The following is a 40535-nucleotide window of genomic DNA, read 5'->3' on the forward strand; positions in this document are numbered from 1 at the left end:
GATCAGCCCCCATTTCCTGTTCAATACGCTCAACTCGATCGCCTCACTCACCCGGTCGCAGCCCGAAACGGCACGCATCCTCATCGGGAAGCTGGCGAACCTGCTGAGACAGCGCCTGAAGAGCCGCGACCACTTCCTGACACTGCGCGAGGAACTCGAGGCCATCGACCAGTACCTGGACATCGAGGTGGTCCGCTTCGGCCCGCAGCTCCACGTCGTGAAGCAGATCGCCCCCGAGACACTCGATGCGACGGTGCCGGCGATGATTATCCAGCCGCTCATCGAGAACTCGATCAAACACGGGCTGTCACTCAAGATCGGTGGCGGCACCGTCACGATCCGCAGCTTCCGCGGCTCCGACCTCACGGTCATCGAGGTCGAAGACGACGGGCTGGGCATGACCGACGAGCAACTGCGGAATGCGTTCACCGCCGGCATCGGCCTCAGCAATGTGAACGAGCGGTTGAGCGTGACCTACGGCGCGAACTACGGCCTGAAGCTCACGAGCGTCCGGGGCCAAGGCACGTGCGCGCGGATCGAGATTCCCGAGATGACCGCCGCCGAGCGGTTGACGGCATGAGCCGATGATGGATCTTCGTGCACTCATCGTGGACGACGAACAGTTGGCGAGGGAGGAACTGAGTTTCCAGCTCGACCGGGTCCCGGGCGTCGAGGTCGTGGGCCAGGCCAGCAACGGCCTCGAGGCCATCGACGCGCTGGAACGGCTGCGGCCGGAAGTGGTTTTCCTCGACATCCAGATGCCGGGCCTCGGAGGATTCGAGGTCGCTCGACGTGTGGTGAGCCTCGGCCTGCCGACACACGTCGTCTTCGTGACGGCGTTCGACCAGTACGCGCTCGAGGCGTTCGAGGTCAATGCCATCGATTACCTCCTCAAACCGATCGACCCGGCTCGCCTGGATCAGGCCATCCAGCGGGTCCGCCGGCGCCTCGACACGGACGGCCCGCTGAACGAGCACCTCGAGAAGATCGTCAAACTGGTTGGTGACCGGCAGCAGCGACGGGGCCAGATTGCGGTTAAGATTGGGGAACGGTTTTTGCTGGTTCAGGCCGACGACGTGATCTATGCGTCTCTAAATGGAGATACCATATCCATAGTGACGGGGCAGGTCGTCGGAACGTCGAATTATCGGACACTCGACGAACTGCAGGCGCGCCTGGACCCGGACGTGTTCTGGAGAGTCCACCGGTCGCACCTGGTCAACATCAACAAGATCAAGGAGATAGTCCCCTGGTTCAGCAGGAATTACATCCTCAGGATGAAGGACGGGAAAGGGACGGAGATCCCGGTCAGCCGGTCGCAGACCAAGCGACTCCGGGAGTACCTGAAGCTGTAGCGGCGGCGGAGACGACGCCAGCCCAGGCCGCCCCGATCGTGCCCGAGCCCTGGTTGCCCTGGTCGGCCGCCACGTCGAGCGACCATCAGCACCCCAGCTTCGCGCCCACGCAGCCCGCCGCTCGCCCGGCCACCGTGGGCGCCGAGGAGAGGCGGCATCGGCGCGCGGCCACGATGGCCCACGTGCGCGACGAAATCGCCGCCTGGGTGAAGACCGTGGCGTCGGCCGCCGTGTACGCCACGCTCATCGTCACCTTCGGTTTCCAGGTTGCCCGCGTCGAGGGCATGAGCATGGCGCCGACCCTGGAGGACCAGGATCGCCTCATCGTCAACAAGCTGATCTACCGCCTCAGCTCCCCGCGGCGTGGCGATATCGTGATGTTGTACTACCCGGTGAACCCCGACAAGTCGTTCGTCAAGCGGGTCATTGCGGAGGAAGGCGACCTGGTTCGGATCGTGGACGGGCGGGTGTATGTCAACGACGTGCCGATCCAGGACGACTACGTGCCAAGCGAGTTCCGGAGCCACGACGACTGGGGCCCGCAGGTGATCCAGGACGGCTACTACTTCGTGATGGGCGACCACCGGAACAACAGCTCCGACAGCCGACACTGGGGACTGGTCCCGAAGAAATACATCATCGGCAGGGTCCAGGTCAGGTGGTGGCCGCTGCCGGAAGCCAAGGTGTTCTAGCCCGCGTAGATCCCGTCGATGAGCAGCCGCCACCGCTGTTCGACCACTTGGCGTCTGACCTTCATCGTCGGCGTCAGTTCGCCGCGCTCCATGGTGAACTCGGTCGGCAGCAGCGCAAACCGCTTCACGCGCTCGAACTGTGCGAGGCTGCCGTTCAGCCGGTCCAGCACGTCCTGGTAGAGCCGCAGCACTTCCGGATGGCGCACGAGTTCCTCGCGGGATGCCACCCGCAGCTTCAGCGCCTCGATTCGCGCCTCCAGCTTCACGAAGTCCGGCACCAGCAGCGCCGCCGGGAACTTCCGCTGCTCGCCGATCAGGACCGCCTCCGAGATGAGAGGGTCGGCCTTCAGCAGGTTCTCCAGCGGCTGCGGCGCGATCTTCTTGCCGCCCGATGTGACGATCAGATCCTTCTTCCGGTCGGTGATCGTCAGGTAGCCGTCGGTGCTCAACTCGCCGATGTCACCGGTGTGCAGCCAGCCCCCGGCGAGCGTTTCGGCCGTCGCCTCGGGGCGCTTGTAGTAACCCCGCATGATGTTCGGGCCGCGCACGAGGATCTCGCCGTCGGATCCAATCTTCACCTCGACACCCGGGAACGGTTTCCCGACCGTGCCCAGACGCGGGGCATCCGGCGGATTCGCCGTAATCCCCGGCGAACTCTCGGTCAGGCCGTAGGCTTCGAGGATCGGCAGGTTGATCGCGAAGAAGAACTCCGCGATCTTCGGCATGAGCGGAGCGCTACCCGAGATGAGGAAGCGCAGCCGCCCACCCGTGCGCTCGCGGACCTTCGCGAACACCAGGCGGTCGGCGAGTCGGTGCTTGAAGGCCAGCAGGCCCGGCGGTGGCGCGCCGCCCATCCACGTGCGGGCGTACTCGTACCCGACGCCAATCGCCCAGGCGGACAACGCCTTCTTCGCGCCGGTCAGTTTTCCCAGGCCGTCATGGATGGCGCTGTGAAACTTCTCCCATGCGCGCGGGACGCCGGTCATCACGGTTGGTTTGGTTCGCACGAGGTCGCGGGCGACCGACGTCATTGTCTCGGCAAAGTAGACGCTGACGCCGTCGTACAGGCACCGGAACAACACCACCCGTTCGAACACGTGGCTGAGCGGCAGGAACGAGAGCAGCCGATCGGCCGATGACAGGCTGATCCACGATCTGGTGGCCACCACATTCGACACGATGTTCCGGTGGGTCAGCATGACCCCCTTCGGATCGCCGGTCGTGCCCGAGGTGTAGACGATCGTGGCCAGGGACTCGGGATCGATCGCCTGCGCCGTCTCCCGGTACCGGTCAGCCGCGCCGGCGTCGGCATCGAGCGCGGCCTGGCCGCGCTTGGACACGTCCGCCATCGACAGCACGCGGAACCGTTCGCCGTCGCCATCGCCGTCCATGACGATGACGGCTTCGAGCGCGCCGGCTCCGGTCGATCCTTCCATGATCTTCGCCACCTGCGTCGCGTTCGACACGATGGCAAAGCGGGCGCTGCTCTCGGCCAGGATGAACCAGATCTGCGGCGCGGACAGCGTCGGATAGATCGGCACCGTGACGGCACCGGCCGTCAGGACGGCAAGATCCGAGATCACCCACTCGGGACAGCTGTCACTGATCAGGGCGACGCGGTCGCCCTGTTGGAGGCCGAGCGACGACAGGCCGAGGCTGAGCGTCCGAATGGAATCGAAGAACTGCTGGCTGGACAACCGGCGGTCGTTCGGCTCCTCGCACCGGCAGACGAGATCCGGTTTCTGGAAGAGCTCGAGACTGCGAAACGGTAGGTCAGCCAGGGTGAGCTGGTCCGTGGTTTTCACAGGAAGCGAATTCTACCGAAAAGCCCGCCCATTCCAAAGCACAACCTAGTACCCGCTCTCCTTGTCCACGACGTTCACCAGCGCCTCACCGCGCTCGAACCGGCGCAGGTTCTCCGCGAACAGGTCGACAGCGAGCGTCCAGTAGTCGGAGCGGAACGCCGACGTGTGGGGCGTGATGACGACGTTCGGCAGGTCCCAGAGCGGGCTGGCCTGGTCGAGCGGCTCGTGCTCGAACACGTCGAGCGCCGCCCCTCCTATCGTCCCGGACGACAGCGCGTTCACCAGGCCCGCCTCGCAGACGAGTTTGCCGCGCGCCACGTTCACGAGGATCGCGTCGGACTTCATCCGCGCCAGTTGCGCGGTGCCGATCAACCCTCGCGTATCGCCGGTCAGCGGGGCCGCCAGGACCACGACGTCCGACATCGCCAGGACCTCGTCGAGACCTGATGGCGGATACACGGCGGAGACCGACGATGGCCGCGGCGCGTCGGGGTGCCGGCGTACGGCCACGACTTCCATCCCCATGGCCGCCGCCTTGTCCGCAATGGCGCTGCCGATCGCACCGAGGCCGACGACGCCCATGCGCCGCCCCCGGAGCGTTCGGAACGTACCGATGCTGTCCTTGACCCACGTGCGAGCGAGTTGCCGACCAATCGCGTGGTGGATCCGCCGGAACAGCACGATGACGAGGCCGATTACGTGCTCGGCCATCGCCTCACCGTGAATGCCCCGCGCGTTGGTCAGGACCACCGGGCTCGCCCGCAACTCGGGAAACATCAGGCTGGCCACGCCCGCGGCGGGACTCTGGATCCACTTCACACGTGACGCGAGCAGGAACTCGTCCGGCTTCAGCTGCGACAGGAACAGGACGTCCGCGTCCGGCAGCTCACGCAGGCGCGCCTCGCGACTCGATGCGGTCACGACATCGTGGTGCGGGAACAAGAGCCGGAGCCGCTCGCCCTGCGACACCGGCAGCGACCAGGCGGGATCCGAGAAGATCGAGACCACGATCTTCATCCGCGCGTCCACTCTCCGGACCGGCCGCCGCGCTTCTCCATTAGCCGAATCTCGCCGATGACCATTGTCTTGTCGACCGCCTTGACCATGTCGTAGATGGTCAGCGCCGCCACCGACACGGCCGTGAGCGCCTCCATCTCGACGCCGGTCCGAGCAGTGGTCTTCGCGGTGGCCTCGATCTCGTACCCGGTCGTCGTCGCGGTCAGCGTGATGTCGACGTGGGAGAGGGGCAACGGATGACAGAGCGGAATCAGGTCGGCGGTGCGCTTGGCCGCCATGATGCCGGCGACCCGCGCGGTCTGCAGCGGATCACCCTTCGCGATGGCGCCGCGACGGATGAGCCGCAAGGCCGCCGGCGCGATTCGGATGTGGCCCCGAGCGACGGCGACACGAACCGTCGTCGCTTTGTCGGAGACATCCACCATGCGCACGCGTCCACCGGCGTCCACGTGCGAGAGGCGCCGAGGCTTCGGCTTACCTCGATTTGGCATCGGCGGTGTTGGCGAGATGGAACGCCAGCCCCTCGAGAGACACGGTGAGATCCACGTTCTTCACCTTGACACCATCGGGCGCGGCCACGGTGGCCGGCGCGAAGTTCAGAATGGCGCGCAACCCGGCCGCCACCACGAGGTTGACGACCTGCTGCGCGGCGCTGGCCGGCACCGCAATCATCGCAATCCTGATACCGTCGCGGCGCACGATGGCCGGCAGACGCCGGACATGATAGATCGGAACGCCGCCGCGCGACTGCTCGCCAACCTTGGACGAGGCCCGATCGAACAGCGCGACCGGCTCGAAGCCATCACGGGGAAAGCCGGGATAGTCGGCCAGCGCCTGCCCGAGGTTGCCGGCACCGATCACCGCGGCGCGAATCGGCTCGCCGAGGCCGAGGATCTGCCGGAGGTGGGCCGCGAGGCCGTCAACCGAGTAACCGACGCCGCGGACGCCAAATTCGCCAAACCACGCGAGATCCTTCCGGATCTGGGCGGCATTGAGGTGAAATTGGTCGGCCAGCGACTGGGAGGACACCGTCGTCACGCCATGGGCGCGCAGATGGTCCAGACAGCGCAGATAGATCGAGAGGCGGTTGGTCGTCAGTTCGGAGACCTGGTCGGCTCCCTGACGATACTTGATCTGGGATGTCACAAGGTTAATGGGATTGTACGGAACCACTTCTGCCGAGGTCAAGTAGGGAAGATGGGGGAAAGTGCCAGGTGCGGGGTATACGAAGCACCCGGCGCTTGGCACCTCACACCCAGCACTTGCCAAGGGCTCAGAACACCATCCCCGTGCTAAGATTCGGCCTCATGAACCAGCCTTCCTCCAACCAGCAAGGTCCGCCCCGTTTTCAGCCGCTCGTGCCCGATGACTCGACGATGAGCGAGTTCACGTTCCGGGCGCTGGTCCTTGGCCTCGTGATGTGCGTCGTGCTGGGCGCCGCCAACGCCTATCTGGGCCTTCGGGCAGGCATGACCATCGCGGCCACGTATCCGGCCGCCGTCATCGGGATGGCCGTGCTGCGCCTGTTCAAGGGCAGCGTCCTCGAGGAGAACTTCGCCCGGACCGTCGGCTCGATTGGCGAGTCGGTGGCGGCCGGTGCCATCTTCACGGTGCCGGCGTTCGTCATCCTGAAGCTGTGGAAGTTCGATTCGGCGCACATGATGCAGGAGTACCTCCTGGCATCGTGCCTGATGATCCTCGGCGGCATCCTCGGGATCATGTTCGTGACGATCCTGCGGCGCGTCATGGTCGAGGATCCCGGCCTGCCGTTCCCCGAGTCGGTGGCGGCCGGCGAAATCCACAAGGCCGGCCAGAAGGGCGCCGAAGCCGCCCTGCAACTGTTCCGCGCGATGGGCGTCGGCGCGGTCGTGCGCTTCCTCGACGGATTCGGCATCTTCCGCTCGTCGAACGACTTCGCGGTGGGCATCGGCACGCTCAAGCAGAGTTTCGTCAAGCTGGGCCTGACCGACACCGCGGTCAAGGTGCCGACCGGCGGCATCACGAGTTTCTCTGCGCCCGCCGTCACCCCCGCGTACCTGGGCGTCGGCTACATCATCGGGCCGGAACTGGGCGCACTGAACTTCGCGGGCGGCCTCCTCGCGTGGGGCCTCTTCGTCCCGCTGCTCGTCTACTTCGTCGGACCGACGCTGATCGATCAGTACCTCACGTTGAACAACGGGAACGAGGCCGCCGCCTGGGCCGGCATCGTCGCGCACCTCTATCGCTTCATCGTCCGCCCGATTGCGGTTGGCGGGATGCTGGTGGGTGCCGGCTACACGCTGTTCAAAATGCGCAAGAACCTGATCCTCGGGATCAAGCGCGGCATCGCCGACGTCAAGAAGACGGCCTCCGCCAAGGCAACCACGCAGCGCACGCAGCAGGACCTGTCGCTGCGGATCGTCGGCCTTGGCATCGCGATCATCCTCGCGTTGATGGTGACGCTGTACTTCTACTTCACCCAGTCGCTCCTGGCCGCGGTCGTCGCCGCCCTGGTGATGTTCATCACCGGCTTCTTCTTCGCCGCCGTGTCGGGCAACCTGGTCGGGATGATCGGCTCGTCGAACAACCCGCTGTCCGGCCTGACGCTGGCCACGGTGGTGATTGCCGCACTCACGATGGTGATCGTCGGCGCCAAGGGGACCGAGGGCGTGCTGGCGGTGCTGGCCGTCGCCGCAATCGGCTGCGTCTCGTCCGCCGTCGCCGGCGAGATGCTCCAGGACCTGAAGGTGGGACACATCCTGGGCGGCACGCCCTGGAAGATGCAGGTGGGCGATGTCATCGGCGTCATCTTCGCCGGCGCGGTGATGTTCTTCCCGCTCTACCTGATGCACACGTCCGACATCGCCCAGTTCGGCGAGACGATCGGCGGCTTCGGCGGCAAGACCTACGCGGCGCCGCAGGCCGGGCTCATGGCCGCGCTGTCGCAGGGCATCGTGGGCGGCGAGATGGCGTGGCCGCTGGTGCTCGTCGGCATCGCGATGGGGTTCTCGGTCATCCTCATCAAGGTCCGGAGCCCCATGCTGTTCTCGGTCGGGATGTACCTCCCGCTCGAGACCACGGCGGCCATCTTCGTGGGCGGCCTCGTTCGCGGGATGGTGGACAAGCTCCGCGACAAGCGCGGCTACAACGCCGCACAGAAGGCGCGGGTCGAAAACGCGGGCGTGCTGGCCGCCTCGGGGCTGATCGCCGGCGAGGCCCTCGTCGGCCTGTTCATCGCGGCCGTCGTCGGGTTCCGGACCAATCACGCGTTCTGGCAGGTGTCCGGCTTCGAATCGCTGGCACCGTGGATGGCGCTCCCGGTGCTCGCGTTCCTGGTGTGGTACCTGATCGCCGTCCCGCTGCGGAAGGCCGGCGCGGCCGACGAGCCCGCACCACCGACCGCGGTGATGTAGACAGAAGTCGAGGTCAGGGGTCAGTAGTGAGAATGCTGGGGCGGCGCAGGGGCGCCGCCCTTTTCTTTCCCGGCCCCCGCCGCGTGCGAACTCCGACGGCGTTCACCGACTGATTTGGCGCAGCCTCCGGCTGACACTCCGGCCCTTACGGCACGATCCGGAACGCGACGAGGAGACGCCGGGCGTCGGCACCCTTGCCGACGGTCGTCTCGAGCAGGTAGTCGCCGAAGCCGAGGGGCGCCAGCACGAGTTCGCCAGCGATCGTCGTCGACCCCTTCTCGTCCCGAAGCGTGGTAACCACTGGGAGCGGCAGCGGCTTGCCGACGCGGTCGAGCAGCCGCACGACGCCTCCGCTGAAGGCTCCGGCGACCGCCACTTCCACCTTGACCCGCTCCTGGCGATGGAACCGAAGGTCGCCCGCAGGCTGCCACTCACGTCCCGTGAACGGACCGCGACGAAAGAGGAGCGGCCGGCCGGGATTCGGGGACTTCTCGTCGAAGGGTGGAACGACCACCCGCACCGTCTCCGACGTGCCGACGAGGCCGCCGACCGGCTGCGCCGATGCGTGGATGGCGTAGCCGCCAGGGGGCAGGGGATCCTGGGGCTCCAGACAGAGCAGCGCACTGCGAGCCTCCTGGGTGAGCAGGCGCCGCGGGCCCTCGAACGAGACGCCGTCCTCGCCGCTCATTGTCAGGCTCACCTCTGCTCCGCTCTCCCACCTCTCCTCATGGCCGCTGACCGCCGGGTCGAGTTCCGCCGCCACCCAGAGCGACGGCCGCCATGTACCGTCGATCCCCTTCTGCCACTGGAATCCCGCCCGCACCCGCACAACGGCGCTCGACCGAATGCCCGCGAGCGCAGCCAGCGCCGAATCGACGGAATCGCAGGCTGCCTCGGTGCGGAAGGTCAAAGGCTGCGTTGGCGCCTGCGCCATCATCGCCACCGCCATCGCGGCTCCCAGAATCGCGGCAGCGGCCGCAACGAGAAGGCGTTGGGACATCGGGCGACTCGGCCTCAGGGCACGATCCGGAACGCGGCGAGCACCTTCTGCGTATTCGGACCCTGCGTGATGGTCGTCTCGAGGACGTAGTCGCCGGAACTGAGCGGCGCGAGCGTCACCTCGCCTCCGACCACGGTCACTCCCTCCTCCTCGCGGCGCGACAAGGTCACCGGGAGGTTGAGCGGGTTCCCGGCACGGTCGAGCAGCCGGACTTCGGCCGCGCCGAACGCTCCGATCAGCGGCACCTCGACCTTCACCCGCTCCTGACGCCTGAACCTCAGGTCCCCCGCCGCGACCCACCCCGCGCCGGAGAACGGTCCACGGCGGAACAGCAGCGGCTGGCCGGCCACCGGAGCATCGCTGGTGACCGGCGGCTTCGGGACGACCACGCGAATGGTCTCGGTGCTGCCGAGTGTCGTGCCGGCCGGCTTCGAGCTGATGCGCAGGGTGTAGTCGCCAGGCGTCACGCCGCCGGTCGGCGGCAGTTGGACGAGGAAGCTGCGGGCATCGCGCGTCAGCAGCTTCTGCAGGCCGTCCAGCGCCGCCTTGTCGGGCCCGGTGATCGTCACCGCCACATCCGCACCGGGCTTCCACTGCTCGTCCCGCGCCGCCGCTCCGGCGTCGAGTTCTCCCACCACCCACAACACGGGCACCGGCGGGCCCCCGGCGGGATTCGCACGCCACGAGTACCCGGCCCGCGCCTGGACGAAGGCCTCGGTGCGAATGCGCGCGAGCGACGCGACGGAGGCCGTTAGTGGTGATGCAGGCCGTGTGACCGACGCGGCCGTGCGCGCCTTCACCTCGGCTTCGGTGGCCGCCTTGTAGCCGCGCCTCGCCCGCACGTCCACACCCGGCCGCTTCACCCGCACTTTGATGGAACGGAACTTCCCATCGAGCTTCGAGTTCGTCGAGTAGTACCCGATCAGGTAGTAGGAACTCAGATCGTCCACGACGCGGCGCAGACCGCCATCGATGTCGTTGCTGTTGAGGATGGCCGTGCCGTCGGTGGCGCCGGCCAGCGTGCGCAGGGAATTGAGCCGCGTCCCAAGTACCAGGCTGTCAGCCGCCGGCGACAACGGCGTGTCGGGACCGATGCTGGTGTCGAACACGGGAAGGCCCCGAGGGTCGATGGGATAGAAGCTGACGTTCGCGCGGTTGGCCTCGTCCAGCAGGTCCCGGAACTGGCGCTCGTGATCCTCGAACGACAGGCGCCGCGCATCCTGCTCGCACCGGCCCATCGCGACGCCCGAGGCGCCCAGATCACCCACCCTCAGCGTGCCGTCCGGGCCCGTCCCCACGGCAGGAATCCTCGGGTTTCCTGCCAGCGTGTTGTTCTGCCGGTAGAGAACCCACCCTTCGGTGACGGCGAACACCGCCTTCCGTTCCTCACGCAAGCCGCCGAGGTGGACGATGAGATCCTCCATGGAATCGAGCGAGAGCTTCTCGCGGCGCCGGGCGATCATCTCCCGCGCCTTGGCCGACGTGGCGCCTTCACCAGCCGCTGGCGGATAGCAGGCGTCATAATCCTGCTCGATCGGATCGCGACCCGCGATTCGGTCGCGTCGCCCCCACGTCCAGAACTTCTCCAGCAGGGCATCAATCGTCGTCGTTCGTCGAGCGAACGTGACCGCCGCGGCGGACATCTCGGGCGTCATGATTGCCACGAGGTCGTCGGAACTCATCGTGCGATCGAGCAGGCGCACGAGCGCCCTGCGGACGTTGGCGGCGCCGTCGAGCGAGATGTGATACGTGTCGATGAACAGGACGAACAGACGCGCCCGCGGGTCGGCCGCCATCTGGCGCGATTCCCGCACGGTGTTTGGTTCGGCGCGCAGTTCCTGCGGCGTATTGCCGCGAATAACGATGTGCTCGAAGGTCCGGACCTGCTGAGGAACGCCGTCCTCCGTCAGCTCGAACTCCTCCTGGCGCAGGTCCTCGACAGGCTTCCCGTCCGCCGTCGGATACACGTCCACGCGGACGAAGTTCGCCTCGGTCCGGAACGTCGGGCGTTGCACCTGAGGGTCGGGAGCCGGCTTGTCCTGGCCGGCGGGCTGCTGAGGCACCGGCGCGCCAGTGGTCGCCTGCTGCCCCTCCGCAAGGACCAGCGAGCCAAGCGAAGCCAGGAGCACGGCCGTGAGCAGACGGCGTGCAAAGGTGAAGGGAGACGGACGCAGGAAGCGTGAGCGCATAGTGTCCTCAGAGAGCGACGGATCGCCTCGATCTTAGCAAGGCATGCACATACGGGACCATTAGCGGGGTTTCGACGGCCGGGTAACGGAATACGCCTTATCGGACACCAGCCGGTTCGCCGCCACAGCATGTACGAGTTCAGCTACCCGGAGGTGCTGCAGGCCTTCATGCGACTGGCGACTCATGCACACCCCACGCTGGCTCGAGGACCGACGACGTGATTCACGCCACACTAATGTCGCGGCCGTCGAGTGTCAAAGAGATTCGCGGCGAGCAGGCCGACGGTCGCTCGGATCCCCGGCGGCATCGGGCCGGTGGACGCGCGCCGGCAAATTGCGAGATAAGTACTGTCGATGAGGAGGACCTGCCGTGACACGAACGCGTTCGTTCCGACCGCTCCGCGCGGGAATCCTGGCCGCCGCATCCACGATGGTGCTGGCGCCCGGCAGTCTGTGGACACAGAACCTCGATGATGCGGCCGTGAAGCTGGCCGTGTCGTCGCGGGTGGCGGCACTCGGTGCCACGGGAGAGTTCTCGGGGATCGTGATTGCCGCCCGCGGCACCGCGCATCTCGCCGTCGTTACGGCCGGCTACGCCGATCGCGCCCGGAAGGTCCCCTTCACTCCCGCGACGCGGTTTACCGTCGGCTCGCTCGGAAAGATGTTCACGGCCGCCGCCATCGGCCAATTGGTCGATCGTGGAACGGTCTCCTTCGAAGACGTCGTCGGCAGGTTCTTCCCCGACTATCCCAATGCGACGGTCCGCAGCAGGGTCACCGTCGGCATGCTGCTGTCGCACACCGGCGGGCTGGGCGACTTCCTGGCCAGGCGGACGCCGGCGATGATGACAGCGGGCGTGCAGCGGGCTGCCGAGTTCATGCCGCTCTACGCCGGCGACGAACCCGCGTTCGCGCCGGGCACGAAGTGGGCCTACAGCAACGCCGGGCTCGCGCTGGCGGGCGCCATCGTCGAGAAGGCCTCGGGCGAGTCGTACCCAGAGTACCTGCGCGCCCACGTCTTCCGGCTGGCCGGCATGACGGACAGCGATCCGAACAACATCCCCCGTGCGGATCCGCGGGTGGTCGTGCCGTATACGAAAGAGGCGGACCGTGGCCAGATCGCCTCCTGGCCGGAGGCGCCGCGCGACATCGGCAGCCCCGCGGGAGGAGCGATTTCGACAGCGGACGATCTCGTCCGTTTCGCCGACGCGCTGCGCGGCGGACGCCTGGTGAGCCGCGACACGTTCCAGAAGATGGTCGCCCCGCACGGGACGACGCCGCGCGGATCACGCTACGGCTACGCGATGGAAATCGCGACCGAGTCGGGACGCACCATCGTCGGGCACGGCGGCGGGTTTCCGGGCGTGAGCACCCATCTCTACATCGTGCTCGATTCGCCGTACACGGTGGTGGCGCTGGCCAACCAGGATCCGCCGGCGGCCGAATCCGGAGCGGCGCTTGCGCGCACGCTCCTCATCCAGTTGGCCGTCCAGGCGAAGTGAGCGCAATCGTCACCGGCGCTCGGCGACGACGCGAAACCCGAGCCGGTGGACCGGAGCCCAGGTGTCACGAAGCGCGGCGTGAAGGAAGAATGCCGGGAGGTCCCATCCGCCTCCACGGAGCGTGTGGAATCGAGAGGTGGTGTCCTCCCACGCGCTGCCGTCCGATGGCGCGCCCTTGTAGTCGGGATGCCAGGTGTCCTGTGTCCATTCAGGCACGTTCCCCAGCATGTCGTAGAGACCGAACGCATTCGGGCGCTTCTGGCCGACTGGGTGCGTGGTGCCGCCGGAATTTTCCATGACCCACGCGATGTCATCCGCTGGGCCGTAGGAGTCTGCCGCGCCGCCTGCGCGGCACGCGTACTCCCACTCGGCCTCGCTGGGCAGGCGGTGGCGCCACGTCCGATCACGACCGTTCAGCTTCTCGATGAAGCCTCGCGCGGCTTCCCAGGTGACCATCTCCACGGGCGCATCGAGTCCCGCGTTCTTGAAATGGGAGGGGTTGCTGCCCACCACGGCCAGCCATTGGGCCTGGGTCACCTCCGTCACCCCCAGCCAGAAGGCGCGTACCGAGACCCGGCGAACGGGCTGCTCGGGTGCCCGGATGTTGGAGCCCATGTCGAAGGATCCGGCCGGGATCTGGGCCAATCGCATTCCAATGCTGTTGCTCGCGATGGCGGGTTCCGTTCGCCCAGCCACCGGCGGGCGTGCCCCGACCCCGGCAAGGGCCGCCAGGGCAATCGGGACGATCCAGCAGGCACGACGCGTCATCGCAGATTCCCCTCGGATGGATTGGACACCGCCATGGCCCGAACGGTCGCCGCGCGTCACCGGGAGAGGCGCCGCGCATCACCGTGTTCGGCGACGGGGAGCGCCTTACTTACGTACGGGTTCGACCGATGTGCACCGATCCGACGGCCCGGACACGATGAACAGGACGAACAGACGCGCCCGCGGGTCGGCCGCCATCTGGCGCGATTCCCGCATGGTGTTCGGTTCGGCGCGCAGTCCCTGCGGCGTATTGCCGCGGATGACGATGTGCTCGAAGGTCCGGACCTGCTGAGGAACGCCGTCCTCCGTCGGATACACGTCCACGCGGACGAAGTTCGCCTCGGTCCGGAACGTCGGGCGTTGCACCTGGGGGGCGGGAGCCGGCTTGTCCTGGCCGGCGGCCTGCTGAGGCACCGGCGCGCCAGTGGTCGCCTGCCGCCCCTCCGCAAGGACCAGCGAGCCAAGCGAAGCCAGGAGCACGGCCGTGAGCAGACGGCGTGCAAAGGTGAAGGGAGACGGATCGCCTCGATCTCAGCAAGTCATGCACATACGGGACCACCGTCCCGGACGACCTGTTCCTACCGCCAGAGCCAAGAGCCTATCTGAGCATCCCCTCGATCTGCGTGCGCGCCATGGCGATCAGGCGGTCGCGATCGTCAATCGTCATGCCGGTCGTGTCGATCGGTTCGCCAATCCATACGTCAATGGTCGCCGGGCGGATGATGCGGCTTCCCTTGGTCATGGCCGCGGTCCCGCCGAGGATGGCCACTGGCACCATCGGCACCTGGGCCCTGATTGCCATGATGAAGCCGCCCTTCTTGAAGGGTAGCAGCTCGCCGGTCCGGCTGCGCGTCCCTTCAGGGAAGACGAGGAAGGAGTGGCCGTTGGCGATCGACTGCACGGCCTGATCCACCGCCTGCTGAGATTGCTCCGGGTTGTTTCGCTCGACCGGGATGAATCCTGCAACCGGTGCGGCACGCCCGAGGATGGGCATCTTCTCGAACTCGATCTTGTAGAGCAGGTGCAGGCGCGGATGGAGCAGGTGGAAGAGCAAGGGCGCGTCCACGTTGCTCGTGTGGTTGGCACAGTAGACGGCCGTGCGGTCCTGCGGGAGGCGATCCCGCCCGCGCACGCGATACCTGATCCCGGCTATCGCCATTCCCATCGCGATGCCCCCATGAGAGAGCACGAAGAGGATGCCGGGGAGCCTGAAGAGCCGGGCGATGAGGAGGCCGGGGGGGCCACAGAGGACGACGTAGACGGAGATGGCGAGGTAGGTCGCCAGGGAACGGATCGCCGCGATGACGAGCGAACGGCCGCGGAGGTGCGCGGCCGCAGGAACCACGTGGGCGGTGCCGGGGGATGCTTGGGTGTGGGGCTGAACGCTCACGAAGCCGCATCATACACGAAAGGCCTGGACCGGTCGGCGATCCAGGCCTTCGGATGATGACGTCCGGCTCGCGCTAGGACGCGCGGACCGCTCGCCGCACGACGGGCGGAGGCACCGGAACCATCGGAGGCTTGACGGTCTTCGCGCGCGCCGCCGCTGCCACGCGAGTGCGCGTGCTCAGCGACCGGTCGAGGGCTCGGTCCACGCGCGCTTCGACGATCGGCTGGTTCTCGTGCAGCACCTCGGTGATCTCGGAGACGACCAGGAACCGCGCGCGGTCGAGCATCCGCTTCTCGCGGAACGACAGGTTCTTCGACTTGCTCAACAGCGTCAGGCTCTTGAGCACATCGGCCACGTCATAGATGGACCCGCTGCGCATCTTCTCGGAGTTGTCCTTGAAGCGGCCTTTCCAGTTCTGCTGACTGTCGATCTTTCCGTCGGCGAGAATTCGGAAGAGGCGATCGACCTCGGTGCCGACAATGGCGCGACGCAAGCCCACGCTATCGGCGTTGCCGACCGGCACGAGTACCGTCGTTTCGTTGGCGGCGATCCGGAGGGAGTAGAAGCCGCAAGTGGTGCCGAGGATGGTCTTCTCTTCGATACGTTCGATGACGCCGAGACCGTGATTCGGGTAAATGACCTTGTCACCGATCTGGAATGTCACGTGTCCCCCGTTCTAGGAAGGGTTTCGCATGGAGGCTGAGAGATCTCGACTGGCAACCAGTATACACGAATTCAGGAAAAAACCTCAAGATAAATGGCCACAAATTGCAGATATTCGCCCTTTCTTCTCTTGTCCGAAAACGCACAGTGACCGCAACTCGCCTACCCGTCACGGTTGCTTCTTGTTCTGGGATCTCGACTTATGGGCCGCCGGCGGCGCCTGCCAGGAGGCTGGCCGCACTTGTGGGCGTGTCCGGAAACGCCACAGCATCTTGCGATCCTCGCCCTTCCTCGGCTGGTGATGCCCGGCGAGTGCTCGGCGGTGGTATCGATGGATCGACCGATCAATCGGCGGCAGCGATCGCGTCCATCTCTACACGGAAGCCGTAGTGGAGCGGAGAGACGGGGACGACGGTTCGCGCCGGTGCATGATCACCAAAGGCCTCGGCGTACAGCCGGTTGAACTCGGTCCAGTCGCCGACATTCGAGATGTAGACGGTGCACTTGAGCACGCGGGACAGATCGCTCCCCACACCCTCGAGCGCCGCGGCCACATTCCGGAGAACCTGCCGCGCCTGCTCTTCGAAGCTTGCCGTGCCCGGCAGCGGTCCGTTCTCCCCGATGGGCAACTGCCCGGATACGTAGGCCACGCCGTTGTGCACGACGACGTGCGTGTAGTGGCCGCCTGGCTTCGACAGCGCGGGCGGATTTGTCCTGTCGATCCCCATCACCATCCTCCAAACCGCTCCCACGTCTCGCTCACTTCGGGGGAGCCATCGATCACGTGGTATGCCGCATGTTGCGCGGCCGTCGCACACGCGTGATTCGGCAGCACGCGCAGCAACGCGCCGATGGGGAACCGGGGCCAGTCAATCGGGCCGCCGTCCCGACGCGAGATGATTCCGTGCTCCTGGTTGGCGTCGTTCATCACCAGCCCGTCGCAGCGTCGGCCATCCAGGTCGAGCACCAGGCCATAGCCCTGGTCCACCGGCTGACTGGCCGTGCCGCGATCGCGTGACACCGCCAACCAGCCGCCATCGGTGATGATCCAGCCTTTCTCGCGTTGGTGGCCGATGACGCTCACCAGCACCGACAGCGCGATGTCGTCCACGGCGCAGACGCCGAGCCCCGCCATGACGAGGTCCTGGAACACGAAGACCCCCGCTCGGACCTCGGTGACGCCTGAGAGGTCCTCCGCAAAAGTCGCGGTGGGCGTCGATCCGACGCTGACGATCGGGGCCGGGAACCCGGCGGCCCGCAAACGCTCCGCCGCCCGGACCACCGCTGCCCGTTCTTGTTCCGCCATGGCCGCGAGGGCCGCGACCGATCGGCACGCGTACGACGCGCCGGCGTGCGTCATCACGCCGCGGACCGATGCTCCGCCGGTCAACGAGCCCGCCACGTCGAGCAGCGCAGGCTCGTCCGGCTTGACCCCGCCCCGGTGGTCGTCGGCGTCGATCTCGATGAGAGCGGGGATCTCGCAGCCGGATTCCGCACAGAAGGCCGACACGGCCCGGGCCGCGTCCCGACTGTCGAGAATCACCGCCAGGTCGCAGCCCCGTGCCCGCAGATCGGCAACGTGCGCGAGCTTGCCCGGAGCGATCCCGACCGCGTAGAGGATGTCGGTCACGCCGTGCGAGAAGAACTGCTCCGCTTCCTTGAGCGTCGAGACGGTGATCGGCCCATGGGCGAACGGCATGAGGAGCCGTGACACCTCGATGCACTTGTTCGTCTTCACGTGCGGACGGAACCCGACGCCCAGCCGGCCGAGGCGCGACCGCATCCGCTCGATATTGCGAAGCATCCTCGGTCGATCGAGCACCAGCAAGGGTGTGGAAAGCTGGTCGAGTCGCATGGAGATCACCTGTTCGGTTCGTCTGGGGGCCGGCCCGTGGTCGCGTGCCTATCGTCTGGCCTTCACCATGCTCCAGTTCAGATAGGGTGAGAACGTGCCCGGCTGTCCGGGCGGTGCGAGAGCGAAGCTCCCCTTCACCACGCCGTCAGGCGCAGCCTGATACGTGAGGCGATACTGCGGCGCGCCGGGGACCGGCTCGCTGGTGAACGTCACCTGGCCGACACCGCTCGTCGTGACCAGGTACCGGATGACGTGGCCCTCGTTGTCGAAGTAGTCCGCGGCGACCGCGCTTCGATCGTTCACGTAGATGACCATCAGGTCGTCGTGACGCGATGCGGGTGCGGTGGCCGTCGCCGCGACGTTGGCGAAGTTGGTCCGGATGATCACGCGATCCTGAAGACCGGCGGCAAACGAGGTCCCGCCGCTGCCTTGGCCGGGTGTGCCGGCGCCGCCTCCTTCCCAGTCGCCGAGCAGGAACGTCAGTGGTGCCAGTTCCTTGGGCAGAGTGCCCGCGCCGACCGGCGCGGGCCGGCCGACGCCGTACAGCAACGTGACGGCCGTGAGTGCCAGCGCCGTGATCTGTCTTCGCATCAGCGTGCTCTCTCTCTCTGATCCCTGATCCCTGATCCCCGATCCGTGACGCCCGATCTCCGGCCCTTACTTCCAGTGCGACAAGATGAACTCTTCGATCTCCGGCCCTTCGACTCGCCCGGCTCGCTCAGGACCAGAGATCATTTCCAGTGCGACAAGATGAACTCTTCGATCTCCGGCAGGCCGCCCTGCATGATCAGATAGCCGTTGTGCGGCTCGCGGTCGGTAATCTCGTGGGAGACCACGGTCCGCATCATGCGCAGCACCTCGTCGTGATCGTCGGTGTGTGCCAGCACCCATGAGAGCTTCATCAGCGCCGTCTCGGGAAGCATGTTGTCGAGCGGCACGATGCCGATCTCGAGCAGGTCGCGGCCCGTGTCGTAGACGTACATCTGCGCGTAGCCCCAGAGCGTCTGCACGGTCATCACGACATGCACGCCCTTCTGGATGGCCTTTTTGAGGGCCGGGTACAGCGGCTTGTTGACGTGGCCGAGGCCCGTGCCCGCGATGACGATGCCCCGATAGCCCTTCTCGACGAGCGCGTCCACCAGATCCGGCGACATCCCCGGGTAGTAGTAGAGGATCGTCGTCCGATCGTCGTACACCGCATCGATCTCGATCTGCCGCGTCATGTCGCGCTTCCGGTAGTCCTTGTTCAGGTACGTGAAGCTGTCGCGGCTGACCGTCGCGAGCGGGATGTCGCCCACGGTGCGGAACGTGCTGCGATACGAGCTGTGCATCTTCCGGCAGCGTGTGCCGCGGTGCAGGAGGCCGTAGCGATCCGAGGTCGGCCCGAACATGCAGATCTGCACTTCCGCGATATCGGAATAGGCCGCCGACCGCACGGAGTGGATCAGGTTGAGCGCGGCGTCGCTCGACGGTCGGTCCGACGACCGCTGCGATCCCACCAGCACGATGGGCACTGGCGTGTTCTGCACCATGAACGACAGGATGGCCGCGGTATGCCCCATCGTGTCGGTCCCGTGCCCGATGACGATGCCGTTGGCGCCGCCCTCGATCTCCTCGCCAATTGCCTTCGCCAGCGTGATGTACTGCTCCTTCGCCATGTTCTCCGAGAACACGCCGAAGAGCTTCTTCGTCGTCAGGTTGCAGATATCGGCCAGCTCTGGAACCGCGCCGTAGAGTTCGCCGGGCGTGAACGCGGGGATGACGGCGCCGGTCCGGTAGTCGAGCCGGGAGGCAATCGTGCCGCCCGTGCCGAGCAGCGTCACGGCGGGCAGGTTGGGCCGCCGCGGGAACTCCTTCTCGGGAATCTTGTACACGGCCTCCTTGTAGCCGACCTCTTTCACCGACCGGACCCGGTCCACGTGCAGGCCGACGTTGTAGCCGTTCTTCAACTTGATGACGACGTGGAGGTCGTCGAGGGTCTCGCTGCGCGGGAGAATGACGCCCTCGAAGCGGCTGCCCGCGTCGTTGTCGACCTCGACGTCGCTCCAGACGCGCACGCCCCACCGCTCGAGCGCGGCGCGCGCCTGGCCCTTGTATCCCTTGAACGCATCTGCTGGCGTGCTCATTTCGATCCGATCTCCGTGCGAACGGCGTCTGCAACCTCGAGCGCCGGAACCCTGCCGCGAAGCTCGCGCATCGCAAGCCCCATCGCGAAGCGGAACAGCCGGTCGGCGCCGGGCGCGTAGAGCTTCCCGGACGCCTCCTGCACGGCCGCCGTCGCGCGATGTTGCCACCCCTCGGGCGCGGTGCCCAGCCGAAGCCCGGCCACGAGGGCAGCCACCGTCCTCTCGGGCTCCGCGGCCATCGCACGCACGACGCGTTCCCGGGCCTCCCACAGGATCGGGCGTGCCTCGCCGAGCGTGAACAGCTCGCACCACCGTTCGTCGGTGATGCCATCGACTGCCACGCCGTCGCGGCGAAGCCCTTTCAGTTGCTCGCCGAAGAGGTGGCAGGCCTGCTTGACCGAGGCGCGACAGGCGTCGGTCACCAGGTCAACCAGGCGGGCGGCACCGCGACGAATGAGGAAGTGCGTCGTGGAAGCCTGCACGCCGGCCGCCGAGTAGCGCGCCTCGCGCTCCCACGGACGGGGCGAGAGCGCCGCCTGCAGCCGCTCGACACGTTCGCGAGTCACCCGTGTGGGCGGACTGTCGGTGTCGGGGTACATGCGGTCCGGCCCCGGGAGGATCCGCTCGAAGTCCGTCATGCCGTCTTCGAAGGGCTGGCGCGTCTCGTTCGGGATGCCGTTGATGGCGTCGATGTAGCGCAGACGCACCTCGTTGGCCGCGGTCAGCGTGTCCTCATCCGGCCCCCACACCAGCACGATGCCGTCCTCGGGGTTGCACCGCAGGTGCGTGCGAACCTTGCGCAATTCCTGGAGCGAACGGTGGTAGTCCGGCCACTTCTCACTGTGAAGGAGGATCGGCCGCTGATCGAGACCCGCGATCACGCGGATGCGCCCGGCCAGTTCGTGCGCGAAGATGCAGTCGGGCTGCGTCGGCCAGCCAAGCGTGCCGCCCAGCCCCTTCACGCGGATGCCGCGCACGGTGAACTTGCCGCTTCCGAGCTCGAAGCCGGGACGCCGCTGTTCGTCGCGCGTGTATTGCTCCCAACCGGCCACGGTCAGGAAGGCCGCCTCGGACGACGCAAACAGCGCCGTCACGTCCGCGCTCTCCACCGCGATGCGGTCGGGCGTCGAGAAGCCACGGTGGATCAACTCGTCGCGCAGCTTCAGCAGGTTGACCTGTCGAATCGCTTCGCCGTGCACCAGTCCCGGCGCCCAGCCCGCCTTCGGCACACCCTTGATCTCGACGCGTCGTCCGCCGCGGACCGAGACGTTCACATCCTGTCGGCTCGCTCCGATGCCGACCCGCACGTGGCCTGTGCTGCGACAGACGCGGCCGACGAGCAGGATCGCGTCGGCCACTTCATCCGGCGTGCGCAGATCGGGTCCCGTCACGGTCTCGATGAGCGGCATGCCCAGCCGATCCGTCCGCCAGACGATCAGGTGCCCCCGATCCGACACCTCGCGACACGAATCCTCCTCGACGCTCACCTGGAGGATCGTCAACTCGCGACCCCGGAACGGCAGGCGCCCGTTCACGCCGACGATCGCGGTTCGCTGAAAGCCGGTCGGGATGGACCCGTCGAGGTATTGCTTCCGGGCGATATGGACCTCGTCCACGATGTCGCAGCCGAGCATCAGGCACTGCTCGACGGCCACGTCCACCGCGTCCTGGTTCACGAGGAACGGCGGCGTGTCGTCCATCTCGTAGGTGCAGACGTTCTCCTTGTGCAGGAGGTAGATGATGTTCTTCCGGGTCTTGAACTCCATCAGCGCCGTGCCGTCGTATTCGCCAAGCTCCGACAGCGTCGGGCGCATGTGCCGCAGCACTTCCCCATCGTGCGTGTCGGTGTACCGGCGCGCCGGGCAGTGGCAGAACATCTTGCGCTCGGTGAAGAGTTGCTGGTGAACTTCGAGGCCGGATATGAGACCGATCTCCGCGTAGAAGTCTGGCGACTTGATGTCCAACGCGCGATCCTCCGTCGTGGTGGCAGGGCGGGTGCCCTGACGAACACACAAGTCTACACAATACGCGCCAAGAAGTGCGATGTGCTGCGTGCTCCGTGCTGAGTGCGCTACAGCCAACCTTTGGATCGCGCAAGCCGGGCGGCTTCGACCCGGTTCTTCGCGCCGAGCTTGCTGATGGTTTCCGACAGGTAGTTGCGAACCGTGCCTTCCGACAGCTTCAGCGCCTCGGCGATCTCCTGACCGGACTGTCCGTCCGCCGCCAGCCGCAGGACCTGCCTCTCGCGGTCGCTCAGCGGGTCATCGTCGGTCCAGGCTTCGACGGCGAGATCCGGATCGATCGCGCGCCCGCCCGCATGCACCCGGCGAATCGCATCCGCCAGTTGGTCGGACGGCGAGTCCTTCAGCAGATAGCCCGACGCTCCGGCATCGAGCGCCCGGCGCAGGTAGCCTGGCCTCGCGAAGGTCGTCAGGATGATGACGCGGGCAGGGTGCGCCACGTGCTTGAGTTCGGCCGCGAGTTCGAGGCCGCCCAGGACCGGCATCTCGATGTCGGTCAGGACGACATCCGGACGATGCTCGTGGGCGAGGGCGAGTGCGCTCCTGCCGTCACGCGCCTGGGCCACGACGGTGATGTCCCGCTCGATCTCGAGCAGCGCGGCCAGCGCACCGAGCACCATGGCCTGATCTTCGGCGATGAGGACGCGGATCATAAATGGAACTCGGGATTCAGGAATCAGAATTCGGAATTCGGGAATCAGGGGTCGGAGGTCAGGGCCGACCGCTCACGACCGACAAGGGCAGGTCCACGCGCACGGTTGTGCCCGCGCCCCCGTCGTGTTCGAAGTGTCCGCCGACTTCCTCCACGCGCGACCGCATGCTGGTCAGGCCGGTTCCCGCGCGCGCCGCGCCACCCACCCCGTCGTCACACACCACGAGAGACAGGCGGCCCCGTTCCTCGCGCATCTGGACCCGGCAGGTTGTGGCGTTCGCGTGGCGGATCACGTTGGTGATCGCCTCGCGCAGCACGAGCGAGGCGACACCCTCGACCTTGGGATCCAGCCGGACCGCCGTCACGTCCGATTCCAGCGCAACCCCGCCGGCGGTCAGCGCCTGGCGGATGCCAACCAGCGATTCCTCCAGAGTGAGCTGACGGTAGCCTTCGACCGCGCGACGCACCTCGGTGAGCGCCAGTCGGGAAATCCGTTCGACGTCGCGGATCTCCGCGGCCGCCCGCGCCGGGTCGCGATCGGACAATTTCGCGGCCAGTTCGGACTTCAGAACGATGACCGACAAGGTGTGGCCCAGCAGGTCGTGCAGGTCGCGCGCGATCCGCTCGCGCTCGGCCACCTTCGCCAGATGGGCCACCTCATCGCGCGCCAGGCGCAGCCGCGCGTCGGCGCGTCGCTTCTCCGCAAACGCGATGTTTCCGCCCCCGATGATCAACGGCAGCACGACTGCCGGGATCCACGCATCCGGCGAGAGCCGGCACACGAGGGCTTCGATGCCGGCGACCAGAACCACCGCGACGAGCCACCGGACCGCGACGCGTGGCGGTCCCGTGTCCCCTGCGTAGCCGCTCGCGTAGACGAAGAAGACGCTCGCGCCAGGGTTCCAGGGAATATAGACCGTACCGAGGGCGGTAATCGCGGCCATGATGGGCAACAGGCGCCGGCCCTCCAGCCAGAACCCGCGAAAATACAGCGGCAGGAAGACGGCAACCGCGAGCGCGTGCAACGTCCACCACAAGAGTGTCCGGCCGCCGAAGACGGCGTACAGGATGAAGAAGCTCAGGTAGACGAGCCACGAGTACGGCAGCCACCACGCGATCTCGAAGTCGGCCGGCAGGAGGCGTCGTGGGCGCATGGGTGCCTGCGATTCTACCGGAAACGCACGTCGTCGATCTGGAAACGGAAGCTCGTCTGCCCCTGGCCGCCGCTGAAGAGAAACGCCTGGAGGTCACTCCCGTTGACCTGCGGTCCGAATCCCGCGATCGGCATCACGACCTCGCGCCACTGGGGACCGGCGGTGAACGTCTGTTCGGCTGGAATCCGGCCGAGGCTCGTCGCGAACATCAGCACACGATACGTGCCGCCGTCGCCCTTCGTCCAGAACGTCAGCGACTTGAACCTGGAGAGATCGACGGGAGCCATCGGTGTCGGCCCAGCAAAGAACATCGGGCCGGCCCACGCATACATCGAACCCGGCTTGATGCCGCCGGTGACTTCGAGCGAGCCTCGCGACCCGCTCGCGCCGCCTGGCACGATGCGCATCGATGCCTCGGACGTTCCCCCCATGATCTTGTCGGTCGAGATCTGCCAGCCCGCCCCGAACGCGGCCGTCGTGTCGGCCTCGAACTCGCTGACGAGCCCGTGTGTCTGCACCGGAGCCGCTGCCGTGGCCTTCGGCACGGGCCGCTCGACGACCACGCCGCCCTTCCACACCGTCGCAATCCGCCGCGTGTCGGTGATCGTCCGCGTCGGATCGCCATCGACCAGCACCAGGTCGGCGCGCAGCCCGACGTTGATGCGGCCGCGGTCGGACAGCTTGAAGATCCCCGCGGGCACCGAAGTGGCCGCGGCGAGCGCCTCGACCGGGGACAGGCCGGCGTTCACCAACAGCTGGAGTTCCTGGTGGATGCTCAGCCCATGGGCGGTGCCCGGGTTCGGCGCGTCGGTTCCGGCGAGGATCGGCACACCGGCTCGGCGCAGGTCGCCGACGAGCGCGGACGCGTTCTGCAACCCGTGACTCGCGCGAAGCCTGGATGGGAACGCGGCGTTCAGTGTCCGCCTCTCGGTCGCCGAGACATAGGTCGACAGGACGGGTTCCGCCGCGAGGACGCGCGCCGCCGCCGTGTCACCCGCCGAACTCGCAATCACCGTCAGCGTCGGCACCACGAACGAATGGTGCAGCTGCATCAGCGCCATCAGGGCCTTGTCGCTGGCCACGTCCGCCACGATGTGGGCGAGGCCATCGGCTCCAGCGTCGATCGCCTCGCGCGCGGCCTGGCTCGTGCTCACGTGCACCATCACCAGCTTGCCGCGGCGATGCGCCGCCGCCACCACGGCGTTCATCGTTTCACGGCTGAGAGCCGGCAGCTTCAGTCCGTAGCTTGCCGCATCGTCGTAGATGATCTTGATGAAGTCCGACCCCTCCGCCACCCGGGCGTCCACGAACGCCTGTGCCTCGTCGGGTCGGGTGAGCGTGGGAATGGCAATGCCGTACTCGGTCCCGTGTCCTCCGGGCGCGGTCGCGAGCGTTCCGGCCGAGACGAGGTCGGCCCGCGTGGTCACGACGCCGCGAGCCTGCTCGCTGCGCTGCGTGGCCGCGAAGCGAGCGTCGGTGAACATGTCGATCTCGGTCGTCACTCCGAACACGATCGCGCGTTGGAGGGCGTCTTCATAGGCGTGGGTGTGCGCGTCGATCAGGCCCGGCAACAGTGTCTTGCCGTAGGCGTTGACGACGGCGAACCCTTCCGGGACCTCGACCTGCGGGCCGATCGCCTTGATCTTCCCGGACTCGACGAGCACCGTCGCCCGGTCGATCACCGACGTGCCGTCGAACACGCGAGCATCGACGATCGCAAATGCACGCGGGGGTGCGGCGGGGACGACCTGCCGCGCCGACGCCTGCCGACCGGGCGGGGCCGTCAGCGCGCGCTGGTGCGCGACGATGCCGGCAATCATCAATACAATGCCAACCGCGCCGAGCGCGCCTTCCAACATGCGCTGTCTCATATGTCCATCCCCCGACGCCTGACCCCTGGCTTTCCGTTCTCACTTCTCGATTCCCACTTCTCGATTCTGACTTCCGATTTCTGGCTCCTGCTCCCTACCCGAACGTCACCCCCTCGTCTCTTCGATAGGCGAACAGTGCCAGCGCCACGGAGAAGAGTGTGAAACCAACCAGGAACAGGACATGGCTCCATGCGGGGCCGCCGCGTCCCGCCCCGACGATCGCGAGCGCGAGTTGCGCGAAGTGATACGCCGGCAGGCACAGGGCCACCTGCTTCATGACGTTCGGCAGCATTTCGATGGGCACCCACATCCCGGAGAAGAACGCCATCGGCAGATAGATCAGGTTCACGACGGCGGGCGCCGAATTCGGCCCCAACAGGTAGCCGAGCGCGAGGCCGAACGCACTGAACGGCAGCGCTCCCGCCACGAGCACGGCCACGAGCGGAACCCATGTGCCGAGCGGCATCCGGACGTGGCCGAACAGTACGCCAAGCGTGCTGAGCACGACGACCACAGCGAGGCTGAACGCGAGGCTCACGGCCAGCTTGCCGACAATCCAGGCGCCGGGCGGCGCCGGCATCGAGCGTTTCAACAGCAACCAGCCCTGCGCCCGCTCGATCGCGAGGCTCACGCCGAAACCGAAGAGCGAGGCCCCCATCACGCCGAACGCGCCGTAGGTGGCCAGCATGTAGGTGCCGACCGACGTGCCGCTGGCCTGCCGTCCGCCGAGCGCCAGCGCGAACAGCACGTAGAAGATCGCCGGAAAGCCGATCGTGGGGAGCGCGTACGCCGGCAGCCGCAGGACCTTCAGCAACTCGGTCCACGCCTCGAGTCCGTATATGCGAAGGTCACTCACCGCGGTCCTCATGATTCGCTCCTTCCAGTCAACGCCACGAACGCCTCCTCGAGGCCGATACCGGTGATTTGGAGGTCGGTCAGCCCGGCGTCCCGTGCGAGCAGGTGCCGCGCGAGGCCCTCGGCGTCCGACGTCAGGATGACGAGTGCGCTGCCGTCCGCCCGCACCGAGTGAACCGATGGCCATTGACGGATCTCGGCCTCACCGACGTTCGTGATGCAGCGCACCAGGCGGCCCGCCACCTGCTGCTTGATATCCGAGGGCGACCCGTCGGCCACGATCCGCCCGCGTTGAAGGACGACGACACGGTCGGCGAGCGCGTCGGCCTCCTCGAGGTAGTGCGTCGTGAGCAGGATGGAGCGGCCGGCGGCGATGATCTGCCTGATCGCGTCCCAGAACAGGTGCCTCGCTTCGACATCGAGGCCGACGGTGGGTTCGTCGAGGAAGAGCAGTTGCGGATCGCCGCACAACGACGCCGCGAACAGCACCCGCTGCTTCTGACCGCCGGACAAATCGCCGAAGCGACGATCGGCGACGTCCGCGATGCCGGCCACGGCGAGGAGGTCGGCCATCGGTCGCGGGTCCCCGTAGTAGCTGCTGAACAGCCGCAGGTGCTCACGGGGTGTCAGCGTTTCGGGAACCCGCCCGATCTGCAGCATGGCGCCGACGCGGCTGCGGGCGGCGCGGTCGGATGGATCGAGGCCGAAGAGCCGGACGGCCCCGGCCGTTGGCCGACTCGTGCCGAGCATCAGTCGGACCGCCGTGGTCTTGCCCGCGCCGTTCGGGCCGAGCAGGGCGGTGAGTTGTCCCGGCGCGAGCGCCAGGTCAACCCCGTCGAGGGCCGTAACGGCCGCGAACTTCTTGGAGACTTGGAGGAGTTCTGCCACCGGCGCACGTTCGCTTCTCATGAAACGATCGTGCGCCGGCGCAGCACGCTGGACCAGTGGAGGGTGTCAGGACGGCGACCTGACAAACGTCACTTCTTGGGATCCTTCTTCCCGTCCTTCGCCACGGGTGGCTCCTTCTTTGCCGCGGGCATCTGCGTCCCGAAAGCGCCCTGCTTCTGCAGCCAGTCGGCCGGAACCGTCCGTTTCTCCGGCGCGACGCGCGAGCCGCCGTCCTGGTAGTCGGTCACCAACTGGTCGGCCAGCGCCCACCACTTCATGTAGTTCTCCTGGGCGACGCGGTTCGAGTAGTCGCTGATGAACGCCCGCGCGCGGTCGGGATCGTTCTTGTACATCTCGAGGGCGGCCTTCTCGATGACGGGCTGCTCGGCGAACAGCTTGTCCTCGACCTCCGTCTGTTTCGCGCGGATGTCCTGGATCATCGCGCGGTAGTTGAGATTGGACCAGTTGCCGATGAAGTTCGAAGCCCAGAACGCCGAGCCTCGATCGAACCGGTCGCGCCGGCCGATCTCGAACGCGGTGGGCACTCTGAAATTGCCCGCGTAGAACGGCGTGAAGACCGACGTCTTCGCGTCGTCTGGCGCGAACCAGGCGAGGCTGCCGATCCACGGCGGCATGTTTCCGCGAGCCTGCAACACCGTCACGTAAGACGCCTGGTGCACGGCGATGATGCGCTCGGTGGGCGAGTAGCCCTCCGCCGGCTTGTAGTCTCGCGACAGCGACCAGCGGTTCGGCGTGCCGAAGGGGCCGGCCAGCGGACCTTTCGTCTGGTCGAACGGCGTGCCCTCGTACACGTCGCGGTGGATCGCCATCACCTGGCGCACGTTGACCTTCCTGTCCGGCTTCACCGAGAACGGCTGCTCGGGCGCCCAGGGGTCGAGGTTCAGCGACGGCGCCAGGATGGCGAGCACGCGCCACTCGCGGCGGTTCGGCGTCGGCTGGCCCGACATGCCGTAGGCGCGGTTGAACACGAACGGATCGCCCTTCTTCCACCAGCCGTTCGCCTCGGCGACCGCCCGCACGTTCTTCGACGCCATCGTCTGGTCCGGGTTGTCGTCGAGCGTCGTGATCCGCGACCGGTTGGCCGACACACCGACCTCGCCCGCAGGGATGCGCCTGGCGGCCCACACCGCACCCACCTCCGTCGCACCCGCGCCGAAGATCTCGAACTGCCAGACCTCCTTCGCGTCGCCGACCGTGAGGCATTCGCCGCTGTCGCCGTAGCCGAACTTCTCGGCGAACTCGCCCATGATCGCGACCACTTCACGCGCCGTCGACCCGCGCTCGAGCGCCAGCCGTTCGAGTTCCATGATGTCGAACCACCCCTCGTCGTTGTAGAGTTCGCGCCGGCCGCCGATCGTCGTCTCGCCGATGATGACGCCTTTCTCGTTCATGAACGGATACGAGGCGTCGTAGCGCGTGAAGGTCTGCGTCACCTGCGGGATCTGGCCGACCTTCCGCTCCTGCCGCTCGGCGGGTTTCTCCTCGCCGAGACCGCCCCCCTTCATGACGTCGCGCTTGGCGTCGGCCGGATACGTCTTGCCGGGCACGACCTTGATGCGGATCTCGTAGCCGCCGTCGCACGAATGGCTCGTCAGGGTACCGTCGGACGACACCTCGGGACTGACGGGCACCGACGTGCACGCCTCGCACGCGTTCTCCCACACCTCGGGCGGAACGCCCTCGGGCCGCGGATAGCCGCAGATCTTCTTGCCCTGCCACTGGTCCGACTGGAGCGCCTTCCCGGCCGTCTGCTGCGAACCAGTCGGCTGGCCGGCCGTACCGACCGTACCCGCCACGGCCACGATGAGTGCTGCGAGGATGAACTTCCGTAACCGCATCGCGTGCTCCTTGATAGGCTTCAGGCTCTGAACTCTGGGCTCTGGAATCTGGGCTGGAGGCGGACGGCTTGCGGCCGGGGGGCACCCGGATTGTCGGGAGGTTATCACGAAGCTCGCCTCGACGGCGACGAGGCAGTTGGGCGCTGTCGCGGGCGGGCAGGTCGCGCTATGATTCGACGTGAGGAGACCACCATGTTCAGCTCTCGTCGCTCCTTCCTGCGGACCGCGGCGGCCGGCGCGGCTGCGCCGCTTCTCGGACCACGTGCGCTCGACGCCCTCGAACGCCGGCTCGAGGCGTTCGGCGCGCTCGACGCGCAGTCCGCCGCGACCGACGAGGAGTTCTGGAGCCGAATCCGTGCGCTCTTCCCCGTCCCGAAGGGCTACGTCAACCTCGAGAACGGGTATTCGAGCCCGCAGCCCGCGCCGACGTTCGAAGCCTTCCAGCGCCACGAAGCGATGATCAACGGCGGCGTGTCCTACTACATGCGCCGGAAGAAGGCGGACGATCTCGTCGCCGTGAAGGCCCAACTGGCGGCGCTGGCCGGCTGCCCCGTGGACGAGATCGTCATCACGCGGAACACCACCGAGTCGCTCGGCACGGTGATCCACGGCCTCGACCTCGCGCCGGCGGACGAGGCGGTGATGTGCAGCCAGGACTACGGGTCGATGCTGGAGCAGTTCCGGCAGCAGTCGCGTCGGCGGGGCCTCAAGTGCGTGGAGGCCGACCTCCCGCTCCATCCCCGGAGCGACGACGACATCGTCGCCGCGTACGAAAAGGCGATCACGCCGCGCACGCGGGTCGTGCTGCTCTCGCACATGGTCAACATCACCGGGCAGATCCTGCCGGTCCGGAAGATCGCCGACATGGCGCACGCGCACGGCGTCAGCGTCATCGTCGACGCGGCGCACTCGTTCGCGCAGATCGTCTTCACGGTGCCCGACCTCGACGGCGACTACCTCGGCGCCAGCCTGCACAAGTGGCTCTGCACGCCGCTCGGCGCGGGCATCCTGCACATCAAGAAGGACAAGATTCGGAGCGTCTGGCCGCTGTTCGGCGAGACCAGCGTGCCCGACGACGACATCCGCAAGCTGGAACGGATCGGCACGCACCCGTCGTGGACCGTCCTTGCCATCGCGGACGCCATCAGGTTCCACCAGATGATCGGCCCCGAGCGGAAGGAAGCGCGGCTGCGATTCCTGCAGCAGTACTGGACGGACCGGGTGCGCGGCATTCCGAAGGTGTATCTCAACACGCCGACGGGGAATCGGGCGTGCGCGATCGCCAACGTCGGCATCACCGGCATGACGCCGAGCCAACTGGCAGACGCGCTGTTCGACCGGTTCAAGGTCTACACGGTGGCCATCGACACCGGGCCCGTCAAAGGGGCACGCGTCACGCCGCACCTGTACACGACCACGGCGGACCTGGACGCCCTGGTCAAGGCCATCACGGAGTTGGCTCGAACGGGCGCGTAGCGACGGACAACCACAGGGTGATCGTGAAGGTCATGGCGACGATGTGAACGCGCCGGCTCTCGCTGAGTCCGGTGATGCACAAACACGGCAATGTATTTGTGCCCTCAGGACTGAGTGCTGAGCGAGCATGACCGGCCATGTGCACCGACGACCGATCGTGGCCATAGCTGCGGGTCGAAGTACTACGTCAGGTCGGGCTTCGGTGTCTTCGCGGTGCTCTTCGGCAGCGCGGGCGGCTTGATGTACTCGGGATCGATCTTGCCCGTCAGCACACGCAGGAACACGATGATCCGCTTGGTCTCCTCGGGCGGCAGCGTCTTCCCGAGCTGATACTCCGCCATGTCGCGAACCGCCTGCTCGAGGTCGGCCACCTTGCCGTCGTGGAAGTACGGGCCGGTCTTCTCGATGTTCCGCAGTGACGGCACCTTGAACATGTTCCGGTCGCCCTCGGTCTTGGTGACCTTGTAGCGCCCGGGGTCGGTCACCCCCGGATATGGCTTCGCCGCGCCGAGGCGTTGGTACGACGTTCCGCCGAGCAGCGCCCCGTTGTGGCACGCCTGGCATCCCGTGTCGAGGAAGGTTCGAAGCCCGACCTGCTCCTCCGGCGTGAGCGCCGTCTGGTCCCCTTTCAGCAATGCATCCCAACGAGACGGTGTCATCAGCTTCCGCTCGAACGCGCCGATGGCCCTGGCCATGTTGTCGTAGGTCACCGGCTTCCTGTCGTTGGGGAAGGCCTTCTTGAACAGGTCCGCGTATTCCGGCATCGATTCGAGCACCGCGATCACGACGGGCTCGGCGGGCATGGCCATCTCGACCGGGTTGAGGATCGGTCCCTTCGCCTGGGCCTCCACGTCCGCCGCGCGGCCGTCCCAGAACTGCGTGAAGTGCGCCGCCGCGTTGAACACGGTGGGCGCGTTTCGGTCGCCCTTCTGCCCCTTGTGACCGTCGGAGGTCGGCTGGCCGTCCACGCCGTACTTGGCCAGGTCGTGGCACGAGTTGCAGGAGATCGTCTGGCCCTTCGACAGGCGGGGCTCGTAGAAGAGCATGCGGCCGAGCGTGACCGCGTCTTCGGCCATCGCGCCCTGCGCGGGCGGTACCGAGTCGGGCAGCGGCGCGAACACTGCGAGGCGGGTCTTGTCGACCTCGGGCGCTGGCGGCAACGCTTTGTCGGTGGAGGCCTGCCAGTTGCAGGCGGCGCAGACGACGAGGACGAGGACGAGCGGCCAGCCGTGTCTGTGGGCGTTCAGCATGGTGTCCTCCCTTGCGTACGCGGCGAGATTACCAAATCTGGACCGCGAAGGACACCATGGGTACCACGGGCACCAAGACGGTTGAGAATCGATGCGGGCGATCGGCCTCCATTCGGAATGGCCGTCTGCGATCTACCCTTCGACTCAGTTGTGTTGACCAACGTTTCGCGCAGGGGACGCCCGTTTCAGAGAGTGCGCGGCGCTTGATGCATGGTCAACACAAGTGAGCTCAGGGTTTAGAATGCAGTACGTGTCGTCGCCTGGATCCACTGGAGGAACTGCATGCGGGCCGTGACCAGAATGGCGGTCGCCATCATCGTCGCCATCATCAGCATCGCCAGTGTCGCGTCTGCCGCGCCGCCGGCCAGGCCGGCCGTTCTTCGCGCCGCGACGCACGTGATCGTGGTGACGCTCGACGGCCTGCGCTGGCAGGAGGTCTTCCGCGGCGCCGAGCGCGAGCTGTTCGGCAAGGATGCGGAGAAGCCCGAGCCGCCGCCGGCGGTCAAGCGGTTCTGGCGCGACACGCCCGAGGCGCGGCGCGCGGCGCTCATGCCGTTCCTCTGGAGCGTCGTGGCCGAGCGGGGCCAGGTGTTCGGCGATCCCTCGCGCAACAGCCTGTCGCACGTGACCAACGGCCTGTGGTTCTCGTACCCGGGCTATGCGGAGATGCTGTCGGGCATAGCCGACGCACGGATCGACAGCAACAAGCAGATACAAAATCCCAACGTGACCGTGCTCGAGTGGCTGAACGACCGCCCCGGCTTCCGCGGACGCGTCGCCGCATTTGGCGCGTGGGACCTGCTCCCGTTCATCCTCAACGTCGAGCGGAGCAGGTTGGTGGTTGGCGACGGCTATCCGCCCGTGCCGAAGCCGGTCACGGACCGCGAGCGGGCGATCAACGACCTCGCCGACGACCTGCCGCCGCTCTGGGACGGCGCGCCGTTCGACGCGCCGATCATGCAGGCCGCGCTCGAGTGCCTGCGGACGCGCAAGCCGCGGGTGCTCTACGTGATGCTCGGCGAGACGGACGAGTGGGCGCACGAGCCGCGATACGACCTGTATCTCGACGCGGCCTGGCGCGGCGACCGCTTCATCCGGCGCATCTGGGAAGCGGCGCAGGCGATGCCGGAGTATCGGGGCCGAACGGCGCTCGTCGTGGCAACCGACCACGGACGCGGCGCGACGCCGGCCGACTGGACCGACCACGGCCGCAAGGTGCCCGCCGCCGAGCGGACGTGGATGGCCGTGATGGGGCCGGGAACGCCGGCGCTGGGCGTTCGCGCTGGCGACACCGTGGCGACCGCCCAGATTGCGGCGACGATCGCGGCTCTCGTGGGCGAGGATTTCCGGAAGGCCGTGCCGGCCGTCGCTCCTGCACTGCCTGGCGTGACCCGCTGAGTCTTCCCGCAGTGGCGGCGGGCCTCAAGCGCGAGCAGGCACGAGGCGGCGGGGACGCCCGGCGTCGATGGCGGGCGCCCCCGGATTGCTACCGCAATTCAACCAGGATCAGCTCGAACGGCTTTCCGCCCGTGTTCTGAGGCAGGTGTTTCTGGTTGTCATTCCACAGCACCTGTCCTGGCTTGACGTCCGCGGTAGTCGTCGTGCCGTCCCCGAGCGTGAACGTCGTCTGACCGTCGGTGAGGAAGACGGCGACGCTGGCGGGGTGCGTGTGCATGACGGACTTCTCGTTCGGTGCGTAATGGATCCGCAGGACGCGGACCCTGTCATTCTGCAGCACCACCTTGTAGTGCTTCGGATCCACGGCGACCGAATCTTCGGACGCCGGGAGCGCGGTCATGGCGGCGCCGGGCTTCGTCTTGAGTTCCACCTGGATGACCTCGCCGGCCTTGGCACTCAGGTTCTGGCTGGAATGTCTCTCAGGATCGCTCCACGTCGCCTGGCCTGCCTTCGCGTCACCCTCTCGTGCCTTTCCGTCGGCAGAGGTGAACCGCGTCTTGTTCGCGGACAGCGAAATGCTCACGAGCGCCGGGTGCTCGTGCATCGGCACCTTGTCGCCAGGGGCTTCGGCCCAGCGCAGGACGCGCACGTAGTCGTTCTCCAAGACGACCTTGCACTGGTTCGGCGCGACCGCCACGGGATCCTGAGCTGAGGCGGTAACGGCCGCAAGGCCCAACAGCGCACACACGATCAGCATTCTCTGCACAACTGTCTCCTTCCGGGACCCGAAGACGACGGGTTCCCTATCCAAACCTCCGTGGAAACGGACGAAAGGCACCCGGCCGCACTGCACCCTGAGAACCTGGCCACACCGCGGTTCAGGGTCAGTACGGCTGCTCGACGGGTTGGCTGTTTTGTTTGCCCAAGAAGAAGCGTACACGAAAGGAGCGCAGTGGCCGAGAACATTTGCGGATGAGCAATGGGATTGTCAGCCAGGCGGGTGCGCCTGTGGTGCCTGGCGTCGTGCGCTGAGCGCCGGGGCACCTACTTCAGCTCGCTGCCGGGCTCGGGTATACTGTGTATTCTCCCCTCCGGTGCCGGAGTGGCGAAACTGGCAGACGCGCGGGACTCAAAATCCCGTTCCCTTTACTGGGAGTGTGGGTTCGATTCCCTCCTCCGGCACCAAACCACTCGGTAATTCAACGTGTTTACCGGTCGTGGCGCTCAGCAGAGGCGCCTCGAAATATCCCAACCGTAGTGAAACCGTAGTGAACCGAAAGGGCCGTCTCTTTGGCCGCGCGTTATCACGGTGCGGCGGCGCAAGTTGGCGGTGTCCGGCAGAGGCGGTGTCGCACATGCGCCCGCCCGTCCAGCACTGTACAGCTTCGTGATAAGATATCATCGGTGCCAAAAGGCAGTCGGCGCGAGGCGACCCCCAAAGCCCGGCGCACGGCGACTACCATTTCTCGGGTTGCACCGGTAGACGCCCCGCTCACCGCAGAAGCAACGCCTACCCGTTCACATCGCCCGGCCCGGTTGCGCGGCGTCAATGTGGCCGCTTCTGCATGGGGCGACGATTGTCATTCTTCGTTGTCTGCACGTTCGACTGTCAAGAACGCGTCCTCAGCATTGACGACGCACCCCGTGCCTGTTTCCCGCATCACTAATGGAGCAGCAAGATGGCCGACGACGAATTCCGGTTGCCCGGGTCTAGTTACGACGAGCTCATCAAGATCATCATGGGATACGGGCACTTCGATACTGATGTCACTCCCGCCGATGTGGGCGGAATTGCCGGTGTGCACGAGACCCAGGTGAGTCGGAACAATGCGTTTCTTGTGGCTGTTGGAGTGGTCGAGGGTGGAAGGCGGAAGGTCATAAGTGCCCTCGGACGGAATCTGGCGCTCGCCTTACAGCACAACGTTCTAGAGGATGTGAGCAAGTACTGGCACCATCTCGTTGCGGCCAATTCGTTCTTTCAGAAGGTACTGGCGGCAGTACGCATCCGTCGTGGCATGGACGCGTCTACACTCCAAGCGCACGTCGCGTATTCGGCGGGCCAGAAGAAGAGCCCCGCCGTCGTAGCCGGAGCCGCGGCTGTTGTTCAGATAATGGTCGTCGCCGGGTTACTGCGGGAAGAGGACGGGAAATACGTCGCCATGGACGAAGGGTCTGCTTCAACCCCGACGCCCATTGAGGAGGCCGGAGTTCCGGACCAAGCGACGCTGACCACTACCACTGTCACTCGCACCGCGACTCCCGTTCTTCCTCTGCCCTCGACCGCCAGTGCTGCCGCACTTGCTATCCAACTGCAACTCCGCGTTGACTGTAAGGTAGACGAACTCGACGCCATTGCGGTGAAGTTGAGAAACCTCATTCGGACGTTGTCCGAACCGTCGGAACCGAATCCAACGCCCGCAGAGGCGCAACGCCGAACCACCGAAGAGCCTGGCGCAACTTCCGCTGCTGAGGAGTCCGCTACGAGACACCCCGGCGAGTAGGAGGGCTGAGCGCATGGCCCGAGATTTCTCGCCTGCTACTGCCGAACATGTTGTTTCCGTGGTCGAAGGCGTAGTCGTGAGTCAACAACCCGCGAATGTGGACTACGTGTCGAGTTTCGCCGACCTCACTCCTGCTCTGGCGGAAGCGGCGCTAGCACTCGCCTGCGACCTCGGGTTGTTGTCCAAGGACCACTCCGACTACGCTGTAGCAAGCCCTCTCTGCCGGTTCCTGATAACGCCAAATGGTGCACAGCGGGCAGCAGTCATCCGCGTGCTGCTTGAGTCCTATCCGCCCTTCCTGACGTTCCGCGAACGGCTAGTCGGAACCGGCAGTGCCTCCACCGCTGCCGGTCAGACGAAGACCGCTCTTGACCTCACGGCACACCGCGAGGAAATCAAAGACACGTTGGTCAGTCTAGGCACTTACAGCGATGCCCTCGTCACAGAAGGCGGTGGTCGGTTCGCGCCGCAACCCGCGAATGCTGAGAACCCGCTGGAGGTGCTAGCGTTGGCTGCCGGCGACGGAGCTGCTGCGGAAGGACGAATTCGAGCGCAGATTGGGGAAGACGCCTGTCGGCTGGTTTCACGCGAGGACGTCATCGTACCCCTGGCTAACGCTCTCCTGCGAGCGACAGGCGGAGACCCTCGAGGAGCGGTCGTAGAGGCAGGAAACGCTGTCGAATCCTACCTTGTGGCTCTGGGTGGACGGGCGCAAGTTGAGCTAACTGGGGCAACCGGAATCAACTCGAAACTGGACAAATTCGACCGTGCGAACTGGTTAAGCAAGAAGCTGGTCTATGTCGGCAAGCACCTAGGCCACGTGCGGAACGCTGCCGACCACGGCATCGACCCTGAGGTAGGACAGGTCTGGGCGATTCGTCCTTCCACCGCACTGGAATACGTCTTTCACGCATGCTCGTTCGTGGCGTCAGTCACGACAAAGGAGTTGGGCAGGCAAGCTGAGATATAGAAGGACAAGGCGGGCGGGCCAGGACCGCCCGCCGCGCCTGCGGGGAACGTGCGCGGTGTGAGCGCAGCAACGCGTGCGAACGCTTGACCGGCACGCCTGAATATTGATGAGATCTAAGCTCCGACCACACGTCTCACATCCCGCGGACGGGGACATCGCCGCCCACTTTGCGCGCTTTAGAGGGGCGCCGGGGCGTTCGCATCGGTGCGTGTTGCCGGTTGCCGTGCCGTGGACAGGCGGACGAAACAGCGGACCAGACCTGCCCTCTACTGGCGGCCCATTTCAAGTCGCTCCCAGGGCCAACATTCCGACCGAAACCGAGCGTCAAAGGGCGGTTCTGAATCCGCCAGCCACGTGGCTACCGTTGCCGCTTCCGGCTCTCCCACCACACACCGAACAGCTCGCCGCACACTGCCTCCAGCGGCCAACCGCAAGCCAAGCGCAACTCGGCCACGGTCCGTGGAAGGTAGCCATGGTGCAGCGACATCAGTCCGGGCGGCCCGTGCGTCGTCCCGCCAGGTGTGGTGGTATCCAGGTCTCGCCCGGTTGCTTTGGAGTCCGTTCGTAGGTGTATGCGGCTGTCCCCGGCGGCCGTTTGAAACCCACGCACTCCAGCCGGGGTTCCAGTTCCGCGCGAAAGCGTCTGCGCCGTCCAGCAGTGGTCTGGGGATTTGTGTCTGGAATGATTCGCGCAATCAGCAATTTCACCCGAACGTCAGACACCCACTTGACCCACTCGTGTGTCTCATGCCTGTTCACCGCCTCGATGACTCGGGCGACGAGCGGGCCGACGTCCAGACGCGCGTCTTGAGGAAAGAGCTGGCGGAAGCCGCTCTCGGCTCCCTCGGCAGTACCCAATTCGACATTAACGTGCCACGTCTGAAGTTCGGCTCGCTTCGAACCGGCTACAACGCCTCCGTGCCGTTCAATCCGAAACGAGATGTCGCCGGTCGTGAAGAAACGCGGGTATTTGGACAGGTGGTCGACGGCGGGGGCGGCCGACGACCTGACGCTATGGGGACGAGCGACGTTTCTTCTGTACGAGTTCGGCCTCGCGGTGGCGATAGCTCTCGCCTTCGATGCGAATGATCTCGGCGTGGTGGGTGAGCCGATCCACGAGCGCGACCGCGCAGGAGGCGTTCGGAAACACGGTGTTCCAGTCTTTGAAGGCGAGATTCGTGGTCAAGACGATGGAGCGCTGCTCGTAGCGCCGGCTGACGATCTGAAAGAGGAGGTCGGCGGCGCGGGCGTCGTAGGCCAGATAGCCGATCTCGTCGATGGCCAAGACGTGCGGACGCGTGTAGGCGCGCAAGCGTCGTTCGAGGCCGCGGGCGGTGTCCTGCCCGTTCAGGTCGAGCAAGAGATCAGAGGCCGTGACGAAGAGCGCGGAATGGCCGGCCAGCACGGCCTGGTGGACGAGGTTCTTCGTCAGCATCGTCTTGCCGAGGCCCTGGTTGCCGACCAGGACGATGTTCTCGCCTTTGGCAATGAAGTCGAGCGAGAAGGCGCGGTCGACCGTGGGACGGTGCAGCTGCTTGGGCCAGTCCCATTCGAAATCCGCGACGGGCTTGAAGCGGCCGAGCCGGGCGCCGCGGAAGCGGCGTTCGAGGCGACGGCGCGCCCGGTCTTCGATCTCGGTGTGGACGAGCGTTTCGATCACGACCAGCGGACTCCAGCGTTTCTGCGTGGCGCGCGCGATGAGGTCGTTGAGGGTGTCGGCCGTGTAGGTCAGGCCCAGTCGCTGCAAGTAAATGGTCAGTGCCGGGGTCGTCGTCGGTGTCGCTGAGTGCATCGTAGGTCTCCAGTCGTGGTGGGGTGAGATCCAAGTCCCGGACGCCCGGGCGGTCGGGCAGGACGACCGGCAGCGGGGGGCGTTGGCCCCGCTGGCGGCGCCGGGTGTCCAGGATGTGCGCGAGACTGCCGGCGCCCAGCGCATCCCGTTCGAGCGCGATCGCGACGGCGATGGAGCATTCGGCGGGGCCATAGTCGTCGAGGAGCGCGAGCAAGCGGTGCGTGTGGAGCCGCAAGGACTCGCCGCGGGCGGCCAGCCGCTCCAGCAGGGTCACGGTCGCGGGGACGGCGAGGCGCAGGCGATCGCGGCCGGTGTGGAGGTTCTGCTGCCGGGTGGCGGCGATCAGCCCCTCGACGTGCGCGAGGTCTTCGATCGTCTGACCGGTATCGTAGCTGCGTGCGTGCCGCGCAATCTCCTCGCCGCCATCGATGAGCCGGACGGTGGTCGCCTCGACGATCAGCGTCAGCGGACGCCGGACGTAGGCGTGCGGAATCGAGTAGCTGTTCCGGTCGAAGCGGACGTACGCGAGCTTGCCGGAGACGACGGGCCGGACGAGCGCGGTCTCGAAGGGATGCGCCGGGAGCGGCAGCAGGCGCGGCTGTTCGTCGGCGAAGACGGCCGCGACGGGGCGGTCGCGCTGCTCCGGGTGCGGCCGCTGATGGGCGTGGGTGTCGCGCCACTGCCGGAATTGCGCGTTGAGATCGTCGACGTCGCCGAAGGTCCGCGCGGCGAAGAAGGCATCGCGCAGGTAGCGGATCTGGCGCTCGACGCGCCCCTTCTCATTCCCGCGCGCCGGCGTGCAGGGGCGGACGGCGAAGTGATAGTGGCCGGCGAGTTCCAGCAGCCGGGGATGAAAGCGGATCGCCGTGCCCTGGCGTTCCAGCACCGCCGTCTTGAGGTTGTCGTACACCAAGGTACGCGCACACCCCTGAAACGCCTGAAACGCCTCGACGTGGCCACGCAGAAAACTCTCGAGCGTCTGATCGAGCGTGAAGAGCGCGAAGAGGGCGCGCGAGTACTACAGGACCATCACGAAGCCGGACAGCAGGCGCGTCCCGTGACCGATACGGACCTGCCCAAAACTGCCCCAGTCGACCTGGGCCTCCTCCGCGGCCAGGACGACGAGTCGCCGGTACAGCCGCGGCGCGAGGGACGGCCGGAGCCCGCGGACTACCCGGCGGACCTGCACGGCCGATCCGTCGTAGCCGCGCGACGTGAGCATGGCGTGCAGACGGGTGGCCCGCAGGCGCGGGTACTGCTCGAGCGTGTCACGGATGAAGGGCAGAAAGGGATCGAGCTTGGTCCGGCGACAGGAACGACACGGCAGCGCGCGCCCCTCGAGCGCGACCGCCGCGCGGACCGTGTCATGGTGGACGCCGAGGTTGGTGGCGAAAGTGCCGACCTTCCAGTGCTCGCCGTAATAGAGGCGGCGAATCTCGGCGTGTTGCTCGGGCGTGATCATCAGGCTCCTCTCTCGACGCGCGCGGCGACCGCCAGGTCGGCAGCACCACCCAGGCACTCTGCCGACCACAGACCACGCAGCACGGCGTGGCGACGACCGGCACGGGCACGTCGGCGGTCACGAGTGTGTCCGCGGGGGGCGGCGGCGTGGAAGTCTGATCCGTCACGCGACGGCGCGCGCGGTAGGCGCGTTGGTGATCCCGATAATCGAGCCGCCCCTCGACGCTCGCCTGATGCCGCGCCTTCGCCGCGGCGACGACGCGACGACGCCCGGCGGACCGACAGGTGTCCGAACAGTACGCGTGGCCGCGATCACACGACACGCAGATCGCGAAGAGGGTCTGGCACGTTCGGCAGGGCCGCTGACGGAGTGGCACGTCCATGGAGCAGCAGGCGACGACCGCTGCTGCCACTGGACGCCCGTGCCCGTTCGTGGCACAAAGGGAGCGATTGCCTTGGTCCCATGGAGCCCGAGGTGGTCACCGGGGGCCCGGAGTTCCAGCTCCGGGTCCCCACCTCATCACGGCCGCCTCAGCGTACCTCGGCCGTCTCCCGCTCGCCAACGTGCCGCCGTCTGCGGGACTCACCGGGATCGCCTCCGTGTCACGGGGGGGCGCTCCGGCCTCTTCGAGGC

General features: G+C 66.7%; 34 protein-coding genes and 1 tRNA gene. 10 read left to right on the forward strand and 25 right to left on the reverse strand.

Annotated elements, in window-relative coordinates:
• The 3 genes from VGK32_23610 to lepB all read left to right on the forward strand — a co-directional run.
• On the forward strand, nucleotides 1–580 hold a 580-nt coding region (locus VGK32_23610; GenBank protein ID HEY3384760.1), incomplete at its 5' end, for a histidine kinase.
• A gap of 4 nt (nucleotides 581–584) precedes the next feature.
• Nucleotides 585–1355: a LytTR family DNA-binding domain-containing protein gene (locus VGK32_23615; GenBank protein HEY3384761.1), complete on the forward strand. Its 771-nt coding sequence runs from the start codon at nucleotides 585–587 to the stop codon at nucleotides 1353–1355.
• Between the two features lie 38 nt (nucleotides 1356–1393).
• Entirely contained in the window at nucleotides 1394–2047 is a 654-nt protein-coding gene (gene lepB, locus VGK32_23620) for a signal peptidase I (GenBank protein ID HEY3384762.1), read from the forward strand.
• Here the strand turns inward: lepB and VGK32_23625 are convergent.
• From VGK32_23625 to VGK32_23640, 4 genes are read right to left on the reverse strand one after another with little or no spacing between them, the layout of a single operon-like run.
• Nucleotides 2044–3852: a long-chain fatty acid--CoA ligase gene (locus tag VGK32_23625; GenBank protein ID HEY3384763.1), complete on the reverse strand. Its 1809-nt coding sequence runs from the start codon at nucleotides 3850–3852 to the stop codon at nucleotides 2044–2046. The genes lepB and VGK32_23625 overlap by 4 nt on opposite strands.
• Nucleotides 3853–3897: 45 nt before the next feature.
• Complete coding sequence (locus VGK32_23630; protein ID HEY3384764.1) at nucleotides 3898–4869, reverse strand: D-2-hydroxyacid dehydrogenase; 972 nt, start codon at nucleotides 4867–4869, stop codon at nucleotides 3898–3900.
• Nucleotides 4866–5360, reverse strand: coding sequence for a cyclic pyranopterin monophosphate synthase MoaC (gene moaC, locus VGK32_23635; protein HEY3384765.1), 495 nt, complete (start codon nucleotides 5358–5360; stop codon nucleotides 4866–4868). Before moaC ends, VGK32_23630 begins: the two co-directional genes overlap by 4 nt.
• Entirely contained in the window at nucleotides 5344–6015 is a 672-nt protein-coding gene (locus VGK32_23640; GenBank protein ID HEY3384766.1) for a redox-sensing transcriptional repressor Rex, read from the reverse strand. Before VGK32_23640 ends, moaC begins: the two co-directional genes overlap by 17 nt.
• Nucleotides 6016–6176: 161 nt before the next feature.
• On the opposite strand from VGK32_23640, the gene VGK32_23645 reads away from it, so the two are divergent.
• Nucleotides 6177–8261, forward strand: coding sequence for an oligopeptide transporter, OPT family (locus tag VGK32_23645; GenBank protein ID HEY3384767.1), 2085 nt, complete (start codon nucleotides 6177–6179; stop codon nucleotides 8259–8261).
• A 145-nt stretch (nucleotides 8262–8406) separates the two neighbouring features.
• Here VGK32_23645 and VGK32_23650 read toward each other — a convergent pair whose 3' ends face one another.
• Both VGK32_23650 and VGK32_23655 read right to left on the reverse strand, forming a co-directional pair.
• The gene (locus tag VGK32_23650) at nucleotides 8407–9261 is read right to left on the reverse strand and encodes a hypothetical protein (protein HEY3384768.1); all 855 of its coding nucleotides are present in this window, start codon (nucleotides 9259–9261) and stop codon (nucleotides 8407–8409) included.
• A 14-nt stretch (nucleotides 9262–9275) separates the two neighbouring features.
• The gene (locus VGK32_23655) at nucleotides 9276–11450 is read right to left on the reverse strand and encodes a VWA domain-containing protein (GenBank protein ID HEY3384769.1); all 2175 of its coding nucleotides are present in this window, start codon (nucleotides 11448–11450) and stop codon (nucleotides 9276–9278) included.
• Between the two features lie 370 nt (nucleotides 11451–11820).
• On the opposite strand from VGK32_23655, the gene VGK32_23660 reads away from it, so the two are divergent.
• Nucleotides 11821–12951 carry a serine hydrolase domain-containing protein gene (locus VGK32_23660; protein ID HEY3384770.1) on the forward strand — a complete coding sequence of 377 codons (1131 nt, stop codon included), beginning with the start codon at nucleotides 11821–11823 and terminating at the stop codon, nucleotides 12949–12951.
• A 9-nt stretch (nucleotides 12952–12960) separates the two neighbouring features.
• Here the strand turns inward: VGK32_23660 and VGK32_23665 are convergent, their stop codons facing one another.
• From VGK32_23665 to VGK32_23735, 15 genes are all read right to left on the reverse strand, one after another.
• Nucleotides 12961–13719, reverse strand: a complete 759-nt coding sequence (locus VGK32_23665) for a formylglycine-generating enzyme family protein (GenBank protein HEY3384771.1) — start codon at nucleotides 13717–13719, stop codon at nucleotides 12961–12963.
• Between the two features lie 105 nt (nucleotides 13720–13824).
• Nucleotides 13825–14199, reverse strand: a complete 375-nt coding sequence (locus tag VGK32_23670; protein ID HEY3384772.1) for a hypothetical protein — start codon at nucleotides 14197–14199, stop codon at nucleotides 13825–13827.
• A gap of 118 nt (nucleotides 14200–14317) precedes the next feature.
• Nucleotides 14318–15109, reverse strand: a complete 792-nt coding sequence (locus VGK32_23675; GenBank protein ID HEY3384773.1) for a lysophospholipid acyltransferase family protein — start codon at nucleotides 15107–15109, stop codon at nucleotides 14318–14320.
• A 73-nt stretch (nucleotides 15110–15182) separates the two neighbouring features.
• Nucleotides 15183–15773 carry a CarD family transcriptional regulator gene (locus VGK32_23680; protein ID HEY3384774.1) on the reverse strand — a complete coding sequence of 197 codons (591 nt, stop codon included), beginning with the start codon at nucleotides 15771–15773 and terminating at the stop codon, nucleotides 15183–15185.
• A 343-nt stretch (nucleotides 15774–16116) separates the two neighbouring features.
• Nucleotides 16117–16500 carry a RidA family protein gene (locus tag VGK32_23685; protein HEY3384775.1) on the reverse strand — a complete coding sequence of 128 codons (384 nt, stop codon included), beginning with the start codon at nucleotides 16498–16500 and terminating at the stop codon, nucleotides 16117–16119.
• Complete coding sequence (locus tag VGK32_23690) at nucleotides 16500–17627, reverse strand: DSD1 family PLP-dependent enzyme (protein ID HEY3384776.1); 1128 nt, start codon at nucleotides 17625–17627, stop codon at nucleotides 16500–16502. The genes VGK32_23685 and VGK32_23690 overlap by 1 nt, the downstream gene beginning before the upstream one ends.
• Before the next feature lie 48 nt (nucleotides 17628–17675).
• Nucleotides 17676–18218 (reverse strand): hypothetical protein, encoded by a 543-nt coding sequence (locus VGK32_23695; GenBank protein ID HEY3384777.1) that lies wholly within the window; start codon nucleotides 18216–18218, stop codon nucleotides 17676–17678.
• 140 nt (nucleotides 18219–18358) lie between these two features.
• Entirely contained in the window at nucleotides 18359–19753 is a 1395-nt protein-coding gene (gene gatD, locus VGK32_23700) for a Glu-tRNA(Gln) amidotransferase subunit GatD (protein ID HEY3384778.1), read from the reverse strand.
• Complete coding sequence (gatE, locus tag VGK32_23705; GenBank protein HEY3384779.1) at nucleotides 19750–21717, reverse strand: Glu-tRNA(Gln) amidotransferase subunit GatE; 1968 nt, start codon at nucleotides 21715–21717, stop codon at nucleotides 19750–19752. The genes gatD and gatE overlap by 4 nt, the downstream gene beginning before the upstream one ends.
• Nucleotides 21718–21824: 107 nt before the next feature.
• The gene (locus tag VGK32_23710; protein ID HEY3384780.1) at nucleotides 21825–22427 is read right to left on the reverse strand and encodes a response regulator transcription factor; all 603 of its coding nucleotides are present in this window, start codon (nucleotides 22425–22427) and stop codon (nucleotides 21825–21827) included.
• A 58-nt stretch (nucleotides 22428–22485) separates the two neighbouring features.
• Nucleotides 22486–23580: a sensor histidine kinase gene (locus tag VGK32_23715; GenBank protein ID HEY3384781.1), complete on the reverse strand. Its 1095-nt coding sequence runs from the start codon at nucleotides 23578–23580 to the stop codon at nucleotides 22486–22488.
• Between the two features lie 14 nt (nucleotides 23581–23594).
• Nucleotides 23595–25451: a CIA30 family protein gene (locus VGK32_23720; protein ID HEY3384782.1), complete on the reverse strand. Its 1857-nt coding sequence runs from the start codon at nucleotides 25449–25451 to the stop codon at nucleotides 23595–23597.
• Between the two features lie 94 nt (nucleotides 25452–25545).
• Complete coding sequence (locus VGK32_23725; GenBank protein HEY3384783.1) at nucleotides 25546–26307, reverse strand: ABC transporter permease; 762 nt, start codon at nucleotides 26305–26307, stop codon at nucleotides 25546–25548.
• 8 nt (nucleotides 26308–26315) lie between these two features.
• Nucleotides 26316–27215 carry an ABC transporter ATP-binding protein gene (locus VGK32_23730; GenBank protein HEY3384784.1) on the reverse strand — a complete coding sequence of 300 codons (900 nt, stop codon included), beginning with the start codon at nucleotides 27213–27215 and terminating at the stop codon, nucleotides 26316–26318.
• Between the two features lie 68 nt (nucleotides 27216–27283).
• On the reverse strand, nucleotides 27284–29053 hold the full coding sequence (locus VGK32_23735; protein HEY3384785.1) for a C69 family dipeptidase: 1770 nt from the start codon (nucleotides 29051–29053) through the stop codon (nucleotides 27284–27286).
• A gap of 192 nt (nucleotides 29054–29245) precedes the next feature.
• Here VGK32_23735 and VGK32_23740 point away from each other — a divergent pair, with 192 nt between their 5' ends.
• Nucleotides 29246–30529, forward strand: a complete 1284-nt coding sequence (locus tag VGK32_23740) for an aminotransferase class V-fold PLP-dependent enzyme (protein HEY3384786.1) — start codon at nucleotides 29246–29248, stop codon at nucleotides 30527–30529.
• Nucleotides 30530–30711: 182 nt separating this feature from the next.
• On the opposite strand, the gene VGK32_23745 is transcribed toward VGK32_23740, so the two are convergent.
• A complete protein-coding gene (locus tag VGK32_23745; protein ID HEY3384787.1) occupies nucleotides 30712–31779 on the reverse strand; it encodes a cytochrome-c peroxidase in 1068 nt (355 codons plus the stop codon).
• A gap of 282 nt (nucleotides 31780–32061) precedes the next feature.
• Here VGK32_23745 and VGK32_23750 point away from each other — a divergent pair, with 282 nt between their 5' ends.
• Nucleotides 32062–33177 carry an alkaline phosphatase family protein gene (locus VGK32_23750; GenBank protein HEY3384788.1) on the forward strand — a complete coding sequence of 372 codons (1116 nt, stop codon included), beginning with the start codon at nucleotides 32062–32064 and terminating at the stop codon, nucleotides 33175–33177.
• Between the two features lie 88 nt (nucleotides 33178–33265).
• Here the strand turns inward: VGK32_23750 and VGK32_23755 are convergent, their stop codons facing one another.
• Nucleotides 33266–33934, reverse strand: a complete 669-nt coding sequence (locus tag VGK32_23755) for a cupin domain-containing protein (GenBank protein HEY3384789.1) — start codon at nucleotides 33932–33934, stop codon at nucleotides 33266–33268.
• 339 nt (nucleotides 33935–34273) lie between these two features.
• On the opposite strand from VGK32_23755, the gene VGK32_23760 reads away from it, so the two are divergent.
• The 3 genes from VGK32_23760 (at nucleotide 34274) to VGK32_23770 (ending at nucleotide 36648) form a co-directional block, all read left to right on the forward strand.
• Nucleotides 34274–34362, forward strand: a tRNA-Leu gene (locus VGK32_23760).
• A gap of 494 nt (nucleotides 34363–34856) precedes the next feature.
• On the forward strand, nucleotides 34857–35678 hold the full coding sequence (locus VGK32_23765) for a hypothetical protein (protein ID HEY3384790.1): 822 nt from the start codon (nucleotides 34857–34859) through the stop codon (nucleotides 35676–35678).
• A 13-nt stretch (nucleotides 35679–35691) separates the two neighbouring features.
• Nucleotides 35692–36648 carry a hypothetical protein gene (locus VGK32_23770; GenBank protein HEY3384791.1) on the forward strand — a complete coding sequence of 319 codons (957 nt, stop codon included), beginning with the start codon at nucleotides 35692–35694 and terminating at the stop codon, nucleotides 36646–36648.
• A 1012-nt stretch (nucleotides 36649–37660) separates the two neighbouring features.
• Here VGK32_23770 and istB read toward each other — a convergent pair.
• Both istB and VGK32_23780 read right to left on the reverse strand, forming a co-directional pair.
• Nucleotides 37661–38440, reverse strand: a complete 780-nt coding sequence (istB, locus tag VGK32_23775; GenBank protein ID HEY3384792.1) for an IS21-like element helper ATPase IstB — start codon at nucleotides 38438–38440, stop codon at nucleotides 37661–37663.
• A 1018-nt stretch (nucleotides 38441–39458) separates the two neighbouring features.
• On the reverse strand, nucleotides 39459–39902 hold the full coding sequence (locus VGK32_23780) for a hypothetical protein (protein ID HEY3384793.1): 444 nt from the start codon (nucleotides 39900–39902) through the stop codon (nucleotides 39459–39461).
• Nucleotides 39903–40535 lie beyond the last annotated feature (633 nt).

The organism is Vicinamibacterales bacterium, assembly GCA_036504215.1.
In the GTDB taxonomy this organism is placed as follows: domain Bacteria; phylum Acidobacteriota; class Vicinamibacteria; order Vicinamibacterales; family Fen-181; genus FEN-299.

Bases quoted from the DNA above. Each gene is read 5' to 3' on its own strand.
- VGK32_23710 (HEY3384780.1), bottom strand. From the start codon at position 22,427: ATGATCCGCGTCCTCATCGCCGAAGATCAGGCCATGGTGCTCGGTGCG.
- VGK32_23770 (HEY3384791.1), top strand. From the start codon at position 35,692: ATGGCCCGAGATTTCTCGCCTGCTACTGCCGAACATGTTGTTTCCGTG.
- VGK32_23735 (HEY3384785.1), bottom strand. From the start codon at position 29,053: ATGCGGTTACGGAAGTTCATCCTCGCAGCACTCATCGTGGCCGTGGCG.
- VGK32_23755 (HEY3384789.1), bottom strand. From the start codon at position 33,934: ATGCTGATCGTGTGTGCGCTGTTGGGCCTTGCGGCCGTTACCGCCTCA.
- VGK32_23690 (HEY3384776.1), bottom strand. From the start codon at position 17,627: ATGCGACTCGACCAGCTTTCCACACCCTTGCTGGTGCTCGATCGACCG.
- VGK32_23695 (HEY3384777.1), bottom strand. From the start codon at position 18,218: ATGCGAAGACAGATCACGGCGCTGGCACTCACGGCCGTCACGTTGCTG.
- VGK32_23730 (HEY3384784.1), bottom strand. From the start codon at position 27,215: ATGAGAAGCGAACGTGCGCCGGTGGCAGAACTCCTCCAAGTCTCCAAG.
- istB (HEY3384792.1), bottom strand. From the start codon at position 38,440: ATGCACTCAGCGACACCGACGACGACCCCGGCACTGACCATTTACTTG.
- VGK32_23750 (HEY3384788.1), top strand. From the start codon at position 32,062: ATGCGGGCCGTGACCAGAATGGCGGTCGCCATCATCGTCGCCATCATC.
- VGK32_23685 (HEY3384775.1), bottom strand. From the start codon at position 16,500: ATGGGGATCGACAGGACAAATCCGCCCGCGCTGTCGAAGCCAGGCGGC.
- gatD (HEY3384778.1), bottom strand. From the start codon at position 19,753: ATGAGCACGCCAGCAGATGCGTTCAAGGGATACAAGGGCCAGGCGCGC.
- VGK32_23765 (HEY3384790.1), top strand. From the start codon at position 34,857: ATGGCCGACGACGAATTCCGGTTGCCCGGGTCTAGTTACGACGAGCTC.
- VGK32_23720 (HEY3384782.1), bottom strand. From the start codon at position 25,451: ATGAGACAGCGCATGTTGGAAGGCGCGCTCGGCGCGGTTGGCATTGTA.
- VGK32_23650 (HEY3384768.1), bottom strand. From the start codon at position 9,261: ATGTCCCAACGCCTTCTCGTTGCGGCCGCTGCCGCGATTCTGGGAGCC.
- VGK32_23715 (HEY3384781.1), bottom strand. From the start codon at position 23,580: ATGCGCCCACGACGCCTCCTGCCGGCCGACTTCGAGATCGCGTGGTGG.
- moaC (HEY3384765.1), bottom strand. From the start codon at position 5,360: ATGCCAAATCGAGGTAAGCCGAAGCCTCGGCGCCTCTCGCACGTGGAC.
- VGK32_23645 (HEY3384767.1), top strand. From the start codon at position 6,177: ATGAACCAGCCTTCCTCCAACCAGCAAGGTCCGCCCCGTTTTCAGCCG.
- VGK32_23745 (HEY3384787.1), bottom strand. From the start codon at position 31,779: ATGCTGAACGCCCACAGACACGGCTGGCCGCTCGTCCTCGTCCTCGTC.
- VGK32_23655 (HEY3384769.1), bottom strand. From the start codon at position 11,450: ATGCGCTCACGCTTCCTGCGTCCGTCTCCCTTCACCTTTGCACGCCGT.
- VGK32_23665 (HEY3384771.1), bottom strand. From the start codon at position 13,719: ATGACGCGTCGTGCCTGCTGGATCGTCCCGATTGCCCTGGCGGCCCTT.
- VGK32_23630 (HEY3384764.1), bottom strand. From the start codon at position 4,869: ATGAAGATCGTGGTCTCGATCTTCTCGGATCCCGCCTGGTCGCTGCCG.
- VGK32_23615 (HEY3384761.1), top strand. From the start codon at position 585: ATGATGGATCTTCGTGCACTCATCGTGGACGACGAACAGTTGGCGAGG.
- VGK32_23740 (HEY3384786.1), top strand. From the start codon at position 29,246: ATGTTCAGCTCTCGTCGCTCCTTCCTGCGGACCGCGGCGGCCGGCGCG.
- VGK32_23780 (HEY3384793.1), bottom strand. From the start codon at position 39,902: ATGATCACGCCCGAGCAACACGCCGAGATTCGCCGCCTCTATTACGGC.